Consider the following 54678-nt stretch of genomic DNA (forward strand, 5'->3'; position numbering starts at 1 on the left):
CATGTCATGGATGGCGCGACTGGGCTAACTTATATGCAGCAGCGCTACTATGATTCATCCGTGGGAAGATTTTTATCGATCGACCCGGTTTCCGCGAACAATAATGATGGCGACAACTTCAATCGCTACTCCTACGCAAACAATAACCCGTATCGTTTTGTCGACCCCGACGGGCGCAATGGGCTAGATTACTCATCCAAGTATCTTAGTGCTTATAGTTCGTGCGCCCAGCAACCGGGCTGTAGCCCAGCGGATGTGGCCGATAGCATGGCTAAAGCGCAGGAGCCATACGGGGAAGCTGTTGCCTCTCTCATACCAATGGAGCGCGTTGCGACTGGGCTGATTAGTATCTTTCGAGTTGCCCAAGCCATTCGCCTGTCAAGAATAAGTGTTGCCTCGAAACTTGAAAGATACATCCTAAACCCTGATCACGCTGTCGGCGGCGCAAAAGCAAAGTGGTTTGAACAGGCCCTGGGCTTTACTCGAAAGAACATGCCAGATCTCGCAAAACAAATATCATTTAACTCCAGAAAAGCCACCGTCACCGGAGTGAATGAGTACGGAACTAAGTACAATCAAATTATTAGCATAACCGGGGCAAATGGCAGAAGAATAGATGTCACCACGGCCTGGCTTAAATCAAATAAAGACGGCGTTGTCAGATTAACCACAATAATCCCGGCAAAAAAATGAAATCTACCTTTAAAGAGTATGACGTCGTCATAGCCACTCAGACATTGAGCGAGCGCATAAAGAAGGGCACTAAAGGAGTGATCCTTTTAATATTAGACGCCGAAAATGGAGTCTACGAAGCTGAATTCGTAGACTCACTCGAGGTCACTCTCGGAGTCATAACAGTAGATGCAATGAGCATCGAACATGCATGACCCATTCAAACCTTGTTAGCTTTGACGTAGCGAGCTCGGAGTGATGCACAGAAGTTGCATCACAAGGTGTTGAACAACGCAGCCGCTCATATGCCACTCAACGGAAAGCCCTCAGGCGTACTTTTGCCGTAGTGCAGGCGCACGCGAAGAATGCTGCGCACCGACTTTCCGTCGAACATTGCGGCAGATACTTCCAGTTCACCGCCGGGTTCGCGGCGACATCGATAGCTGGATCGCCGCCGCTGGAGGTTTCGATTCTGGTCGAGAGCGTTGGACCGTCTTCGTCGAGCAGCACCACCAGCACGACCTCGCTGCTTAGCGCCTTCTCCACGACGATACTTGGACAATTCGGCGGCAGGTCTGCCATCGAGGACTGCTCGGGTCGAGCCGCGTCTCGGGGCCAGCATGGTTCAGCAGCTTTCGTACTCTTCGAAATCGATGGGGATGCGTATCCGGCCAGGGCACGCGCGCCCGTCTCTTCGCTTACTGGTTAGATCCGCATTGACGCGCATCACCCGCCTTGAGAGCACCGAATCGGAATCCGTTACAGGCACTTCCGCGCCTAAGAACACGGTGTGATCATACGCAATGAAGCAATTCGACTACAGCGGCCTCGCCATTGCTCAGATCTGGAATAAACCGAGAATGACCGAGCTTTTCCCGAGTACTCGTTGGCCAAGTGGTGACTACATAGAACTGGCGGTCCTGAAACTGGATGAGTTGCTGCTAACCACCTATTTTGGCGGCAGGTTGTTGGAAGGTGATGAGGCAGGCCTCGGGCCATGGAGATCCATCGGTGCCCAACTAAAGTCTGGCTCCGTCATTGAGCTAATTTCCTTTCTTCATCAGCCGGCAGGACAATTCACTTTACGCCTCGATTCCGCGAGTAAACGGGAAGAGGTTATTGATGAAGTCATTGACTCTCTTGGCTTGGACCGTAGCGCTGTGCTTTGGGTGGCTCCGAACAGAGGAGACGAGCGCAACTAATTCATTCGGTAGATGGCACTATCGAAGAATTTGTTGAAGCACCTCAGGAGAAAGCAGGCCAGAATGGGTCAATTAATAGAGCTAGTGTTCGAAGCGGTTCCGGTAGGCGCGCTAGAACCGCTTGTAGCGGAGCTCCTTTCCACAGAGCCGCCTTTTGATCTTTCTGCAAGCGAGTTTGAGATGGAGGCCGGTGCTAACCTGGGTGATTATATTTCCGTCTTCAGTTCAGCACAGCCGCCCTCTCCTGGGATGTTGAGCCTAAGAGCAAATAGACTTTTGATTGGCGAGGCTTCAATTTCCCAGCCCTTAGTCCAGTTGATCTGTGCGGAAGGGGTTGCCGATGCTCTGATCATCTTCGAGTGGAAGGACACGACTTCTGCATCGGGGCAGACAGCGACATCACTGAGGCATGGAGCGGAACGGTTGGCGCTCAAGTACGGAGTTCGCTCTTTTGCGTGCGGGTACGAGCCGGTTTCTGACGGCGCCACTCTGATCTTTAGCGGCAGGATGGAAGGGCCGCTTTGGGATGCATACGCATCGCGCTAACGTGGAGGTTGCGTAGGGCGGGCTTGATTCCGCCCTACGCCAACTGAAGCTCCACGATTTGGCAGCACCCGCTCGCGAACTTTATAAGTCAGCGCATTGACTGCGGTGGAGACAGGCCGATCTCCGAATGTCGATTCGTTTACCGCTGGTGCGATCCAGATCGAGCCCCTGCTCACACCGAACTCACTGCCCCAAGACGCTGCGTCAGCGAGCGGGCTCGCCTTTGCCGTAACGCATCGGCAAACGCAGAACCGTACGCACGGGCTTGCCGTCGAGCAGCGCCGGCTCATATTTCCAATTCTCCGCGGCATTCACGGCTGCGTAATCGATATCCGGGTCGCCGCTGGTCGTTTCGACCCTGACCGCATGCTTCCAGCCGTCTTCTTCGAGCAGCACCAGCAACACGACCTCGCCGCTCAGCCCGTTCTCCTCGACGATGGCAGGCCATCGCGGCGGATCGCGCTCTACTGAGGACGGCTCGGGGCGTGCCGGGGTGTCGGGTACCTGCTTGCTCCAGCAACTTTCGTGCGCTTCGAAATCCACCGGAATCCGTATCTTGTCGGCGACTTTTTCGCCCTTCTCGTCTCTCGCCGGGTAGTACTTCCAGTAACGCGCTGCCTCCAGCGCGGCGCGGTCGAGGTGAGTATTGCGACTGGACTTCTCGACGATGGCATCGACGAAGCTGCCGTCGGCGGCGACATCGATGATCATGACCACCGTGCCGGAGACGCAGGCGCTGATCGCCTGCTTGGGATAGACCGGACGATGGCGAAGTCTCGAGGCTTTGTCCAAAGTCGCGTCGAAGCTTGGCACACCTTGTGCACTCGCGCCGTTCGCGAAGAACAACAGCGCGCCGACCAGCGCGATCATGGACACAGGCTTCATGGGTTCAATCCACAGACTGGGGAGGACGGAGCGCGCAGCACGCTGCGTCAGCGGGTTTCCTGTTTGCCGTACGGCAATGGCACTTGCAGCAAGGACCGAACCGGCTTGCCCTTCAGCGTCGCGGGCTGGAACTCCCATTCGAGCGCCGCGAGCATGGCCGCCTGGTCGATGTCCTGGTCGCCGCTGGATACGCCGACTTTCACGTTCTTCCTGGCGCCGTCCTTGTCGACCTGGATCAGCAGCACGACCAGGCCGCTCAGATGTTGCTCTGCGACGATCGCCGGCCATTTCGGCGGATGCTTCTCCAATGAAGCGGCCGCGAGACGGGCTTCCACGTCGGGGACGGCCGTCCAGCACCCTTCGTACTCGGCGAAGTCGACCGGTATGCGTACCTTGCCGGGCACGCGCTGGTCGTTCTCCGTCGCCGGGTTGTATTTCCAGCGCTTGCTCGCCTCGATGGCGGCCCGGTCGAAATAGGCGTAGCCGCTGGAACGTTCGACCACGGCTTGGCTGCGCTGACCGTCCTTGTCGATGTCGACCAGCACGATCACCGTGCCGCCGACGCAAGCGTCGATAGCCTCGGACGGATAGGCCGGCGGATTCAACCGGTACGACGATATGTCGATGCTGGCGCCGATGTCGGTGGCTCCCTGAGCCCGCGCATCGGCAGTGGCGAAAGCCAGAAGCACGCCGAGCACCATCCACTTGCCTGTCTGTCTCATGAGTCCGTTCCTTGGGTTCGCGTCCTGCGCGGACGTTCGGCGTTCACTTTGCTCACGAAGACTAACATGCCGATAACAAACCGCTGCTTCCAGCCGGCGTGACGGCCCTGCTGCGGCGCATCCGCACGGCATCGAAGCCATAACGGGAATCGCTGGAAGCGCGTCCGCCGCGTGCCGCGTTCTGCGTTTTCCTGTTTGCGCATCGATCGCCTATCGCGTCGAGTTCCACGCCAGACGTTCGACCGATCCTTCTGGCTGGCATGCGTGGCGAAATTGAGACAGGCGGCGCTGTCGCAGGTTCGCGATGGCGCTAAATCGCGATCTAGAGCATCAGCAAATCTGATGCGATACAGGAGCTGCGATATGAAGCGCTATCTCTTGCTCATCCTGCTGTCCGCACTGCTGCATGCAACGACCGCGCATGCACTGGATGCGCGCAAAGCCGGCGCCGATCTGACCGCCGCCTTCTATTCGAAACGAATCGACACCGTATGGGACAGCTTCGACGACACCATGCGGCGCACCCTTAGATCCCGCGATGATCTCGCGAGTTTTCGCGATCAACTCGATACTCAGCTTGGCGCCGAGAAGGCCGTTGTCGAAGAGTCCGTCAGCGCGGATCCTCTCGCCAGCGTGTACAAGCGCCGAGTCCGCTTCGAGAAGTCTCCGGACGTCTACGTGGTGAGCTGGTCGTTCGCGAACGATGGCAAGGTCAGTAATTTCGCCATCCTCCCGGAGCCGAAGGTGCGCAAGCAGGCGGCACCGAGCAGGCACCTCGATTATCGGACCAAGACCGCGCTGCAATTGCCGTTCGACGAAGAGTTCATGGTGTTCTGGGGCGGCCGCACGCTCGAGCAGAACTACCATGCCGAGTTCGTCGGCCAGCGTTTCGCCGCCGACTTGGCCATCGTTCGCGGCAGCGCCACTCATGCCGGCGATGGACTTCGCAATGAAGATTACTATTGCTTCGGCAAGCCGATCCTGGCGCCGGCCGCGGGCGAAGTCGTCGAGGTGGTGGACTACGTCGCCGATAATCCGCCCGGCAAGTTGAATGCCAGGGACCTGACCGGCAACCGCGTCATCATCGATCACGGCAATGGCGAGTTTTCGATGCTCGCCCACCTGCGCAAGGGGTCGCTGCGCGTGAAACGGGGCGACCGCGTGGACGCCGGCGATCGTCTGGGCGAATGCGGCAACAGCGGCCATTCCTCGGAAGCGCATCTGCACTATCAGTTGCAGGACGGCCCGAAGTTCAACGGGGCGACCGCGCTGCCCGCGCAGTTCACCCACTACCTTGCCGATGGTACGCCGGTGATGCGAGGCGAGCCTACGAAAGGGCAACGCATTCGCCCATCGTCCCAGTAACGCCTGCTTCGCTCACCGCACGAGATACCCACCGAACGCGGATTGTCGCCTGGAGCCGGGCCATGGCCGGCACGGGGCGCCGTCCGCGTTGTGCTCATCAGTCCACGACCGAAGCAGGAACCTCCATGAACCACGAATCCAGGGATTGGGCAGGGCTGCACAAGGAAATCGGCTTCGAATACAAGCTCAGAAGGCTGTCGGAAGAGGTTTTCCGCGTGGTCGAGTGGACTACGCTCGTCGCCGCCGTCGGCTATGTCGGAGCGAAGTTCGGCAGCAGCCTGCTGACCTATGCGTCGTATGCGCTCGCGGTGCTGCTTTCGCTCTACATCGGCAATCGATCCGTCTACATCGTGGCGGGACTGCAGAAGCCATCGAAGGTCACCGGCACCGGATGGAGGTGGAGGGCATTGTTGGCCGCGCCCATTACCTTCGCCTCCATCTGGCTGATCGTCTCGATGATCGGCTATCTGGTCAGGGCGCAAGCCGCGGCGTAGTCGAATCGCGGCGAAACCGGACCGCCCTTGAGCGACAGCCGTACAAACCTCGGCAAGCCGGGCCTGATGCTTACACGCTGTGCGTCAGTGCGCGGCCCAAGATTTGGCACCCACGAATTGAGCGGCGCGCTCGCATCGCATGTTCATCGACCGCGGCAATGCCGAGTCCTCGAATCTCGCCCACCTTCGCGAGCTTCGTTGCGATTGAAACGAGGCGACCGAGCAGACGCCCGCGACCGTACGGGAGATCCGTACGACTTCGAGATCGGTTTTCCGACCGAAACGGTGTCGTTCATCGCACTCCGGGTTTCGATATTCGTGACTCGCGCTTGAAACCTGTGTGTCGAAGTGCGCAGCGGTTTTCCATGCATCGACGCTAGCATTCTTGCAGCACGATCCCTCAACGGCATCGGGAGATGCAGATGGACGGACAACAGGTGTTGCAAGCGATGCGTCCCGGCGACTACGCAACGATCTGGTTGAACGACGGCAGGGCCTTGGAGGCGTTCATCGAGAACATCGATGTGGGAACCGACAAGATCTTCCTGCTCGACATTCAATCGGGAGAACCACTGCAGCTATCGCTCGCCGAGGTCCACGGCGTGGCGGTGGACAACGAGGAGAGCGCGCCCGAGACCATCGAGCAGCAGATCAAGCGGATTCCGCTCGGCGAGTATCTGATGATCTGGGGCCAGTTCCCGGGGGCGATGTCGCAGACGGCGAAGCAGGGCAAGCTCAAGCACGTCGATTTTCCCAATGGCTCCCTGACCCTGTACAGCACGACCTACGACCACGATGTCTGGGTGCCAATCGACAAGATCACCTACATCGACGAGAGCCGCACCGGCCCCGGTGCGCTCGGTCCGGCGCAGTCGCCCGATTGGTATCGCCGCCCCGACGGCAATTGGTACAAGGGCGACCGAAAGTACGAAGGCTGAGCGCTGAGGCCAGCCTCGCCGCGACGACGATCGAGTCGCGCTCGTCGTCCGTCGCGTCAAGTTCGCAGCCGAATGTCTGCGAACTTGATGCTGGATTCGTCCCGGACTTCAGCTTATGGCATGTCCCACGGAGGATCGGATCGCCCGGCCCGGAAGCCGCTGCCTAGCGCTGCTCCAAGTAGCGCAGATAGCAGATCAGACTGGACGCCAAAGCCATTGGGAACAACGGCAAGAGCAACCCTAGATCCAGTCGGGTGCGGATAGGCCCGTCGGTCCGGTACAGCAGTGCGCAATGGAGAACCCACAGCCAGCAACCCAAAGCGATGAGGGCCGGCAGATAGTGCCCGACCCTATGCGGCAGATAGAGCGTGTAAGTGGCCGAGCAATAGATGCTCAGGACCGCATAAGCCGTCGCCCAAACGGCATTGAGACGGTACATGAGCCGCGAGGTCGCCGGATCATTCCACATGATGCGCATCGTTGAGGAGCTCCCGGCCGGCGCGTCGCACGCATCCACGGTCTCATGATCTTCCACACCGTCCCGAGTCGAGGCAAGCATCGTCGGCCGTTGTCGCGATCGCGGTCGCCAGTGTGCTGTCCTCGCCCACCCCAGCCCGACGTCGAGGCACGCCGAATGGAGACTGTCCTGTTCCGGCCAGCCCGACCAAGGCTCGATGCCGCTTCCGGCTCAGCGACACGATCGGCGCCCCCGATCCTCGACCGGATCGCGCTCGGCCCCCTGCGTTGGGCGGAGGTTTCACAGCTGTGACATTTAGCCCAGCAACTTGCGTCTTCCGCGCTCCGGCAAGCTATTCTCCACGCCAGGAGTAACAAGGGGAGGCGCGACGGTCGAGTCGCCAGGACAGTGCAGTTTTACGACGTCATCGAAGAACAGCCTGGCGCCTGGTGCGTGCGCGCGGAAGCGTCCGATGCGCCGCCGGTGGCGTACTCGTCGCGCGCCGATGCGATCGCCGGCGCCTGCCATGCCGCCAAGACGCATTACCAGGAGCAGCAGACGACGACCGCCGTGCGCCTGATCCATCCGCCCGACGCACCGGAGATCATCGTGCGCTATCTGTCGCCGGCGGAGCTGGATGCGCTGTGCTGGTTCGGCGACGCCAGCGGCCCCAGCAGCGGCTGATCGCAGCCGCTGTGTCGCGGCCGACATTCAAGCTGACTGGTTCAGCTCCAGCGAAGGGCAGGCGCCGCGCTTTGCCTCAGGCAACGACGGGCAACACCAGGCTCGCGCGCAACCCGCCTTCGCGGCGATTGGTGAGCTGCAACTCGCCGCCCAGGTGAGCCGCCAACTGCTCGGCGATCGCCAATCCCAATCCGGTGCCGCCGGTGTCGCGATTGCGCGAGCTCTCCAGGCGATGGAAGGGCTGCAGCACCGCCTGCATGTGCTCCTCGGGAATGCCGGGACCGGCATCGTCCACGTCGATGGCGAACCGGTCCGGCGCGATGGCGCGAACGCCGACGTCGGCGCTGCCGCCGTACTTGATCGCGTTGTCGATCAGGTTCTCGAGCACGCGGCGCAGCGCTTGCGGGCGCGTGGTCAGCGACAGATCGCTATGGCCGCTCAGGCGCACCGGCTTGCCCGCGTCCTGGTAGTCGCAAACGACGCTGTCGAGCAAAGCCTGCAGATTGAGCTGGACCGGCGGGGTAGTGGCGCCGTGGGTGCTGCGCGCGTAGGCGATGCCCTCGCGTACCAGTTGCTCCAGCTGCAACAGGTCCTCGCCGAGGCGCGCGCGTTCGGGGCTGGCGTCCATGCTTTCGACGCGCAGCTTCATGCGCGTGATCGGGGTCTGCAGATCGTGCGAGATCGCCGCGAGTATCTGCAGGCGCTCGGCCAGGTAGTGGCTGATACGCGCCTGCAAGGCGTTGAAGGCGGTCGCGGCCTTGGCCACTTCGACCGGCCCCGACTCGCTTAGCGGCGCCGAGGGATGGGCGGGGTCGAGCCGCTCGGCGGCATCGGCCAGCCGCGCCAACGGACGGGTCGCCAAGCGCACGGCCAGCCACGCGCACAGCAGCAGCAAGGCGAGTTGCGCCGCCAGCACCCACGGCAGCCAGCGCGCGATCGGCATCACCGACGGCGTCACTTCCAGGGTCAGCGGCTGCCCGTCGGCCAACTTCAGCTGCACCTGGAAACGCTCCGGCGATTGCGAGACCGCCGTGGTCACGAGCCGATAGCGGTGCTGCAGGCTGCGGTCTATCAACGCGGCGACCTGACGCGCGCGTTCGCTGGAGAGCGGTGCGCCGGCCTGCGCCGGTTGCAGCAGGTAGCGATAGGTGCGGCGCTCCAGGCGCGGCGCCCACTGACGGCGCTCGGCCTGCGACATCCGGTCGAGCAAGGCCACGCTGATGGCGACGTCCTGCTTCATGTTGCCCAGCATCATCGAGCGCGCCGAGACGTAGCGTTCGTAGAACAACAACGCGAACGACAGCGCGTGCGCCAGCAGCAGGCCGGCGAACAGGATCAGGGTGAGGCGCGCGGCGATGGTACGGGGGAACCAGCGCCAGCGCGGCGCCGCGTTCATGGCGCCTCGTCCAGCAAGGTGACGGCCTGGCAGAACACATAGCCTTCGCTGCGCACGGTCTTGATGTAGGCCTGTTCGCGCGGATCGTCCTGCAGGCGCTGGCGCAAGCGGCTGACCAGCAGGTCGATGGAGCGATCGAACAGATTGGCGTCGCGGCCCTGGGTCAGGTTCAGCAACTGGTCGCGGCTGAGCACGCGCTGGGAATGATCGAGAAACACGCGCAGCAGGCGGAACTCGGCGCCGCTGAGCGGATAGGCCGTGCCCGCGGCATCGAGCAGATGGCGCGCGGTCGTGTCCAGGCGCCACTGGCCGAAGCCGATCAGGCGCCCCGCCTCGCTGACCTGCAGGTTCGGCGGCAGCATGCGGGTGCGGCGGATGACCGCGCTGATGCGGGCCAACAGTTCCCGCGAGGAGAACGGCTTGACTACGTAGTCGTCGGCGCCCATCTCCAGACCGACGATGCGGTCGGTCTCGTCGTCGCGCGCGGTCAGCATCACCACCGGTACGGCGCGGTGAGGGCCGGCGCGCAGGCCGCGGCACAGCGACAGGCCGTCTTCGCCGGGCATCATCACGTCGAGCACGATCAGGTCGACGTCGCTGGTCTCCAGCGCCGCGCGCATTTCGCGGCCGTCCGCGGCGGTGGTCGTACGCAGGCCGTTCTTCTGCAGATAGTCGGCGACCATCTGGCGGATCTCGCGGTCGTCGTCGACGATCAGGATGTGGTCTACATGGGTCATGGCGTGGTCCGGGAGGGCTTATCGCACTGCGCCAGCGATGGTAACGCGCGGCACCGGCGCGGCGGACGGGCGTGCCAGCTGTTCGCGGATCGCCGCTTCGGTAACAGCGTAATCGCCTTCGCCGAAATGGCGGTAGACGATCCTGCCCTGGCGGTCGATCAGGTACAGCGCCGGCCAATACCGGTTGCCGTAGGCGTTCCAGATGCGGAAACCGTTGTCCTGCACGACCGGATAACCGATGCCCAGGCGTTTCACCGCTGCGCGGACATTGGCGCCGACCCGTTCGTAGCCGTATTCGGGCGTATGCACGCCGATCACCACCAGGCCCTGCGCGGCATAGCGCTCGTGCCATTGCGAGACATGCGGCAGCACGCGGATGCAGTTAATGCACGAATAGGTCCAGAACTCGACCAGCACCACCTGGCCGCGCAACTTCGGCAACGACAACGGTTCGCTGTTGATCCAGGGGCCGCCGCCGGCGAGGTCGGGCGCGACGGTCGAGGCGATGGCGCCCTTGCCGTGTGCGCCTGTCTCCGGCCAGGCCAGCGCGGGCGCGATGGCGAGGGCGGCGACGATGACGACGGCGGCCGTGAGCAGTGCGGTGATGGTTTTCGACATGGTCATAGTCCGGTGGAGATCGAAGGAAGCCATGGCAGCAGCCAGGCGATGAGCGCGGTATCCAGTTGCGCGAGTTGCAGCAGGGCCATGGCCACCGCCACCACGCCGAATGCGCGGCGCAGCCAAGCGGTATGCCGTTGCAGCGAGGCCATGCGCGCGGCGACCCAACGGCCGCCGTAAACGAAGGCCAACAACGGCGCCGCCGCCCCGAGCGCGTACATGCCCAGCAGCGCACTGGCCCGCGCCGGGTCCTGCGCCCCGGCGGCGAGCGCCAACACCGAGGCCAGGACCGGGCCGGCGCAGGGCGTCCAGGCGATGCCGAGCGAGACCCCGACCAGCAGCGCACCGCCCGGCCCGGCGGCACGCGGCTGCCAGGCCAGCAGCCGCGATCCGGCCAGCCAGCGTTGTTGCACCCGTTCGAACACGCCCGGCCATACGCAGGACAGCCCCGCGAGCAGCAACACCGCTACCGCAGCGAGGCGCACGGCGGCTTCGAAGCGCCCCGACGACGACGCCAGCAGACCGAGCGCGATGCCGCCGGCGGCGAACGCGCCGATGAAGCCGGCGCCGATCAACAGCGGCTCGCGGCGGTCGCCGCCGGCGCCGCGCGCCAGCACGATCGGCAGCACCGGCAGCACGCAGGGCGAGAGGAGAGTGGCCATGCCGGCAAGCGCGGCCAGGGCGAGGGCGATCACCTCAGCCTCCGCTATCGGCGGTGGCGGCAGCGGCCTGGATGCCGGCGGCTTCGAGAATGGCGTCGGTCACCGCGCCCGGTTGCGACAACAGCGACACATGGCTGGCCGACAGCGAATGCACTTGCGCACCGATACGGCGGGCGGTCGCGGCCTGCAACTGCGGCGACAGCATGCGGTCGTGTCGCGACAGCACGTACCAGCTCGGCTTGCCGCGCCATGCAGCTCGAGTCACCGGCTCGGCCAAAGCGCTCGCCTTCAGCGGTCCCTGGGTGCGGTAGATCAGGCGTGCGGCGGCGGGTTTGAGGTCCTGGGCGAAATCCTCGCGCACCGCCGCTTCGGGCAAGGACAGGAAACCCTCGCGCTCGAGCAGGCGGCTCAAGCCCGGAGCGACCGGATAGCCCTGCCCTTGTTGGGCGGAGTTCTCGCCGGCATCGGGCGCGAACGCGGCGACATAGACCAAGGCCAACACCTTGGGGTCGTTGCCGGCCTCGGTGATGACGGTGCCGCCCCAGGAGTGGCCGACCAACACCACCTTGCCGGGCGCGGCCCGGATCGCGCGGCGGGTGGCGGCGACGTCGTCTTCCAATGAGGTCAGGGGGTTCTGCACCGCCACCGCGGGCACGCCCCATGACGCCAGACGGGGAATGACCTGGCTCCAGCTGGAGCCGTCGGCGAAGGCGCCGTGGACCAGTACCACGGTGGGCGCGTGCGGATCGATCGGGCGGACGTGCTCGGCGGCCGCGGACGAGCCGGCGGTCGCGGCCAACAGGGAAGCGAACAACAGCGTGCGGATCATGGGGACACTCCTGGGCTGGGGAGTGGCCATTGCGCGCCGCGGCTGTATCGCCTGTGTTTCCGCGTGCATCGCTTCTTGTATCGCAAGGCCTCGCCGGCGGCGCCGGATACGTTCGCTTACAAACCGATGCCGCCGCGCCGGCGAACAACGCCCGGTGCCGGGCGCAGGCAGGGCCTTCGCGGCGGTCGCCGAGCGCCGCACTGCAGCCGATTCGTATCGCAATGTATCCGCGGCCGCGCGCGGCCACATTGGTACACAAATCCGCGCTTCGCCCGACACCCTGCGGATACGTCGCGATCGCGTAATGGCTCCCGGTCTTTCGTCACTCGTCCAGCCAGGAGCCTCGCATGTTGCCGCCCTTCATCACCCGCCTCGGCCCACGCATCGACCGCGTCGGAGCATCGCTGTCGCCGCTCGGCCTGCGCATCCTGCTGGCCTGGGAGTTCTATGAGGCCGGCATCGAAAAATTGCACGGCCAGAATTGGTTCGCCGACATCGCCCAGCGCTTTCCGTTTCCGTTCTCGCGCCTGAGCCCCGATCTCAACTGGACCATGGCGACCTGGCTCGAACTGAGCTGCAGCCTCGCCCTGTTGCTCGGCCTGGGCACCCGCGCGGTCGCGTACGTCTTGTGGGTGCTGACCGTGGTGGCCATCGCCGCGGTGCACTGGCCCGAGCACTGGAGCGGCCTGGCCGAGCTGTGGCGCGGCTATGCGATCAGCGACCAGGGCTACGGCAACTTCAAGCTGCCCCTGATCTATCTGGCGATGCTGTTGCCGCTGATGCTCGGCGGCGGCGGCTCGCTGAGCCTGGACCGGCTGTTCCGGCACGCGGCACCCGACCTCGTGCGCGGCGGCTCGCTCGGCTGGGGCGTGGTCGCCTTCGCCCTGTGCCTGCCGTTGATCGCGCTGCTGCCCTTGCCCGCGACGATCGGCGCGCTGATCGGGCTGGCCTCGATCGCCTTGCACCTGGCGAAGTCGCGACGGCCGGCCCCGGCCCTGTCCGCCGCCTGATCCGTTCCGGCACCGCAATCCCTTCCCTGCTTCCCTGCCGCAGCCGCGGCAGCCATCCCGCACGCCTGGCGTGCATCCCATCGGAGTACCACCCATGTCCACCTCCCACTCCCGCAACTCCCTCGTCGGCGCATTGAGCATCGTCCTGGCCGGCGGCGCATTGTTCGGCGCTCAAGCGATGGCCGCGCAACCGCAGGCCCTGGCCGGCTTCGCCGGCGTCGCCGCCGCCGAAGGCAAGTGCGGCGAAGGCAAATGCGGTGCCGGCAAAACCGGCACGTCCGCAAAGAAGGCCACGGCCGAAGGCGCCTGCGGCGAAGGCAAGTGCGGCGATGCCTCGTTCGCCAAGACCGACAGCAACCACGACGGCAAGGTCTCGCGCGCCGAGTTCCTCGCCGTCGCCGCCGGTCGCGCGGCCGACTTCGACCGCATCGACCGCGGCCGCGACGGCTACATCAGCGAGGCCGAGGCGCACGACTTCCTCAAGCGCACCTACCAGGCCAACGGCAAGCCGATGCCGAAGGGACTGTTCTCGCAGATCGCCGACTGAAAATCGCCGACTGAAACCCCGCGCCGCCATCGCCCTGCGGTGGCGGCGCTCATCCACGCGGAGCATCGCCATGAACCAGACATTGCCTGCGGCCTCGGCCGGCCTCGGCCTGCGGCGCAGCCTGATCGACGAGTTGCTGGGGCTGGCGCCGGGCCAGGTCGATTTCCTCGAGTGCGCGCCCGACAACTGGATCGGCGTCGGCGGCCATTTCGGCGAGGCCCTGGCCGAACTGTCGGCACGCTTTCCGATCACCTGCCACGGCCTATCGCTGTCGCTCGGCGGCACCGATCCGCTCGACGGCAAGCTGCTCGCCGATACGCGCCGCTTTCTGGATCGCCACCACGTCGGTCTTTACAGCGAGCACCTGAGCTATTGCGCCGTCGGCGGTCACCTCTACGACCTGCTGCCGTTGCCGTTCACCGACGAGGCGGTGCGGCATGTGTCGGCCCGCATCGTCCAGGTCCAGGACACGCTGGGCCGGCGCATCGCGGTGGAAAACATCTCCTACTACGCGGCGCCGCAGCCGGCCATGAGCGAAATCGACTTCATCAACGCGGTGTTGGCGCAGGCCGACTGCGATCTGCTGCTCGATATCAACAACGTCTTCGTCAATGCCTGCAACCACGGCTACGACGCGCTGGATTTCATCGCCCGCATCCCGCCCGAGCGGGTGGCCTCGTACCACATCGCCGGGCACCTGGACCAGGACGACGGTTTCAAGGTCGACACCCACGGCGCACCGGTGAAGGCCCTGGTCTGGGCCCTGCTCGAACAGGCGCATCGGCGCTTCGGGGTAAGACCGACCCTGCTCGAACGCGACTTCAATTTCCCGGCCTGGGACGAACTGCTCGGCGAGCTCGCGCAGATCCGCGCGCTGCAGGCCGAGGCCGTCCGCTCGACGCATCCGTCGGAGCCCGTCCATGACTGAATCGCTGAGAACCCTGCAACTGGCGTGGGCGCGGCATCTGCGCGACCCCTCGCATCCGCCGCCGCAGGACGTAGCCCCGCAACGCATGGCGCTGTACCGGTCGTTGTGCATGGGCGCGGTCGAGAACCTGCTGGCCGGCAGCTTCCCGCGGCTGCGCCGGGCGCTGCAGGCGCCGGGCTGGCAGGCCTTGGTGGCCCGCTTCTATGCACGGCATCGCTGCGAGACGCCGCTGTTCCCCCAAGTCGGCGGCGAGCTCGTCGACTACCTGAGTCGGGCGGACGCCTCCGACCTGCCGGCCTGGGCCGCGGAACTCGCGCATTTCGAGTGGACCCAGCAGACGCTGTTGCTGGCCGCAACGGCCGCGCCGCCGACAGGCTCCGTAACGATGACCGCCGACAGCGTGCCGATGCTGTCGCCGCTGGTGCGCATCTGCGGCTATCGCTGGCCGGTCGATGCCGCCGAAGCCGGACTGAGCGGCCTCGAAGACCCACCCGAAGCACCGACCTTGCTCATCGTCCAGCGCGGCGCCGATCACGAGCTGCGGACCCTGCGCGTAACCGCCTTCGGCTATCGCTTGTTGCTCGCCGTGTCGGCGCAGCCGCTGAGCAGCCGCGATCACTTGCGGGCATTGGCGGAGGAAGCGGGCGAACCGGCCGATGACCTCATCGAGCATGGCCTCGCTGTGCTTGCGCAGTTACAGGCCCTCGGCATCGTCGACGCCCAGCTTCAAACGGCCGGCACCGCCGCCGGAGAGTCCCGACCCCACCCGAACCCGAGCCCGAACCCGAGCCCTGGAGCATTCGCATGATAGCCACCTCCGTCCTGCAACGCCTCACCGGTTGGCGGCTGTTCCTGCTGCTGGCCATCGTCCTGTGCGCGATCGCGGCGGCCGCTTTCCTGATGGGCCCCGACGCGGTCGAAGGCAGCCGCCGCGCCATCCGGGTGACCGCGCGTACTTCGTTCGTGCTGTTCCTGGCAGCCTTCACCGCGTCTTCGTTCGCAACCCTGTTGCCCGGCGACTTCAGCCGCGCACTGTTGAAGGAGCGGCGCGTCGTCGGGCTGTCGTTCGCGTTCTCGCATTTGCTGCATGCCTTCGCGATCTACGCTTTCGGACAGCTCAACCCGGAGTTCTGGCCGAGCCGTTCGGCACTGACCAACGTGCCCGGCAGCCTCGGCTACGCCTTCATCGCCTTGCTCGCGATCACCTCGTACCGGCCCCTGGCACGGCGCCTGGGGCCGACCGCCTGGCACCGCCTGCACGTGGCCGGCATGTGGATCATCGCCACGATCTTCGCTTACTCGTACTTCAAGCGGGTGCCGGTCAATTTCTGGTACGCGGTGCCGTCGGCGCTGCTGTTCACCGCGGTGGAGATCCGCCTGATCGCCAAGCGTGCGCAGGCCATCAAGCGCGGCGCGCGCACCGCGCCGTCGTCACGGCCGCTGCGGGCGTCGGCATGAGCAAGGGAAAACTGCGGCATCCGATTACGGTGAGATGCCTTCCTCGGACTGCGTTCTGATTGCGCGTTCGATCAGTCGCGCGATCGCTGCGGAGGCTTGCGCGTGTGCGCACCGAGGGCGCCGGAGGCGGCGGCCTGGACGATGCGCCGGAAGGTCGGGCATTCCATGTGGCTCGGCGCCTTGCAGGCCGCGGCGTGGCGCAGGCCGTCGCGCATGGCGCTGAGCTGGCGGATGGTCCGGTCGAGTTCGTCGGCCTTGGCGCGCAGTTGCTCGCGATCGATGCGCGGGGGGCCATCCGGCGCGAACATCGATGCGATCTCGTCGAGGCGGTAACCGGCGGCGCGTCCGAGTGCGATCAGCGCCAGCCGTTCGAGCACACCGGCGGCGAACACGCGGCGCAGGCCGTGCCGGCCGATCGAGGCGATCAGGCCTTTTTCTTCGTAATAGCGCAGGGTCGAGGCGGGCACTCCGGAGCGCTGTGCCACCTCGGCGATGTCCAGTTCCTTCACCCTCTTGACCTCAAGTCGACTTGAATTGGCACAGTGCCGTTTCCGCCACTGAATGGCAATCGGGACACCGACATGAACACCGCATACGACGCCGGCGGCGAGCAGGCGCAACTTTGGAACGGCCTGGCCGGACGGGCCTGGGTCGACACCCAGGCCTTGCTCGACGGCATGTTCCAACCCATCCAGGAACGACTGGTCGAAGCGGTCGCCGACTCGGCACGCGAGGTGCTGGACATCGGCTGCGGCACCGGCGCGGTCACCCTCGCACTGGCGCGTCGGCTCGGCGCCGGCGGACGCTGCGTGGGCATCGATATTTCCGAGCCGATGATCGCGCTGGCGCGGACGCGGGCCGATGCCGACGCCACGTCCGCCGAGTTCCTGTGCGCCGATGCGCAAACCCATGCCTTCGCGCCGGCCCGCTTCGACGCGATCGTTTCGCGCTTCGGCGTGATGTTTTTCGCCGACCCGGTCGCCGCCTTCGCCAATCTTCGACACGCCGCGAAAGACAACGCCGAGTTGCGCCTCATCGCCTGGCGCGGCGCCGCCGAGAATCCGTTCATGACCACGGCCGAACGCGCCGCCGCCCCGTTGCTGCCGGCGCTGCCCGCGCGCAAGCCCGATGGCCCCGGCCAGTTTGCCTTCGCCGATGCGCAGCGCGTTCATCGCATCCTGGACGACAGCGGCTGGACCGACATCGACCTGCAGCCCATCGATGTGACCTGCCGTTTCCCCGCGAGCGAGCTGGCCCGCTATCTGAGTCGGCTGGGGCCGCTCGGCCTGTTCCTGCAGGAAGCCGACGAGCGCACCCGCGCCGAAATCGTCGAAACGGTACGCGCCGCGTTCGATCCCTTCGTACACGGCGCCGAGGTCCGCTACAGCGCCGCCTGCTGGATGATCGGCGCGCGCGCCTCGTCGTCTTCGCGGTCATCGAACGGCGCAGACCGTGCCTGAGCTCGTCGAAGCGCTGGTGCGTGCCGCTGCCATCGGAATCGGTGCGACCGCGCTGATGGACGTCTGGGGTCTCGTCCGGGCCCGACTGTTGCGCATAGCGGCGACCGATTACGGCCTGGTCGGCCGCTGGATCGCCTACCTGCCGCGCGGACGCTTCCGCCACGACCCGATCGGCGCGACGCCGCGCGTACGCGGCGAACGCGCGATCGGCTGGACCGCCCACTATCTGATCGGCATCGCCTTCGCAGCGGTGCTGCTCGCCGCATGGGGACTCGACTGGGCGCGCCAGCCGAGTCTCGCCCCGGCCTTGATCGTCGGCATCGGCAGCGTCGCCGCACCGTTCCTGCTGATGCAGCCGGGCATAGGCGCCGGTCTCGCCGCACGCCGCACGCCGCGCCCTGGCCTCGCGCGTCTGCACAGTCTGCTCAACCACACCGTGTTCGGGATCGGGCTGTATCTGGCGGCGCTCGCGGCCAATGCGTCGGCGATGCTTCTGGCGCGCATGGCCTGAGCCGGCCCGGTGGCTCGACGTGAGCGTCGAGCCACCGATGAGCGGCGCCTGTCAGGCCACCGTCTTCGGGTCCTTCTTCGCCTTCTTGGCTGCGGCTTTCGCGGCCGGCTTGTGTTCGTCGCTTTTCGCGAGCTTGGCCAGGGCCTTGGTCGCCTTGACCGTGCCGTTGGCGTCGCGCGCGACGATCGCCGCGGCCAGCACGACCACACCGGCGAAGATTTCGATCGCCTTGCGGACCTGCTTGATCGTCGCGATCTTGGCGCGCGCCTCGGCGATGGCCTGGTCGAGCTCGGCCTGCGGCAATTGCGCATCGGTCAGCACGTAGTCGATGGCCTTGCTGTACAGCACCATGGCCTGGCCGCGCAGGCGCAGCTCTTCGGGAACCTGGGCGATGAATTCTTCGATGCTGATGTCGCCGGCATCGAACCCGGCCTTGGCGCGTTTGCCGACGTCGTCGGCGCAGGCGACGAACTGGTCGGCCGCGGCTTGGACGCTTTCGGCGGTTTCGAGTATCTGCTTGGCCATGTCCTTCCCCTGTCGGTCAGAGTGCGTCCAGCTGGGCGCGCACGGTTTTCATGTCGGCGACGGCCTGCTTGAGCAGCGCCTGCAACTGCTTGGACTTCAGACGGTCGGCATCCTTGAGCATGGCGGCGTGGCCGCTGCGCACCTGCGCCAGGCCTTGCGATGCGGCCGCCGCGGCCTGCAGCGCCTTGGCCTGCTGCTCGGCGATGCCGGCATAAGAGTTGTTGGACATGGCGACGATGGCATCGCGGCGCGCCTCGTCGAGCAGCCCGTCGCCGCTCTTGGGCTGTTTCCACACGGTCAGCCTGAGCATCTGGATGCTGTCCGCCGATGCCTTTTCCTGTTGCAGGACGCCTTCGTAGGACCGGGCCGCACGTTGCATGGCGCCGAGCAAACGGTCCATGTCGTCGCCGTAGGTCTTCAGCATGGCCTTGACGTCGCGGGCCTGCTTGGCCGCGAGTGCCCAACTGCTGACCAGTTTGGCGATCTTGCCGTAAGCGGCCACGTCCTCTGCGCCGATGCCCAACTCGGGCGCGGCGGTGATCGCACCAGAGACTTTGTCGATATCGGCGTTGAGGCTGTAAGCGTCCTCGCCGGCGAGTTCGGCCAGCGCGCTCATATAGCCGGTGGCGGTGTCGTGCAGCTTGAGCAGGCTGTCCTTCTGCTGCTCGCTGCTCTGCTTCAGCACCTGCAGCTCTTTACGGGCCGGGTCATAGAGCTTGCCCGCGGGCAGATTCGCCAGTTGCCGGTCGGCGCTGCCGACATAGCGCTCGGTGACTTCGCGATAGCCGGTGAGCTGGCTGGAGGTCGCGGCGAAGCTGCGGACCGCGCCGAGGTTGGCGCAGCCCATGCTCGTCGAGACGATGGCGAACAATGCAAACAACAACGCGAAGCGCTTGGCTCGATGCACGGCCTTTCCCCCTGGAGACGACCGCGGCACCGGTGCCGACGGTCTCACCAGAGTTACGCGATGTCGACGCGTATCCGGCCACATTCCGCGCTGTGTTCGCGCGCGTGCGATGGCGAAGCGCGGTTACGCTTGGCCCGACCCATCATCGCAACGAGGCGGTGCGAAGGTGACCGCTTCACTTCGCCGCCTTACAGATCGAGCGCCAGAAAGCGCGCGCCCGCCACCGGGTTATAGACATAAGGCGCGATCGGCCGGAAGCCGAGCGACTCGTACAGTTTCTGCGCCGACGCCATGCTCGGCAAGGTGTCCAGGCAGATGCGCGAATAGCCGGCATCGCGCGCTTGTGCGCAGATGCGCTCGGCCAACCGGCGCCCAAGTCGTTCGCCGCGCGCTTGCGGCCGCACGTACAGGCGCTTCATCTCGCCGGAGTCGGCCGACAGCGCGCGCAGCCCGATGCAGCCGAGGGCTTCCTCGCCGCGCCAGGCGATCAATAAGCGTCCGCCGGGCGGCGCGTACTTGCCCGGCAACGCGGCGACTTCGTTGTCGAAACCCTGGAAGCCGAGGTCGATGCCGAGACTCTCGGCGTATTCGTGCAACAAGCTGCGCACCACAGGCAGATCCTGTGGCCATCGTGCGGCTCGGATGTCCGTCGTCATCGTGGTCGTCGGCGCCTGGTTGCCCTATCCAATGGGTGCTCGGGCCGGGTTTTCAACCCGGGTCGACTTGGCGATGCCGACCCGGTGCAGGCGCTGTGCCGCGTGTACGGCGCTCAGTCGACCGTGCACGGCAGGGTTACGGTCACGCTCGCTCCGCTCGCCAGCGTGCCCAGGGGGGCGCCGGCCTCGAGCGCGGCCATCGTCAGCCCGCCGGGACAGGCGCTGCCGGTGCAAGTCGGCGTTCCGTTGCAGGTCAACCCGCTGCGGCCGGTCGCCTGATCGCGCAGGATCGCACCGGTGACGGCGTCCGGGCCGTTGTTGGTGACGATGATCGAGTACGTGGTCGTCGTGCCGCGGGTCAGCGTATCGGTGCCCTGATCGTTGGGTCCGAAGCCTGGAGTGTTGGTCTTGCTGATGACCAGGTTGGCCAGCGGTGCGCGGGTATTGGAGAAGGTGCAGGTCAGCTCGTCGCCGGCCACCGCGGTGACGTTGAAGCTGGCGCCGCTGCCGCTCGGGGTTTGCCCGCCGGCGAGCGCGTTGGTGCAGGCATAGGTCGTGGTGTAGTTGGTCAGGTTGGCGCCGGCCGCACCGGCTTCGGTGAAGCTGTAGGTCGCGGCGACGGCGCCGTTCAACAGGGCCTCGCCGGTCGCGGTGCTGCCGGTGCCGGTGGTCGTCGCCGTGGCGGGGCCGCCGGTGCCGGCGATGCTGAGGGCGAACTGGTCGGCGGCGACGAAGCGGCCCAGCGGCAGCGCCTTGCGCAGGCGCAGGATCGGCTGCTTCTGGAACACCAGCGGGCCGCTGGCGGTGTCGTTGGCGGTGTTGTAGTCGTTGTTGGTGGTATCGCCGTCGCCGTCGGGCACACTGCGACCGAGCGCGACATTGGCGGTGTAGGTGCCACTGACCGTCGGCGAGTTGACCGTGACCGGAATGGTGAAGCTGACCGTGCCGCCGTTGGCGCCGGGCGATGCCGCGGCCGCGAGCGGGGTCGGGTTGAGCGCACAGGTGACGATGGTGTTGGCGCCATTGGCGGTGCAGTTGGCCGGCAAGGTGCCGGCGGTCCAGCCGGCCGGCAGGGTCGCGACCACGGTGAAGCCGTCGTTGCCGTCGGTGGCGCCGGGGCCGAGATTGGTGGCGCTGAGGACAATGTTCTGCAACTGGCCGTAGTTGCTGTACACCGGCGCAGGGGTGGTCAAGCTCACCGCGATGTCGGGCAGACCGTTGACCACCAGCGGGCAGGCGAGGTCCTGCTCGTCGGTGCGGGTCGCGTTGGTGCAGGAGGTCGTCAAGACATAGGTATTGGCGGCGATGCCGGCCGGCGCGATCGGCGTGGCCGAATAGCCGGCGCCGGGAATCACGTACAGCTCGTTGGCGCCCTCGAACTGGGTCAGGTCGTTGACGCCGGCCGGACGCGGATCGCGGGGTGTGCCCATGTTGCTGCTGTTGTGGGCCAGTTGCGCGGTCCAGCCGCCGGCGCCGAGCGTGGTGTTCCAGGCGAAGTCGGTGAAATTGAGTGCTGCCGAGAAACGGGCCTGGAGAAACTGACCGCAGCGCTGGCGAAAACCGTCGATGCCCTCGCCGCCGCCGTGATATCGGTATCCGACCTTGACCGTGTCGATGTTGTCCGGACAGGCCGGTCCCCGCAGCGTATGCGTGGCATAACTCTCGTTGTTACCGATGTTCTGGGTCGACGCGGCGGTCGACGACCGTTTGACCCAGTCACTGGCGTTGAGCACCAGGGCATAGCAGATGTGCTGAACCGAGCTGGCCCAGGTGCCTTGGGCAAGGTAGTTGCGGTCGTAGCCGCCGCCGCGGCCTACGACCTGACCGGCGGCGCAGGTGTTCTGAATGACCACATCCCGCTGATCGAAACTGTTGAAATCGGTAAAGGTCGCGTCTTGCGTGACGGTTACGGTCACACCATCGGCACTGATCGATGCGCAACGCAGGTCGTAGTCGACGGTCATGCCGTCGGCGCTGTTGACCGGGCCGATTGCGCGATCGGTATGGCGACCGCCGATCACGGCCTTGTTCGCGGCACAGTCGCGATCTTCGATGTTGACGGTGTTGGTTCCGACCAAGCCGTCGATGGAGATGGGGCCTCCGACACCGATGCCCTGCTGCGCGAACACCGAGCCGGCCGGCAACATCGACAGCAGCGATACCAGCAGCAGAACGGGGGACCGGCTGCGGATCGGCTGCGCCTTCTGCGGCGAACGTTCTGTCTTGAACATGCCCGGATCCCCAGAGGTGGTCGACGGCGACAGTGATGCAGCGGCGTGGACGGCAGGCGGGTTCAATCGCCACCCTCCTGGGGCACTTACTCGTTGATGGACGGTTGCGGCTCGTATCGCCTTCCGGCATCGCTTCTTCATCTGAGTGTTCCACTTGGTCGCCAGCCGTACGGACGGAGCCCGCGAACAGGTTACCGTTATTATTTAGTGATGTACGTCACAAAAACCATGCCAACCCCGGGTATCCGCCGGATATGCCCTGGTTACCGCGTCCTCGGCCAGGTCCGTCCACCTGAAGCCACTCGGGCCACCTGCGGAACGCGGCAGTTTCTGACCCTCACGGCCAAAGCACACTAGTGACCGGCGAGCTGCGTCCCGCCGAACCAGGTAGGCCAGCCGGAAGCCCATCGCGGCGCCGGACCGGTCGTCGACCTGCTGCCGCTGCATTCGCAATGCATCCCGATGCGCGTCGCTCGCCGGCCTTCGCCTACCACGGCAAACGATTCGTACTGCCGCCATGGAGCCGCATGGTTCGTGGGAACCTCGGAACGAAGCCAGGAGGATGACCGCTGTCGAACCCAACTGTCGTAGTCGTATAAGAATGTCGACACCGTGGGGAGACGACTGCTTGGGCCGCCGACGAATCCGAGCCATGCCGCAATCGCGATATCGCCATCGCGACTTCGCTCTCGACGCGCACGGCCGGCGTTCGAGCCGCATGCGCGAGCGCACCGAAACGCCTGTGACCCGCGTCACGCGCACGTCCGCGGCCGCATGGTCACCCCTTCTTTACACCTGCCGTCCTAGCCTCCGGACCAGGATGGCGACGGCGCGTGCAGCGAAAGACGTCACGATAAGCAGGCAAAGCCGAGGCGCACTCTAGAGCCGGCCACCTTGTGCAGGAGGGAGTGTGAGAGACGCACCCGCAATGCCCAAGCGCGCCTGGACGGACTACGCGCTGATGGCGCTGCTGATCGGAACCTCGGCCTGGGCCTCGCTGACGCTCTCTCGCGGCCCCGGCGAACTCGCCGCCGTCTGGATCGGCAACGGCATCCTGGTCGGCTGGCTGTTGTCGCGCGCCACCGCCCACTGGCCGGGTTACATCGTCCTGGCCTTCGCCGTCGAGTTCGCGGCGCGGCTGGCGACCGCGGAAACCGTCGCCCAGGCCGCGCCGATCTCGGCGACCAATGTGGTGGAAGTGCTGATCGTCGCCGGCGTGGTCAGGCGCTTCGTGCCGAACGTGGGCGACCCGAAACGCTGGATCAGCCTGGGCGGCATCGCGACCACGAGCACCCTGGTGGCCTGCGCGACTTCCGGGCTGATCGCCGCGTCGATCATCGCCGCCTTGCACCAGACCTCGTTCGTCATCGACTTCGTCACCTGGTTCGCCGCGCACGTGGTCGGCATGGTGATCTTCGCCACCTCGACCCTGGTCGTGCATCGCGAGGGCAAGGGCCTGATCGCCGCGCCCGGCCGGCGCTGGTCGTTCGTCCTCACCATGCTGTTGCTCGCCGTCATCAGCCTGGCGATCTTCCTGTCGCGCTATCCGATCCTGTTCATGGCCTACCCGGTGTTGCTGCTGGGCGCGTTCCGCCATCGCTTCGCCGGCGTGGCGGTGGGAGTGATTCTGCTGACCCTGATCGGCAGCACGGCGACAGCGCTCGGCTACGGACCGTTGTGGCTGGTCGACGGCTTCGGTACCGCCGGGCGGGTCGCGCTGCTGCAGCTCTACATCGCCGGCGGTTGCCTGATGACCATCCCGGTGGCGCTGGCGATGGCCGAACGCAAGCGGCTCGTGGCCGGGCTGCGCGAGAGCGAGCACCGCTATCGGCTGCTGGCCGATTATTCGCACGATGTGATCGTGCGCATGCGCGTCGACGGCGAACGCATCTACGTCTCGCCTTCGGCCCAGGACATCCTCGGCTGGACCCCCGCCGAAATGCTCGGCATGCGGATCAGCCTGATCCATCCCGACGACCTGCAGCGGCAAACCCAGATCATCGCCGACGCCATCGCCTCGCACGAGCCGGTCACCTCGACCTACCGTGTCCGCCACAAGGAAGGCCACTACGTCTGGATCGAGGCGGTCACCCGCACTATCCCGTCGACCGCCGGCGAAGGATTCGACCTGATCTACGCAGGCCGCGACGTCACCCGCCGCGTCATCGCCGAGCAGGCCCTGGAAGCCAACCGCCTGGAACTGCGGCGCCTGGCCCTGGTCGACACCCTGACCGGGCTGGCGAACCGGCGTCAGTTCGACGAACGCATGGCGCTCGCGCTGGCGCGCCTGCAACGGCACGGCACGCCGACCTCGCTGATGTACCTCGACATCGACCACTTCAAACGCATCAACGACAGCTATGGCCATGCCGCCGGCGACGAGATCCTGCGCGTGTTCGCCCATCGCCTGTTGCACTGCGTGCGCAACAGCGACCTGGCCGCGCGCCTGGGCGGCGACGAGTTCGTGGTGCTGATCGAGGATGCCGCCGTCCCGCAAGCGGCCGAGGCGGTCGCGCGCAAACTGATCAAGACCATGAACCAGGACGTCGTCGTCGACGGCACCACGATCCGGGTCACCACCAGCATCGGCATCGCCTACACCCGCGTGCCGACCGATGCGGCGACCTTCATGTCGGTCGCCGATGCCGCCCTGTACCACGCCAAGCGCGAGCGCAATACCTTCCACATCGAATCGGTGACCGCGCCGCCGCCGGGCAGCGTCGAGAACGGTTTCGCCTGAGCCGCCGCACGAAACTCCGGTCGTCACGGGCCTCCAGAAGTTGACATTGTCATCTCGGCGTCCCGACAATCCGCCGGTCGTCCACGACGGAACGCCCATGCCGGCCAGCCGCGACATCGAGATACTCAACCTGATCAACACGATCATGCATCAGGCCACCGCGCGCATGCAGCGTTCGCTGCGCGAGGCCGAGCTCGGCCTGGCGGCGATGGAAGCGCGCACCCTGCGCTTCGTCGCACGCCATCGCGGCTGCACCCAGAACGACATCGTCCGCGAGAGCGGCCGCGACAAGGCCCAGATCGCCCGGATCATCAAGACGCTGCTGGAGCGCGGCCACGTCGAGCGCATCGACAACGAAGCCGGCGAGAAACGCCAGCGCCTGTGCCTGACGGCGAGCGGCGCCGAGACGCATGCCGAGGCCGAGGCCTTGCGTGCGGTGGTGGCGAAGGACCTGCTGCAAGACCTCAGTCAGACCGAACGCAAACAGCTCGAAGGCCTGCTGCGGCGCATGTCGCACGGCCCCACGTCGGACCCGGGCTGACCGGGGCTGAGCGGGGCTGAGCGTTGAGAAGTTGACTTTATCAACTTACAACAGGATAGTTGACAATATCAACTCTGTGCCGGCGCGCCGGCGCGGCTTAGCTCTATGGGAGTCACCGACATGACCCAGGCTGCGAACGAAACCGCTGGCGCAGCGACGCCCGCGCATTCCAGCGAAACACTCGACGCGCTGCGCCGCACGCTGTCGCAACAGCCCCCGGCCGTGCTGATCGATGGCGCCTGGCGTGCCTGCGTATCGGGCCGCACCCTCGAAGTCGACGATCCGGCCAGCGCAAGCCGCATCGCCACGATCGCTGCCGGCGACGGCCACGACATCGACCTGGCGGTTGCCGCAGCCCGGCGCGCGTTTCGCGACGGCCCCTGGCCGCGCCTGCCCGCATCGAAACGCGCCGCCCTGCTGTTCGCCCTGGCCGACGCCATCGAAGCCCGGCAAAAGGAATTCGCCCTGCTGGAATCGCTCGACGCCGGCCACAGCCTGGCCTCGATCCGCAAAGGCGACCTGCCGCTGGGCCTGCGCTCCTTGCGCGACTACGCCGGCTGGGCGACGAAGATCGCCGGCGAAGTGCCGATGCGCTCGGCCGACCAATCCGGCATGGACTACTTCCTGCGCGAGCCGATCGGCGTCGTCGCCATCGTCACGCCCTGGAACGCGCCCTTCCTGATGGTGCTGCAGAAACTCGCCGCCGCCCTCGCCGCCGGCTGCACGACGGTGATCAAGCCGGCCGAACTGGCGCCGCTGTCGGCGCTGCGCATCGGCGAACTCTGCCGCCAGGTCGGCATCCCGGCAGGCGTCGTCAACATCGTCACCGGCGAGGGCGCGAGCGCCGGGCAGGCGCTGGCCAAGCATCCCGACGTCAACCTGATCAGCTTCACCGGCTCCACCGAGGTCGGCCAATCGATCATGGTCGCGGCCGCGCGCAGCAACCTGAAGCGGGTGGTGCTCGAACTCGGCGGAAAGTCCCCGGTGGTGGTCTTCGCCGATGCCGACCTGGACAAGGCGGCGCAAGCCATCGTCGCCGAGATCGCTTTCAAAAGCGGCCAGTACTGCGCGGCGGGATCGCGCGTCTTCGTCCAGCATTCGATCCACGGCGCCTTGCTCGAACGGATGCACGCGGCGATGGACCGGCTGCGCATCGGCGCCGGCTACGACGAGGCGACCGACATGGGGCCGATGATTTCGCAGCGGCAACGGCAGCGCGCCGAGGCCATCATCCAGCACAGCCTCGCCGCCGGCGCACGGGCACTGCGCGGCGGCCGCGCGCGGCCGGGCCCGGGCTATTTCTTCGAGCCGACCTTGTTGACCGAGGCCAGCGCCGATATGCGGGTCGCACGAGAGGAAATCTTCGCCCCCGCGATCGTGGTGACCCCGTTCGCCGACGACGCCTCGCTCGCCGCCGTCGCCGCGCTCGCCAACGATTCGCGCTACGGCTTGTCGGCGAAACTGTGGGCTCGCGACCTGGGCATCGTGCACGGCCTGATCGGCCGGCTCGAAACCGGCCAGGTCATCGTCAATGGCGGCGGCGGCGAGGCCACCCTGCCGTTCGGCGGCGTCAAGCAATCCGGCTACGGCCGCGAGAACGGCCACATCGGGCTGTCGGCGTTCACCGAAATCAAGGCGGTACGCCTGGGCTATTGAGGCCCTGCGTGGTCGAACCCGCGCGGTTCATCCGCGATAGCCGGTGCCCGGCACGCGGCGCGCGAACTGCCCGCACAGACAGGTTTCCTGCACCGGACGTTCGTGTCGCCCGTGCAGCGCCCAGAATTCGTTCTTCGAGGCGACCCGAAGGTACTCGTCCTTGATGTTGCGGAAACACAGCATGCTGCCCAACGCCTGCCCGTAGGGGCTGTAGTCGGAATAGAGGCAGTCGATGCAGGCCTTCAGGCAAAACGCCTCGGGCAATGGCCGCTGCCGGTCGAGCCGTTCGGTCTCGAACAGATCGCTGGTGCCGGCAGAAACGAACTCGTATCCGGCGAAAGTATGTCCACAGCGTTCACCGGCAGGCCCGGCTGCGCCGGCCTGTGCTTTGTCCGGCCTGTCCTTTGTTCGGTAGATTCACCGTTTTGGACTAAGGACTTCGCGGTTGCTCGTGCGGTGCAAGGCCATCCTCTCCATCGAAGCCGAGCATCGATCCAGCGTGGGCCGCAGGCTCATCCCCTACCGATTCGTGCCGTGTGCCGCGGCGAGCTCGGCGATGGCGATGGCGGTGAAAGCAAACGCAAGCAATCGACCGAGAACAACGGCCCACAGCGCCATCGAGGAATGCCATGAGTGAAAACGTGTCGGCAGAGATCCGCTCCGCCCTGCTCGCCCACGAGCACAGCTATCGTCGCTCGGCCTGGTGCTGGAAGGTCGGATACCGCGCGCTGCTGGTGATGTCGGCCTTGCTGAGTTCTTTCGCCGCCATCGTCGGCAAGATCCAGATCCTCGGCTTCGAGCATTCCGGCGACGTCGCCTCGATCGCCGCAGCGGCCGCCGCCGTCATCACCACCTTGATCGCGGCGCTGGACTTCGAAACCAACTCGCGTGCGAACCGGCGCTCCCGGCACGAAGTCAGAATCCTGTTGATCGAAGCCGAAAAATCCACCGCCAGCAACGACGCCCTCCTGGCCGGGCTGCAGGATGTGGTCAGGCGCCGCAGCGACGAGCTCTACAAACTCGACTAAACCGGCTCGACTAAGCCGGCTCGATTAAGCCGGCGGGCATGCGCCGGCCCGGCGGTGAACCCAGCGGCGACTGCGTGTCCGGCCTCTATCCAGCAACCGCCAATATATCGGTCGCACGATGGCCCTCGTGCGTCCCCTCGACGAGGAAGACATCGCCGACCGAGTTGTCGCTGCGCAGCGGCACGATGGCCTCGTAGGCAGGCGATTCGTACCAGGCCTTGGCCTTGGCCATGTCGGCAAAGCCGATCACGATCAGGTGCCCGGGAAACGCACCCTCGACCACGTCCGGCTGCGCACCGTGCACGAGGAAGCGTCCACCGAAGGGTTCCAGGGTGGCGTCGATGCGCTGCAGGTATTCGACGATGGCGGGGTTGAACGAGACTTCGCGAAGATGCGCGACGGCATAAGCTGGCATGGTGTGTCCTGTAAGGGTTGGATGAGCCACACTGGCCCGGCAATCGTGGGTGTACTCGGATGCGCCGCGAGCGGCGCGAGGAAACGCTGTGGAGACTCGCAACGACCCACGCGCGCGCCGCGCATCGGCCGCAGTGGCGGCGCTGGCCTGGTTCGGCGTGCTGCTGCAACTGTGGCTGTCGCTACGGCTGGCCCAGCATAACGGCAAGTCGGCCTTCGACGGCCTGATCGCTTTCCTGGGTTATTTCACCGTATTGACCAACGGCTTCGTCGCGCTGGTGTTCTCGCTGCCTTTCGTGCTCGGCCATGCCCGATCGGACCGCTGGCTCGGCACCGGGCAGCCGCGGGGTTGCGCCACCACCGCCATCGTCATGGTCGGCCTCGCTTATCACGTCCTGCTGCGCAACGTCTGGGCGCCCGAAGGCTGGCAATGGGTCGCCGACATCAGCCTGCATTACACGACGCCGCTGATGGTGCTGGGGCATTGGATCGCGTTTCCTCCCGCCCGCGTGCCGGCACCGCGCTCGGCGCTGATCTGGTGCGCCTATCCGGTAGCGTATCTGCTCTATGCGCTGGTACGCGGCGAATTGCTCGGCGCCTATCCCTATCACTTCATCGACGTCGCCGCCCTCGGCTATACCAAGGTCCTGATCAACTCGCTGTGGCTGCTGCTTGGCTTCGTCGTGGTCGGCAGCATGATCGTCCGCCTCGCAGCTTGGCGTGGGCGATAGCCCTCGCTCCCCCTCTTGCCGGTAGAGAACAGCGACTCGACGCTCAAACCGAGCCCGGCCGCCCTTCCATGCCGCTCGGGTCGGCGGTGAGCAATTCCTCGTGCAGGTTGAAGACGTCGTCGCCATCCACGCCGGGGTCGCCGAGGGCGTAGAGGGTAGCGAACACCGCCTCGTAGGCGGTTCCGCGCATCAGCAGGCACAGGTCGCGCGGCGTGGCGCCGAGTGCGAGCAGACGCCCGATTGCCGCTCCGGTATCGGCGAACGGTTCATCCGGCCGCTTTTCGTAATGGGCGGCGATGCGCTGCGGCACCGCCTCGTCCATGTTCGTGTCGATGACTTCCAGCCACAGGTGCTGCAGCAGTTCTGCGCGTGTCGCCATGATCGTGGCCGCTGATCCAAGCAGGGATGGAATGCGCCGTAGCCCGGACGAATCGATTGCCGGGCGCGGATGCTGGGTCATGTCCGGGCTCGCGATGCGCCCGCGGGCGCATCGCGACGGACCGGCGGTGCTCAGGGCGTCGGCAGTTGCGGAATGCCGAAGTCGCGCACCACCGCGTCGATGTGGCCGACCGTGCCGACGATGCCGTCGACTTTCGCCGCTCCGCCTCGGGTGGCGATATAGGCTTCGGGCCGAACCACGGTGGTGTCGCTGCCGAGCTTGGACACGTCGCCGTCGAACTTGTCCAAGGCCTGGTGCAGCTCGGTGCGCAACCGCTCCAGTTTGTCGGTCGGCATGGCGTTGACCCAGGCGACGAACTGGTCGCGCGGGCCGGGCTCGTCGAGCTTGTAACCCTTGGCCTCGGCGTATCGCGCCAACAGCGTCACCGGGCTCCAGCCTTCGCCGCTCTGGTCGACCAGGGCCTGCGAGACCTGCGGATTGAACTTCGCATGCTCGAGGAACTTCGCCGCGGCCGGGTTCATGTGCGCGTTGGAGTGCTCGATGCGGTCTTTCATGGTCAGGCCGGCGGTGGCGACCACGACCAGACCGATGCCGACCGGGCCGAGCCAGCTGCCGGCGCCGAGCGCGGAAGCGAAGGTGGTGCCCGACAGCGCCGCCATGGTGCCGCCGACGCCGCTGGTCAGGTACAGGCCGGCACGCACGTCGTCGCCCTTTTGATGCTGCTCGACCGCGTTCCAGTAATCGAAGCCGGCGGTGAGGTAACCGAACACGCGGTCGGCGCGGGTCAGGCGACCCGGATCGATGCTCTGGCCGTTGAGTTTGTTGCCGGCGCCGAAACGGCCCAGAGTCGAGTCTTCGGTGACCATGCCCAGGCCGACCGCGAGTTCGGTGCCCTTCTGGCCGAGCGCAGCGGCGTCGACGATCGCCTTGAGGTCGTTCTTGTTGGTCAGGCTGAACTGGCCGTCGTTGGCCTTGCTCACCGAGTTCATGAAGCCCATGGTCGCGAAGCCCAGGCCGACCGTGCGCAACAGCTGGCCGGCCGGCTGATTCTTCTCGAACACCGGCCGGCTCGACTCGGCGGTGAAGCGGCTGTCGGCGTTGTTCATCGCCTCGGCGTGGGTCTTGAGCTTGGCGACGATCTGCTCGGTGCCATCGCCGGCGGCCGGCAGGCTCTTCTTCAGCTCGTCGACCAGCTTGACGTAGCTCTGGTACTTGCCGCTTTCCACGTCCATGCCCAGCAACTTGACCAGCGCCGGGTTCTTGAGCTTCTCGATCGCCTGTTCGGCCTGCTGGATGCTGGCCGGGTTGCGCGGATCGTAGTTGTGCGCGGCCGAGAGCACGTCGTTGCGCACGTAGGCATTGGCGATTTCCTTGCCGAGCTTGATGCCCTGCTCGCCGAACTTGCCGGTGTAGGCCAGGTTCTGCATCAGGCGCTTGCCGGCCAGGGAATCGATGTAGTCCGGGTGCTGTTTCAGGGCCAGGCTGATCGCGTAGGCGGACTTGGTGTCGCCGAGAATGCCCTCGATGGCCTTCTTGGTCTTGTCCTGCTGATCGGCCGGCGCGTTGCTCAGGCTGTCGATCTGGTCGAGCAGGGTCTTGCCCTGGTCGGCGACCTTGTTCTGCAATTCTTCGGCGGTCTTCGCCCAGTTCGATCCGGCGCCGCTGGTGTAGTCCTTGATCGCCTGGTTGAGCTGGTCCGGCGTCATCGAGCCGCCGTGGTTGTTGATCAGCCAGCTCAGTTCGTCGGTGTGCTTGGCGAGCTTGTCGACATTGCCGTTGACGCTGCCGGCGTACATCTGCACGCCCATGATCGCCGCGTCGACCGACTGCGGGCCGCCGTGCGCCTGCGCCATCGCGATCGACAGGTTCGGACGCGCGCCTTCGGACACGCCCAGATGGATCTGCGAGCCGTCCAGGGGCAGATCGGTCATGCCCTGGATCGCGATATCGCCTTCGGAGGTGCCGCCGATCTGACCGGCGATGTGGACCAGCGAGCGGGTGCCGTCGATGCCGAGGCGGATGCTGTAACCGTCGTTCTCGGCGCGGCCGAGGAAGTCCTTCAAGGCATCGACGCCGTGCTCGGCCAGTGCCCCGGCGATGCGCGGTTCGGCGCCTTCGATCAGCTTCTCGAGTTTCTGCAGGCTTTCGGCCGGCTTGGAGGCCGGGCCGCTACGCGAATCTTTCCACGGCTCCCCCTTCAGCGAATCGGTGAATGCCGGCCCGATCTTCTGCTCGACGAGTTTGTCGAAGCCGTCGCTGGACAGCAGACGCGTCTGCGCCTCGGGCGACAGCTTCGGCAACTCGCGGCTCAGCGTATCGACTGCGCCCTTCGCGTTGGGCATCGCCTCGGCGGCCTTGAGCGTGCTGTCGACCTCGTGCTGGATGCCGACTTCCTTGACCGCCGCTTCGGCCGCGGCCTTGCCGGCGGGGTCGTTGTCGTAGCGTTTGACGACTTCGGCGCCGTACTGCTGGATCGCCTTGGCGTCGAGGACGCCGCCGTTGGCGCTTGCGTCGAAATCGGCCTTGATCTCGGCGGCGATGCTCTTTTGCAGTTCCTCGCGCGCGGTCGTGCTGAGGCTGGCGTAGCCGGAACGGATCGGCTGGTAGTCCGGGTCGTTGTGCTGGCGGGTATAGCCGCTGTCGAAGGCGGCGAGATTGTCCTCGGCGTTGAGGTATTTCTTCATCGCTTCGTCGCTCTTGGCCTGCTCGGGCGACGGGTTCGGATCGGCCTTGGGCGCGGCATGCTGCTTGATCGTCGGCACGATCAGGTCCTTGCCGGGATCGATCGGACCGTTGTCGATCTGGTTGCGCTCGGCGATCTGCTGGGCGGTGACCGGCGCTTCCGGCGTGCTGTATTTCTGCGCGATCGACTCCAGGGTGTCGCCGGCCTCGACCTGGTGGTACTCCTCCTGCGGCTGCGGCGGCGGCACTACCGCCTGCGCGGGTGCTTGCGGGTACTGCAGGTGGTAGGGAACGCCATCGATGCTCGGGATGCCCATGGAGTCGAACGCCTGCGATGAGAGATCGCGGAATTAGATCAATCGATCGTCACCTCGCCTAGCTAGGGCGAGTACGGATATGCACTGTCATCGCATTGACATGTGTTCGCGATGTTTTCGCTTGTACTTGTTTGTGCGCGATCTCGTATTCGCGGCTTGAGTCACGGACAAACGGCGCCCGTATCGATCGCGAATCTCACACGGGACTCGCCCCATGCGCGGCTCGTTTCACGAATTCGAACTCGACGACGGGTCCGGCGTTTTCGCGCCGCCGAACCGGCGCTGGCGCGGTCCTCGCCAGGGCGTATCGCAACCGCTGATCACGAAACGCCGCGCGCGACCGTCCGGTGCGGACGTCGCCGATGCCATGCCGCCGATGCGTTTGTGGAAGGCTGGAACAGGCTCATGACGACGCTTGGACCTGCCTTCGCATTCGGTTGGCCAGCGGAGCCGGCGACCGCTCATGCGAGCGCGCCTAGAATAAGCAGGCACCGTGCCGAACCGGAGAGGCCGCTTGTCCGCACCAGAAGTCCCATCTCGCGCGAACGGACGAGGCGATGCGGCGGAGGTGTTCCGGGTGTTCCTGCGCCTTGGGCTGACCTCGTTCGGCGGCCCCATCGCCCACCTGGGCTATTTCCGCGAAGAGTTCGTACGCCGTCGCGGTTGGCTCGACGATGCGTCCTTCGCCCACCTGTTGTCGATCTGCCAGTTCCTGCCGGGCCCGGCCAGCAGCCAGATGGGCTTCGCGATCGGGCTGCTGCGCGCCGGATGGCGTGGCGCCTTCGCCGCATTCCTGGCCTTCACCCTGCCCTCGGCGCTGCTGATGTTCGGCTTCGCCCTGTATGCGCCGCAATTCCTGCACGACCCGGTGGGCAGCGCCGTGGTCCACGGCCTGAAGTTGGTCGCGGTGGTGGTGGTGTCGCACGGGCTCGTCGGCATGGCGCGGTCGCTGACGCCCGATCTGCAGCGCCTGGCGATCGCCGCTGGCGCCTGTGCCTTGGTGCTGCTCGCCGATGGCGCATGGTGGCAGTTCGTGGCCATTCTCGGCGGCGGCATGCTCGGTGCCTGGCTATGCCGGCCCGCGGCCTTCGACGCGGCCGCGACGCCGCCGCTGCGCTACGGACGACGCCTCGCCGGCGCCTGCTTCGCGGTGTTCCTGGTGATGCTGGCATGCTCGCTGATTCCCTCGGGCAGCGCGCCGTCGCTGCGCGGATTGGCCGGCGCCTTCTATCGCGCCGGCTGCTTCGTGTTCGGCGGCGGCCACGTCGTGCTGCCGCTGCTCAAAGACGAGCTCGTGGTCAACGGCTGGATCGGCGCGGATACGTTTCTGGCCGGGTACGGCGCTGCGCAAGCGATGCCCGGGCCCATGTTCACCCTGGCGGCCTACCTGGGCGCCAGCCTCGACCTCGGCCTGCCGCCGTGGTTGAGCGCCGGCGTCGCACTGATGTGCATTTTCCTGCCCGGGTTCCTGCTGCTGGTCGCCGCCTTGCCGGCCTGGACCGCGCTGGTAAGTCGCCCCTGGGCGGCGCGGACCGTCGCCGGCATCAACGCCGCGGTGGTCGGCTTGCTCGCCGCCGCCCTGTACGACCCGGTCTGGCGCGAAGGCGTGAACGGACTGGCCGACGCCGCGATCGTCGCGGTCGGCTGGATACTGGTGTGGCGACTGCGCCTGTCCGCCTTGTGGGTGCTGGCCTGGTGCGTCGGCGCGGCGGTGGCGGGGTCGCAGTGGATTGGCTCCCCGGCCTGAGCGAGCGGCGGTACTGGCGGCACGATGTCGTCGGCGCGACGCTGACCGGTCTTCCAGCTTCCGCGGAGTGCACAATGAAGAAGTTCCTGGCCGTTTACCTGGGTTCGGCGGAAGCCTTCGAGCGCTCCGAATGGAGCAAGGCGCCCGACGAAGCCCGCCGCAAGCAACTCGAACAGGCCGGCATGAACGCCTGGGGCGCATGGGTCGGCGCGCACCGGGCCAGCATCGTCGACCCGGGCACGCCGCTCGGCAAGACCAAGCGCATCGACGTCCACGGCGTTTCCGACAGCAGCAACCGGTTGACCGCCTACACCGTCATCGAAGCCGAGTCGCACGAAGCGGCAGCGAGCCTGTTCGAACGGCATCCGCACTTCACGATATTCCCCGGCGACTCGGTCGAGGTCATGGAGTGCCTGCCGTTGCCGGGCTCGCCTCTTTAGCGGGCTGCGTTCAAACCTCGCTCGCGCAACGGCGCAAGGCCTCGATATCGCCGGCGACGATGCACTGAAGATGCCGGGTGATCTTCTCGACCGGCCAGTCCCACCAGGCCAGCGACTCCAGGGCGGCGATCTCGTCGGGCGCGAAGCGCGGCCGGATCGGCTTGGCCGGATTTCCGCCGACGATGGTGTAGGCCGGAACGTCGGCGACCACGACCGAGCGCGACGACACGATCGCGCCGTTGCCGATCCTGACGCCGGGCATGATCAAGGCTTCGAAGCCGATCCAGACATCGTGGCCGACCACGGTATCGCCCTTGTACGGCAGTTCGCCGGCCTGGGGCATGACGCGTTCCCACCCGTGCCCGAAGATCTGGAAGGGATAGGTCGATATACCCGAGAGCTTATGGTTGGCGCCGTTCATGATGAACTTGACGCCGCGCGCGATGGCGCAGAACTTGCCGATGATCAGTTTGTCGCCGATGAACGGAAAGTGGTACAGGACGTTGCGCTCGAAGTTCTCCGAGTCGTCCGGATCGTCGTAATAGGTGTAGTCGCCGACGACGATGTTCGGATTCTTGATGGTGTTCTTGATGAAACACCTGCGGAAACCCATCCATCGGATGAGTCTGTTCGGGACTGGGGCCTTGCAAGACGAACTCCTGGACGATCGTTGGACGCCGCGCCATTGCGCACCGGGCGATGGCTAATCGGACGAGATCAGCGCTCGAAGGCCATGCCGACCGACGCCGGCGCGGTGAGCTCGAAACCGTATTGCGCGTACAGATGGCGCGCCTCGCCGTCGGCGATCAAACTGACGTAGGCGGTTTCCGGCGCATGGTCGCGCAGATAGGCGGAGATGTCCTGCATGATCCGCTTGCCCAGGCCCCGGCCCTGATGGCCGGGCAATACCGCGATATCGACGACCTGATAGAAACAACCGCCATCGCCGATGACCCGGCCCATGCCGATCGGCGCGCCGTCGCCGAGAATCTGCACCGCAAACAGAGTATTGGCCAGGCCGCGCACGGCGGCGGTTTCGCTCTTCGCGCTCAGGCCGGAATCGACGCGGAGCATGCGATACACCTCGACGGAGGGGGTTTCGTGGATCGCGGTATAGACGGTCATCGGGCTCTCGACAATGAATGAATAGCGCAGCGCGCGCGACTCGCGGCCGGCATCGCAAGTCCAACGGCGATCGCGGCGGCGAGCGCATCCCGGTCGCGATATGCGCGGGCGCCCATGCTATCGCCGCATACCGAAAAGCGGCCCGATCGATACACCAGTTCGCGCAAAAATCACGAATCGACCGCCCGGCGACGCCAAGACGCAAGGATTTTCCGGTATTTGGCGTTATCGCCCCCGTTCGGTACTCTTGCCCCAGCCACTTCCGGAACCGATATGCCAAACCTCGCTTCGATCCTCAAAGACGAAATCGCTCGTATCTCGCGCAAGGAATGCCGCCGCCTCGTCGACCCGCTGAAGAAGCAGGTCGCCGCCCAGCGCCAGGACATCGCCTCGCTCAAGCGCGAACGCGACAGTCTCAAGCGTGAGGTCGCAGCGCTGAGCAAGGCGCTCGGCAAGTCCGGCACCAAAGCCGTCGCGGCCAAGCCGCAAGCCGAAAGCGAAGGCCGCCACCGCTTCTCCGCCGCCGGTCTACGCACGCTGCGCAAGAAGTTGGGCGTGTCGGCGGAAGAGTTCGGCAAGCTGATCGGCGCCAGCGGCCAGTCGGTCTATAACTGGGAACAGGAAAAAGCGCGTCCGCGCCAGGCCTTGCTCCAGCAGATCGCGGCTTTGCGTAGCATCGGCAAACGCCAGGCGCAGAAACTGCTCGAAGCCGGCTGACGAAGTTCGGGGAGGGATGCGAGGCAGTCCCCGCTGCCGCCGTCGTTGGCGAACGTCATCGACGGCGAGCATCGCCGCGATCGCCCGCCCCCTCCTGCGACGACGCGGCCTACTTGCCCGACCTGAGGCTCGCGACCGATCGGTTGGCGCAGACCAGGCGCAGCAGGCCATGCCGCAGCAGGCCCGAGGCATCGAAGCCATGGCTGTCGATCTCGACCACGAAGCGCGGCTTGAACCACAGCGCGCCGGGTATTTCTCTGACGTCCGGATTCACCGTGACCGTCGGTTTGATCGTCCCGCCTTTCAGCCGCGATCCCAGCTCGGCGATCAACGCGCTGTTGAAATCGCCGCGCGCCTGGCCGGCGTAATGCCAGGCCGCCTTGCCTTTGGGTTGCGCGAGCAACAGCGATCCGAAGCCCCGGTCCGCATGACGCGCGCCGGGCGGGGTGTAGCCCACCACGGCGAACTGGCTGGACTGAAGCAAGCGCGTCTTGCGCCAGTCCGGGCTGCATCCGCGCATATAGGACGCGAAGGCGCGTTTGGAAATCAGCCCGTCGAAGCATTGGTTGACGGTCACCGCGCGCGCGATGTCGCCGTTGCCGAGGATATGGCTGCTATAGGCCAGTTCCCGCGGCGCCTGTCGCAGCAGATGCTCGAGCACGGCCTTGCGATCGACCAGGGGCGCGCGCTCGATGCCAATGCCGTCGATATGCAACAGATCGAACAACATATAGGTCAAGGGCTCGCTGCGCTCTCCCGACAACACCGCCTGCAGCGCGGCGTAGTCGGCTTCGGCGCCGGCGCCGACGATCAGCTCGCCGTCGAAGGCCGCCGACTGCAGCCCCAGCCGCTCCAGCGCCTCGACGATGTCCGGAACGCGCTCGGTCCATTCCACGCCATCGCCCGACCACAGGCGCGCGCGGCCATCGGCGATCACCGCGAGCATGCGCTGGCCGTGCCACTCCAGTTCGTGCAACCACTTGCCGTCGTTCGGCGGCGACGGCCCGGCCACCGCCCGTTGCGGCTCGAAAGCTTCGGCGGGCCACTCGGACGGCTTCGCACCGAGCAACAGGCTGGCCAGACCGGCCCAATCGATCCTGCTGCGCGCGATGTCGGCGACCGGTTCGATCCGGCCGGAAATATCGATGATCGCGGGCGCCATCGGGCGCGGGTCCCGCTTCGGTTCCGCAGCGAATCCTCTATGGGGGGAAACATCGGATGGCGCGGTGTGCTGATCGGCCGCATGCGATTCCGATCGGGCGCGGTCCCGCTCGTTCGTGGGTCTGAAAGGCGCGTGCTCGTTAGTACCCAATGCGCTCGCTCCCTGCGTTCGGCGCCGTAACGACGCCCCTAGTGTCCGCGATTCGCGCGATTGCAGCTGAGGCTTGTGCGGCGAGATCGCAGTGACGCACGTCGCAGGCGGCGATCGCGGTCGCCGCAGCGACGCTCCAACGATCGCGGACTAGCCGACCCCCCATCGGTGGCGAGGTGTCGTCATTGCGCTGCGATGAGGAAGCGGCGTCATGAGATCCCCCCGACTCGGGCACCCGGACCGAACAAACCGATCGAAATCCGCAACCGGCGTCTCTGATTACGCTTATACGCCTGCCGACGCAGGGCAACCACTACCGGCGCGGGCGGCTTCGCAAACATCGACGCACGTCAAACTAATGAGTGCGTTTACCGCGAAGCGCGACGTCACGATGGTCATCACTCGTTCTTGACACGGGTGCGAACCGAGCCCGGCACAGCGGCTCGCCGCGGCCTTCGGCCGTGGATTCGGCCGTTCAACCGCCCTGGTCGGTGAAGCCGTGTCTGGCCGCGAGCTTGCTCAAGGAAATCGCTCCACGCAGGCCGAGTTTCTTGTAAACGCGCGAACGGATAGTGCGCACGGTGGTTTCGTCGACCCGCAGCACTTCGGCGATCTGCCGGGTCGTGTACTCCTGCACGGTCAATGCCGCGACCTCTTTCTCGCGCGCACTCAAGCGGCGGAACGGCGACAGGCCCAGCAGGACATTGCGCGGCAGGGCATCGTCGACGAACTCGTGCCCGGCCGCGACCTGGCGAATCGCGTACACCAGCTTGTGCGCGCTGCTCGCCTTGGCCAGATAGCCGCGCGCGCCGGCATCGAACAACAACCGCGGGATCGAACTGTCGTCGAGCCCGGAGACGATCAGGATTTTGCGCTCGGCATTCTCGTGCAGCAGCTTGCGGGTCAGGCGCAGGCCGTCGGTATCGGGCAGATCGAAATCGCACAGCACGACATCGACGGCAAGCTTGGGAATCGCCGCCAGCGCCTCGGCGCCGTTGCCCGACTCGCCGACGACGAGGATGTCGGTTTCCCGCTCGATGATCGAGTGCAAGCCTGTCCTAAGCACCGGGTGGTCGTCGACGACATAGATCCGAATCATTCCGATCCTCTAGCAAATCCATAGATCGGGGGCGCCGATACTCCAGTGTTGATCTCGCGGAACGACCGATGCGCACGGCGCATCGGTAGGCAGCACAGGTCCTTCAATCCGAAGCCCTCGAAGTGTGGATGACGACAATGCAAGAAGCAAAATGTTCTATCCCACACATTACAACGCTGCGGATCGATGGCAACGCGACGACCGCAACCCCAAGTTTCGCAACATGCTTCGAAACCGAATCCATAGCCACAAATCGTCTTCGTTCGTTTACAAATGTGGACTAGCGTCCACAACGATTTTTCGATGGCTCATGCCGCATTGCGGCCCGTATGCGATAGTGGCTGCGTAGGGGGCGGTGCCGATGATCGAAGTGTTCCGCGCGGCCGAATCGAGCGCCGCAGGCGCGACCCGAGGCCGGCCGCGCGCACTCGATGCAAGAAGGTTTCGCATGGCCGCACCGGCAAGGTTTTGCAGTCGATCGAGCAGGAAAGGAATCGCAATGAAGCCCGCAAGCACAGGAAGCATCGCCAAGCTACGATTCTGGTCCATGGCGCTGTTGCTCATCGGCGGTTCGATGGCCACCGACGCCAGCGCCCAGCTGGTCGTCAACGACCCGGTCAACCTCACCGCGCATATGCAGCAGATCGCCGAGGATGCGGTCGAGTTCGGCAAGGAGGCCAAGCGCTGGAACGACACCTACAGCCACTATCAGCAACAGCTGATCAAGTTGCAGCGTCTGAATTTCAACTCTTCGCAAATGAGCGATACGTTTCCGCTGCGCCCCGACGATTACGGCATGCAGGACATGTGTCCCGCCGGCGGCGAGGGCGGCGGCGCGCGCGAGCGCATGACCGGCCTGCTGCGCCAGATCGCGCCGAAGATGGACGGCAACATCGTCGAAGAGCAGAAGGCGATCTGCCAGCGCATGGTCCTGGCCGAGAACGCCAAGTACAACGAATCGGTGCGGATGCTGAAGACGCTGATCGAGCGCAACCGGCAGTTCCAGCAGATCGAAGCGCAGCGCGACGGCGCGAACTCCAGCCAGGGCGCCCTGGCCGCCAACGACAACGAGGCGCAGCGTTTCCTGGTCCGCACCTCGATGGACCTGGACTACTGGCAGGCGCGCATGAAGGCCTATAACGACTACATCGAGTCGCTGAAGTGGGACCAGTCGCGCCTGGCCAAGCGTGCGCTGCAGGGCAATCGCGGCTCGCTGCTGGGCCAGGTGGTGCAGGCCGCGGCACTCAAGGCCGCACTCTCGAAATAGACCTACCAAGCCGGGTCGCGACGACGCGCTCCGGACCGCCACGATCCCAGGGGAAGGCGATGCACGGGTTCAATGGATTGAACAAGCTGGTCGATTGGATCGACCCCTACAGTCAGTCGGGCATCGGCGATTTCGTCCTGTTCCAGTTGGTCAACGATTACCTGACCGACCGCATCGACGAGTTCGGCATGCAGCTGATGGGCAGGACCATGACCTGGGCCAGCAGCATCGCCCTGGTCCTGGTCACGCTGTGGATCCTGCTGATGGGCTATCGCATCGTCACCGGGCAGTTGCGCGAACCGATGATGGCGCTGGTGGCCAACGCCACGCGCATCGCCGCGATCGTCGGCGTGGCGACGACGATGTCGTTCGGCGGCAGCGACCTGCACCGTTATCTGACCTACGACCTCGACCGCGAGATCCACGGGCTGTTCTCGGGCCGCAGCGGCAAAACCACGGCGCAGAGCATCGACGAGAACCTCGCCTATACCCAACTGGCCATGAGCGCGATCGACGCGGTCCAGATCGTCCCCGGCGATCCCGAACTGCAGGACCGCAAGGCGCGCGCAGTGTTGTTCGCCGGGGTCGGGGCGGCGAGCCCGGCGATGTCCGCCGGCGCCATGCTGCTGATGTTCAAGTTCGCCATCGCCTTGTTCATCGGTCTGGGGCCGCTGTTCATCCTCTGCCTGATCTTCGAGCAGACCAAGGACCTGTTCCGCCGCTGGCTGATGTACGGCATCGGCACCCTGTTCTCGATGGCGATGCTGAGCGTGGTGACCGGCATGCTGCTGGAATTGATGGCGCGCGTGTCGGCGGCGCTGTGGGTGGCGAAGATCGGCGCGATCTGGGGCGTCGATGCCGAGGGCATCAGCAACCAGGCCATGCAGCAGGGCGGGCTCGGCCTGATCATGACTGTGGTCATCATCACCGTGCCGCCGTTCGCGGCCAATTTCTTCCAGGGCACGCTGGGCGGCTTCATGCAGTTCTCGGCGTTCGGGAGTGGGGCCTCAAGCCAGGCTGGAGCGGCTGGGTCGACACCAGTCCCGAACTCCAACGAGCTCGCTAAGACTGCAAGAGCCTCGAGTTTGCCCGAGTCTTTCAGTGATGCCGGCACCCGAGTTTCCGGCGGAGCGACCGCATCCTATAGCGGTTCGCAGGACCGAATTAAACGAGGTTGAGTATGAAGATGCATGTGATTGTTCTGGTCGCCGCCTTGCTTGGCGTGCATCACCAAGCCGCCGCGGAGGGTGGCTGCCCCCCCGGCATGATTCCGCATTCAGGAACCTCGACTGCTTCCTGCGGCCCGATCCCCACGGGTCCGGGCGGCTACGCAGGACCGACAGCAAAATGGAAAAATCGCTGGGGCGCGGTCGCGGGCGATGATGCGAAGGGTGTCGTCGGCGCAGTAACCGACCTGCCGAGCAAACGCGAGGCAAAGAAGGCCGCCATCGAGAATTGCCTGAGCCGGGGTGGTGTTGATTGCACATTGACCGTCACCTACGTCAACCAGTGCGTAGTCATCGTTGCCAGCAACACCCGCTACGTGACGACCAATGCCGCGAACGCGGAACTCGCCGCGGAGGTCGGCATGGAAGACTGCGAAAAGAAGAAGGACGGCGAGTGCCGGATCTATTACGCGGGTTGCAGCCGGCCAGTACGGGTTCGCTGACAGCCCCACCCCATGCACAGGACGAAGGAACGCCCATGCCCGTGACCCTGCCCTCGCCGAACGCCAAGGATTGGTTCGCCGAGGTACGTTCGATCGAAAACGCGTCGCTGTCGGCCTTGATGGTCTTCATCGTCGCCGTGGCCCTGGCGATGATCGGCATCCAGGCCGGGGCCGAGCAGTTGACTCATTTGTCGCGCTGGGTCGCGGCCGCCTCGGCGCTGTTGCACGTGTGGGTCGCCTTGTCCGGAACGCGGCTGGCGGTGGCGGCCAGGCGCCACCTCATGGCGCGCTGGGGACGTACGCGCTCGGCACGTCTGGCGCCGCTGCGTCGCGGTCTGCGCAATGCAGCGGCCGGCCTGATCGCGGCCTGGGCGGTCGCGGTGTTGTTCGTACTGATGGTGCCGTTCATGCGCCTGCCCGTGCATATTCCGGACGCCGGCCTGATCTACGCGTTCTCGATCATCGCCTCGAGCATCCACGCGATCTTCGGCACCGCGCTGTACCGGCAGTTGGCGTATCGCCTGCAGGAGGCGCTGCGCCTGCCCGCGGCCGGCAATATTCGGCTGTAAGGCGCAAGCACCGGCGGCCATGGAGTCGTCCGCGCCTTTCTCGTGCGGCGCAGGTTGGCGCTCGCGGCTTATGACCGAAGAAATCCCGTGGGACGCCGCGCGTACGGAGGGCCAGCGCATCGTCGTCTGTTGCACGACGCCTCAGTCTTTAGCAACGCACACACGCAAGCGCTCGGCTTCCAGCTCGTAGGCGAAGCCGTCGCCGCCATCGCCGAGGTAGCGCCAGACCGGCCGCAGTACGGCTTCGGCCTTGAGCAGGACTTCCTGGAATTCGGCCTCAGGATCGGACAGATAGGTGATCGCGCCGCCGGCGCCGAAGGCGAGCGTGGCGCCGTCGTAGGACAGGGTGCGGATGCCGATGTTGAGATCGGCCACGCGGTTGTAGCCGAGATAACCGATCGAGCCGCAATAGATGCCGCGCGGGCTGCGCTCCAGGCGGTCGATGATTTCCATGGTGCGTTTTTTCGGCGCGCCGCTGATCGAGCCGCCCGGAAAGGTCGCGCGCACCAGGTCGATCAGGCTGCAGTCCGGGCGCAGCTGCGATTCCACCGTGCTGACCAGCTGGTGCACGGTGCGATAGCTCTCGACCACGCGCAGTTCCGGCACTTCGACGGTGCCGGCGACTGAAACCCGGTTGAGATCGTTGCGCATCAGGTCGACGATCATCAGGTTCTCGGCGCCGTCCTTGACCGACTCGGCCAGCTCGCGCGCATAACGCGCGTCGAGTTGCGGGTCGCCGGAACGGCGCGCGGTGCCCTTGATCGGCTTGGTCTGGACGCGGCCGCTACGGTCGACGCGCAGGAAACGTTCCGGCGAGGTGCTCAGGACGGCGATACCGCGGCCGCGCAGGAAGGCGCCGAACGGCGCGGCGTTGCCGCGGCGCATCTGCCGGTACAGCGCGTAAGGATCGAGCTCGGCGCGGAAACGGAAATGATTGGTCAGGCAGACTTGATAGGTTTCGCCGTCGACGATGGCGCGCTGGCATTCGCCGATCGCGGCCAGGTAATCGTCGCGGCCGAGATCCATGTCGACCTCGAGCGCTTGCAGACCTTGCGACGGAACCGGGGCATCGTCGCCGCGCGCCTGCGCGGCCGCGGCGGCGACGCTATCGATCCAGGCGTCGGCCTCGGCGCTCTCGTCCTCGAACGCCAGCGCCAGCGCCCAGGCGCGCGCACTGGCATGGTCGAAGGCGAGGAAGCGGCGCACGCGCATCCACAACGCGTCCGGGGTTGGATTGCCTTCGCCGCGGTCGCCATCGAACAGCGCCTTCATCTCATAGCCCAGGAAACCGACGAAACCGCCGCGGAAATCGAAGGGCAATCGCTTGCCATCCTCCGCAATGCCGTCCTCGATGACGGCCTCTTCGAGCTCGCGCTCCATGTCCGCGAGCAAGCCTTGGCCGCGGCTCAGCGCCGCGTCGTCCTCGTCGATCCGGTAAGCGAGCAGATCGGCATCGTCGACCGCACCCATGAACGAGCAACCGGCGCTGTCGTCGAGCGCAACCTGGCTGTCGAGCCAGAACGCGTTGGCGCGGCCGGCGAACAAGGCCGAGAACACCGCTTCCGGGTCGCCGACGCCGTCGAGCGGCCGGCAGACCACGCGCAAGCTGCGCACGCGCGTTGCCGGGCTGGCGTCGGGCGCCATGGCGGGCATCGCTGCGTCGAGTGGCGCCGCGATGGGCGCCTGCTCGTCGAGCGTCGGCGCAACGGATGTCGATCTGGCGGGCGCCGATGCTGCCGAGGGCAGCGCCAGATTCACCGAAGGCCGTCGCTGATGAGCGTGCGCCAGGTCGCGGAAGTTCGCGATCAGGTCGATGCCGTGTTCGGTCAGGATCGATTCCGGGTGGAACTGCACGCCCCACTGCGGCAGGCGGCGGTGCCGCAGGGCCATGATCAGGCCGGGATCGGCATGGGCGGTGGCCACCAGGTCGGGCGGCAGCGGCGAGGCCACGATCAGGGAGTGATAGCGGATCGCCTCGAACGGCGTCGGCACGCCGGCGAAGAGGTCGCTGCCGTCGTGATGCACGGCCGAAGCGCGGCCGTGGTACGGCACCGGCGCGTGGACGATGCGGCCGCCGTGGGCATGGGCGATGCCCTGGAAGCCCAGGCAGACGCCGAGCAAGGGCAGGCCGCTGTGGGCGATGGCCTGGCGCGAGACATGCACGTCGGCTTCGCGGGTCACGCTGCCCGGCCCCGGCGAGATCACCACGCAGTCGAAACGGTGGCGGGCGCGCAGCCCGTCCCAGTCGTCCTCGTCGTTGTGGACCACGATCGGCGCTTCGCCGAACGCCCGGCCGATCTGGTCGGCGAGGTTCCAGGTGAACGAGTCGTAGTTGTCGATCAACAGGCAACGCATGATCCGGCCATTGTCTTACAAGTCGCCGCCGGCGCGTCCGCGCGCGGCGTTGGCAGGATCAGCCCGGCCGGCGCACGCAGGCCACGGTGCGCACCTCGCCGTCGGCGACGAGGTAGTGGGCGGCGTACTCGGCGCCGGACGCGACCGTGGCCGACAGCTCCTCGGTCGCGGCGAAGACGATGCGCTCGGCCTCGATCCGCACGATCCGCATCGCCTCGAAGCCGAAGAAGCGGCCGACCTGGGGGTACAAGGCCTTGTACAGGCTCTCCTTCGCCGAGAACACCACCGCCAGGCCGAGGGTGAAGTCGGGGAAATGCGCCTGCACGGCCTCCTCTTCGGCCGCATCGACCACTTCACGGCGGATGTCGGCGGCCATGCCCGGTTGCAGGCTGCCTTCGATGTCGATGCCGAGCCCGACCACGTCGGGGTCGGTCGAGGCGATGCAGACCGCGCGGTCGCCGGCATGCGAGATCGAGGCGACCACGCCCGCCGGCCAGACCGGCTCGCGGTTCGGGCCGATGGCGATGTCGGCGCCGATGACGCCGAGCGGGGCCAGCGCGCGTTGCGCGCAGATGCGCCCGGCCAGGTAGTCGCTGCGGCGCTTGGACACGGCGCGGCCGAACTGGGCCGGGAAATGCACGCCGTGGCGTTCGTAGAGCTCGTCGCGATACATCGAGGCACGGAACCGGCAGCCGTAGCCGGTCAGCCGCTTGCCTTCGGCCTCGCACTCGAACGCGGAGGCAGCGAACAGGAAGCCGTCGTCGGTGTCGGGAAACTTATCGGACGCCATCGCACGCGCCTCCGATACGGTTCGGCGCGGGGGTGCACCTGCCCGGCTTGGCCGGAGGGGGCGGCATCGCGGCAGGACGGCGGCTCGACGCGCGGTACGGACGACCATGGCTCATGAAAGGCTCGGTTCGGACGGAGTTGCAGCCCGCATGTTCGATGGCTCGAACCGACGGGGCATGAGGATCGCACACGGGCGCGCCGTGCGCGCGGCGCAGGGCCGCCGTGCTCAAACGCGCGCAGCCGCGATTCACCCCACATGAGTCAGCCCACGTCGCGAACGGCCCGCGCCGGCGGGCCGTTCGCACTCGGTCGTTCGAGCCTTGTTTAAGTCAGGCCCGCCTCAGTTGACGTTGGCCGCGCTCCAGGCCCGCGCCACCGCCGCCTGCTCCGGCGAACCGGCGCCGTACAGCTCGGCCGCGGCGGCCAGGGTCGCCGCACGCGCCTGCGGATAGCTGGTGCTGGAGGTGAACTTGGTGGTCAGCGCGCGATACCAGATCTTGCCGGCCTTATCGCGACCGATGCCGACGATGCCGGTGTCGCCGTTGCAGACCAGCTGGGCCGGGGTCAGGCCCGAACCGGCCGGCACCACCGCGCCTTCGGACACCAGGTAGAAGAAGCGGTTGCCGACGCCGGAGGTGTAGTGTGGATCGTGGATGCCGCCGGCGCCCAGGTTCGGATCGAAGCCGCCGGCGATGTAGCAATTGAACGATTTGCCGTCGACGCCCTGGTTGTACATGTCGCGGAAGGCGAGCCCGCCGGTACGCATGATCTCGCCGATGCGGTAGTCGCCGGGGTCGGCCGGGTTGTTGGCGTAGAACTCGACCAGGGTGCCGAAGATGTCCGAGTTGGCTTCGTTGAGGCCGCCGGCATCGCCCGAATAGGCCAGGTTGGCGGTCGCGGCGTTGACGCCGTGCGACATCTCGTGGCCGGCGACATCGATGCCGACGATCGGGCCATAGCCGCGCGAGGCGTCGCCGTCGCCGTAGAACATCACCTTGGTCAGGGCGAAGTAGGCGGCGTTGACGCCGGTGGTGCTGCCGTCGGCGCGCTTGAAGTTGGTGTGGGCGTAACTCTTGATGCCGGCGCCGTCGTTGTACAGGCCGTTGCGGCCGTGCACGTTCTTGAAATAGTCCCAGGTCGCGCCGACCCCGTAATGGATGTCGGTGGCGACGGTGGCGCGATCGCTGAGGGCGTTATTGCCCCAGACGTTGTCGGTATCGGTGAACAGGCTCGCGCCCCAGGTCGCGAACAGGATGTCGAACAGGTTCGAAATCGCCGCGCCCTTGGCGTCGTAAACGCTGCCGTTGCCGCGGGTGGTGTCGATCAGGTCGAACTTGGTCGCGCTCTTCTGGTCGGTGGCGATGCTGAGGTTGCCGTAATAGAACGTCTTGCCGGTGCCGACCGCGCCGGCGGTCTGCAGGCGGTCCTGGACGTCGAGCACCTTGCCGCTGAGGGCATCGACGTAATAGGTGACGAAACCCGAATGCGTTCGGGTTTCCTCGCCCTGCAGGGTCACCTCGTAGGCGAGCACCGGCTTGGCGCCGCGCGCGTACACCACCAGTTGGTTGCCGTGGACCTGGCTGACCTTGCCGTTGAAGCGGGCGCCGGCTTCGACCGCGGCGGCGTCGCGGCTGATGCGCGCGCGCAGGCTGGGACGCTGCTGGCTGCGCAGAGTCGACTGGGTGGCGGCGAGTTGGCCGCGCCGCGATTTCGTCACCACATCGCCGCCGATCACGCGCAGGCCTTGGTAAGTGCGGTCGAAGCGCACGTGCGTGGTGCCGTCGCGATCGACGACGGTGTCGCGCGCCTCGAATGCGTCCTCGGCGACGCCCTGCACCGCGCCGAGATGATCGGCGATCAGGCCGCGCGCCTGGGTTACCGCCGCCGAGCCCTCGAGCTCCGCCGCCTGGCTTGCCGGTGCCCCGACGAGGGCCGCTGCGATGGCGAGAAAGAGTCCTTCCAGCTTCAACCGCTTCGAATGGATACGCATGGTTTCCTTACTCCCGAAGTGATGATCGAAACACCGGCCCGCGGGGCGGGCGACGGCGGGCCACCCAGCCCGCGCTTCGATCATCGGCACAATCCAGGAGCACGAAGCGGCTTTTCACGGCCGCAATCACGGCAAAACTGCGCAGCAGTTCGGAAATCGTCCAATCGGCGAGGCCGGCGGCGCAACGCGCCATCGGATGCCACCTGTCGGTTGTCGCGGTTGCTCGTTGCCGTGCTTGCCGTCGTAGCTTTGCTTTTCCGGCCCATCGTAGACCGGTAGGGCGGACCGCATGGACGCGGCCGTGCGCAAGCAGGCCATGGATGGCCTGTCTGGAGCATCCCTGCGTCGGCATCGCACGCGCGGGCTTGTGCCCTTGCAAGGAAAGCCCTTTTCTTTGAATCAAGGGCCCGCGCGCTCGATGCCGACGCGGGGATTTTTCATACGGGACATCCCTGTCCCAATGAAAAACGGCCTGCATCCATGCAGGCCGCCCTCCGGGTCTTCGATGGCCTTCGCGAGCGCTCGGCTACGCACAGCAACAGCAAAATCATTCCGGCAACAGCAACGGCAACGGCAACGGCAACGGGCATCGAGGCTCGTTGCCGCTCGCTTCAGTCGACGATCGCGTGCGGCACGAAGCGCGAGCTGTCCTGGGTGATCGGGCCGGCGTCTTCGCGCAGGCCGATGCCGGCGGCCTGGTCGGCGACCACCCAACTGCCGATCAGCGGGTAGTTGGCGGCACCGGCCGCATCGTCGAAACGCGGCAGCGCATGATGGGCCTGGCGTATCGTCGGTGCATCGCTATACGGGCCGTCGCTGCTGAGGCGTTCGCCGCTGGCGGTGACCAGCTCGATGTTGGCGCCTTCGCGCGAGAACAGCGGCTTGCGTACCCAACCCGGCGGCAAGGCGATCGCCGGGGTCTCGTCGAAATGCGCTTCGAGCAGGTTCGGGTGGCCGCGATGGCGCTGCCACAACAGCGGCAGCACGCCCTTGTTGCTGAGGATCGCCTTCCAGGCCGGCTCGATCAGCTGCATCTGCGAGGCGGCGAGCTTGGAGCCGTATTCCTCGACGAACATCCATTCCAGCGGATACAGCTTGAACAGGGTGCGGATGACCCGGTCGTCGCCGTCGGTGAACCAACCCTCGGCGCTGATGCCGATCCCTTCGATGCTGAGTTCCAGCGTTTCCACGCCGGCTTGCTCGGCGCAGTCGCGCAGGTAGCGCACCGTGCCCTGGTCCTCGGCCGAGCCTTCGACCGCGGCGAAATGCACCGGCGTGGCGATGCGCTGCTCGCGCGCCAGGGTCGCGAAGGTCTCGATCAACAGTTCCTGGATGCGGTTGTATTGGTCCGCGCCCTTCGCCAGCACACCTCGCTCGACGCTCTGCTCCAGCCACAACCACTGGAAGTAGGCGGCCTCGTACAGCGAAGTCGGGGTGTCGTAATTGAGTTCGTAAAGCTTGGCCGGGCCGGTACCGTCGTAGGCCAGGTCCATGCGCCCGTACAGATGCGGCTCGCGACGGCGCCAGGAATCGGCGATCCAATCCCAATACGCCGGCGGGATCGCCAAGCGGGCGAGCAATTCCTCGGACCCGGCGACCTCATCGACCAGGGCCATCGCCATGTCGTGCAGTTCCTGGGTCGGCTGTTCGAGGTCGTCCTCGATCTGCTTCAGGCTGAAGGCGTAGTACGCCGACTCGTCCCAGTACGGCGCGCCGTCGATGGTGTGGAAATGGAAGCCCAGCGACTGGGCCTGATCGCGCCAGTCGGGGCGCGGCGTTACCGCGATGCGTTTCATGCTGGCTGCAGTCCGCCGGGTTGCGTAGCGATGGGGGTGCTGATGGGGGCGCTGGAGACCGGCTTCAACCGCCGCGGCCGCCGCCACCGCGACTGCTGCTGCCGCCGAAGCCGCCGCGCGCCGCGGCGCTGGAGCCGAAGCCCGAACGCGAAACGGTGACCGCGCGCGCCGGCAAGGCGGTGTTGCCGTACTTGCCGTAGACGGTGCCGCTGTTGCTGCTGACGCGTTCGCCGCCGGGGCGCAGATAGCCGCCGCTGCGGTAGTCGCGGTACAGCGGCGAAACCCCGCCGACGCCGTAGTAGCCGCGCGGCTGCATCGCCTGCGACAGGGCGTAGCCGATCAGGAAACCCGACATCGACGGCATGTAGCTGTGGCTGCCGCCGGTCGGATTGGCCGGCGCCGACTGGCAGGCACCGAACTGTTCGTTGCACTCGCGCTCGCTCTCGAAGCGCGGCGCCAGCTTCTCGTGCTCGACCAGCGCCTTGTAATAGGCCGCCTCGCATTCCGCAGGCGCGATCTCGGTCTGCACCTTGCACTCTTCCAGCGAGGTCAGGACCTTGCCGCTGGGTTCGTCCTCGCAGCCGGTCAGCAGCGCCGGCACCGCCGCGGCCATCAGCACCAGCTTGAGATTGCGCGATCGCTTGCTCGTAGAGGGCGTCATGGCGGCGCTCACGGCGTCATGGCGGCGGCGTTGATCAGGCCGACGCTGATCGACACGCCGGCCGAGAAGATGCCGGCGGCGGTCTGGTTGAGGGTGATCTGCTGCGACAGCTTGGGCGCGACCAGGCGTGCGAGCAGGAACGCGAACAACTGCACGATCACCGACACCGCACCCCAGATCGCCGCGTCGATCAGGCTGACCGAGTTGGAGATTGCCGAATGCAGCGGCAGGGCCAGGCCGATCAGGGTGCCGGAGAACGCGGTCGCGGCAGCGGTGTTGCCTTCGCGGATCAGGCTCAGCTCGCGGTGCGGGGTGATCAGCAACACGGCCACGGCCGCGGCGATCAGCACGCCGATGCCGATGCCGGCGTAGGCGAGGAAGTTGAGGAAGCTGTGAGCGGTGATCGGGGCGTCCATGGGAATCCTTGCGGCGTGCGGTGAGGTGGCGGGCTCAGGTGATGTCGAGATCGGCGGTGGTCAGGTCCAGGCCGATCGCATAGGTCACACAGAACTCGTTGGGGCCGTAGTCTTCGGCGGTGACGAGGAGGAATTCCTCGCGGTCCAGCTCGACCACGTCGCGCCGGTACAGCATGGCGTAGTGAGTGAGGTCGTCGTCCTTGCGCGGCGGGTCGTGGCGATACAGCACCTCGTCGTAGACCACCGGCGGCACTTTCTCGGCCGCGCCTTCGTTGCCGAACTCGCGGTACCAGGTGCGGCCGGCGTACTCGATCTGCGCCGCGCCGAGATGGCGGTGCTCGCTGATGAAGCGCTTGAACTCGGCCTGGCTGGCCGGGTTCACCGTTTCGAGGAACACGAAGGCCTTGATGCCTTCGATCTGGCCGCTGGCGGTGCTGATCTGCAGGTAGCCGTCTTCGTCGAGATAGAAGCGGTGCAGGTCGTGGCCGCCGCCCAGGTCGATGTGGCCGTAGCAGGGAATGCCCTGGTGGCCTTCGGGCAGTTGCACGCTCCACGCCTGCGGGTGAGCGCGGAACATCATCGTGTCGAAGGCGACCCGGCCGTTGATGCGCAGGCCCAGCGGCAGCTCGTGCGCGAACGGCGCCGGCGCCGAGGCGGGCGTTTTCTTGCCGCCGAATAATCCGTCCAACCAACCCATCTGCGTTCTCTCAGGTGGCCGCCAGCGATGCCCACGGCACGCGGCGGCTGTCGATGCGTGCGTTGGCAAGGTAATACAACACGCTGCCCGGCGCGATCTCGACATGATCGGCCGGATTCAGTACCGGCGCCGCGCTGCGGCCGTCGCGGAAACCGATCCACAGCGCCGACTGGCTGCGGAACGCGCCGGCGAGTTTGCCGGCGAGCAGCGGCTGCGCATCGGCGGGCACCGGCAAGCTGAATTGGGTCGGGCCGCCGCTCGACAGCCATTCGCCGGCGACCAGCGAGCTGCCGGCGTCCTGCACGGCGCGCGCGATCACGTCGACGTGCAAGGGCCGCGTGCATTCGACGTGCGGGTAATGGCTGCGCACCAGGTCGGCGACCGCGGCCGACTCGAAGTGGGCGACCACGTGCGCGGCCGGGCGATGCGCCATCACCGCGAACACCGCCGCCAGCGAGCGGTCGTCGTTGTCGGCATGGACGATCACGCGCGCGGCGCCGCCGATCGCGGCGCGGGCGTATTCGCCACAATCGGCATAGGACGCGGCGGAGACGAAGCGGATCTGGTCCGGCAGCGGGTTCTCGGCCAGCCCTTCGGCGACCAGGACGATGCCTTCGTCGTCGGTGTGGGTGTCGGCCAGCAACAACTGCACCAGCCGCACCGACTCGCGTCCGTGCCAGCCGATCAGCACGGTATGGCCCTGCATGTCCTCGTAACTCATCTTGCCCACCTGATGGCGCTTCCAGAAATGCAGCAGGCTCGCGCTGGTCTTGGCCAGCACCGAGGCGAACAGGGCGACCGCGCCCGGCATCACGAACAGCGCGACGACGTAGCGCCCGGCCGCGCTGCCCGGCGACAGATCGCCGTAGCCGATGGTGCTGGCCGTGGTCATGTAGTAGTACACGAACGCGTCCCAGCCCAGCAGCTTGTCTTCGCCGGCCCAGGACAGCAGCAGCCAGGTGCCGGTCATGTGCAGCACCAGCGCGGCCGCGACCACGCCCCAGCTGATACGACGCAGATGGCCGCGCATGAGGCGGTAGAACTTGCCGATTACGATCATGTCAGCGGGTTACGTCCGTGTGCGGGAGACGCCGGGTGTCGCATGGTGTCATTAACGCCGTCATCCCATCCAGGCACGGATGACGATCCAAAACCGACTGCATTCAAACCGTCACTCCCCGCGAAGGCGGGAGGACCCACCGGATTTTCGTGCGAGAGCGCCTGAAATCGCTACCGCCCGGCCAGGGCGCAGAACGCCCTGGCGTTCATGGATGCGCGAGCCAGTGGCTCGCAAGCGACATCCATTCCCCCCGCCTCCGCGGGGATGACGAGCAGAACAGAGCGGTCGACAGATCGACCGCCCTGTCGCGACAGCGTCTCGAATCATCGCTAAGCGGGGATGACGGGCAAAAACGGGAGCATTGCCCACCGCCCCATCACGGTCGAACGGCTTGATGACCAAGCGCCGCCGAACCCGAAACGACCGCTGCCGAGCAATGCCCGGCAGCGGCAGCGCCTGCTTAGTTCTTCCGCTTTAGTTCTTCCGCTCGACGTGCTCGGCGTCCTTCACTTCCACCGCCGGCAGCGACAGCGGCTCGTGGCTGAGCTGCTGCACCGGCTTCTCGCGGAAGCGCTCGAGGATGTTGTCGACGCTGGCCGATTCCGGCAGCAGGCCGGCGTTGGCCAGCTTGGCGTTGAGATCGCCGTCGCCGCTTTCGGCTTCGAGCTGCGCCGCCGCCTGCAGGCGGGCGCCGCGTTCGGCCTGGCGGGTTTGGATGCGTTCCAGCGAATCCAGCGCGGTGGTGACCTTGCCGGTGGCGCCGGAGTGGCGCGCGGCAACCGCGGTCTGGGCGCGCTGCACGGCCTCGGTGGCCTTGACCGTGTCGACCTGCTGCTTGACCCGGGCCAGCTTGCGCTCGGTCGCGGTGATCGCGGTCTTGAGCTGGGTGATGCTGGCGTCGTAGCTGGCGATGGCCTGCTCGTCGTTCCTGAGGTCGGTCTCTACCGTGGCCAGGCGCTCGGCGACTTCGCGGGCGAGCGCTTCATCGCCCTTGCGCAGGGCGCCGGCGATGTAGGTCTCGTACTCGGCCTTCTTGGCGAAGCGGTCCTTGCTGCGGTTGGCCTGCAGCTGGCGCTGGGCCATGACCTTGGTCAGCTCTTCCTTCGAGCGGATCAGCTCGTTGCCGGCGTCGCGGATTTCCTGGTCGAGGATCTTCAGCGCGTTGGCGTCGACCACGGCCTGACCGGCCTCGTGGGCGGTGCCGCGGAACAGGGTCAGGATTTTCTGCAGCAGGCTCATGCGGTCACCAGAAAGGACTTGAGGGCTTCCACCGCGTCGATCGCGTTGTCGGCCAGGGTGCGGATTTCGAGTTCGATCTGCTCGGCGGTGGAATCGGGCGCCATCTCGCCGAAGACGATATAGACGTCGCGCTCGTTGATCGTGGTCAGACCGAGGTTGGACAGCGGGTTGACCGGGTTCAGGCGCAGGCAGGCCTCGTTGAAGCCGGCCGCGTCGGCGACCTGGGCGGCTTCGACCAGCGGCGTGGAGACGAAGATCTCGCGGTCGGTCAGGGCAATGGTGACGCCGAGGTCGCCGCTTTCCGGCAGGGTCACCTGGATCGCGCCGTCGGCGGTCGGCACTTCTTCGACGTTTTCGCCGCCGAACGAGGCGGCCAGTCGGGTCAACAGTTCTTGCGTGGTCCAACGGGACATTAGGGCGGTCCTTGAAGGTAAAGGCGGCGCGGAAGGTGAGGCTTGCGCGGGGAGCGTCCGGGTCGCGGGCGACGAAGGAGGAGGGCGGCTGCCCGTCCCTGGCCCTGCGATCATCGTCCGTGACCGTGCTCGTGGATCGTGCAGGTTATAGGGGCGAGCGGTGACCGGCGCAAGGCGCACAGGTCCCGGCCGGCGCTCCGACGACGTTACTGGGGCGCTCGGCAAGCCCGCGCGGCCCGGAGTGAGATAAACTGTCCGGCGGAACTACCCGACCGGCATTCCCGGCCCGCGGCCCTGCATTCGATAGCAGAAGGCCGGCGGGGTCGTCTCGGCGGGTCCCGTGCAGCGGCCGCGCCGATCCCCGGTGC

General features: G+C 66.2%; 60 protein-coding genes and 1 pseudogene (1 of these 61 only partly in view). 28 read left to right on the top strand and 33 right to left on the bottom strand.

The window, feature by feature from the left end:
• Together ACKN61_RS24375 and ACKN61_RS24380 are read left to right on the top strand one after the other, a co-directional pair.
• Positions 1-693, top strand: partial view of an RHS repeat domain-containing protein gene (locus ACKN61_RS24375; protein ID WP_408951637.1) — the 3' portion only. The gene continues 2463 nt to the left of window position 1, outside the view; 693 of the gene's 3156 nt are visible here — the last part of the coding sequence; its start codon lies beyond the left edge, outside the window; its stop codon occupies positions 691-693.
• On the top strand, positions 690-887 hold the full coding sequence (locus ACKN61_RS24380) for a DUF4926 domain-containing protein (protein WP_408951638.1): 198 nt from the start codon (positions 690-692) through the stop codon (positions 885-887). The genes ACKN61_RS24375 and ACKN61_RS24380 overlap by 4 nt, the downstream gene beginning before the upstream one ends.
• A gap of 97 nt (positions 888-984) precedes the next feature.
• Here ACKN61_RS24380 and ACKN61_RS24385 read toward each other — a convergent pair whose 3' ends face one another.
• Entirely contained in the window at positions 985-1254 is a 270-nt protein-coding gene (locus ACKN61_RS24385) for a hypothetical protein (protein WP_408951639.1), read from the bottom strand.
• 221 nt (positions 1255-1475) lie between these two features.
• Here ACKN61_RS24385 and ACKN61_RS24390 point away from each other — a divergent pair, with 221 nt between their 5' ends.
• On the top strand, positions 1476-1874 hold the full coding sequence (locus tag ACKN61_RS24390; RefSeq protein WP_408951640.1) for a hypothetical protein: 399 nt from the start codon (positions 1476-1478) through the stop codon (positions 1872-1874).
• Between the two features lie 12 nt (positions 1875-1886).
• Entirely contained in the window at positions 1887-2420 is a 534-nt protein-coding gene (locus ACKN61_RS24395; RefSeq protein ID WP_408951641.1) for a hypothetical protein, read from the top strand.
• 204 nt (positions 2421-2624) lie between these two features.
• On the opposite strand, the gene ACKN61_RS24400 is transcribed toward ACKN61_RS24395, so the two are convergent.
• Together ACKN61_RS24400 and ACKN61_RS24405 are read right to left on the bottom strand one after the other, a co-directional pair.
• Positions 2625-3290 carry a TonB family protein gene (locus ACKN61_RS24400; protein ID WP_408951642.1) on the bottom strand — a complete coding sequence of 222 codons (666 nt, stop codon included), beginning with the start codon at positions 3288-3290 and terminating at the stop codon, positions 2625-2627.
• Between the two features lie 62 nt (positions 3291-3352).
• A complete protein-coding gene (locus ACKN61_RS24405) occupies positions 3353-4006 on the bottom strand; it encodes an energy transducer TonB (RefSeq protein ID WP_408951643.1) in 654 nt (217 codons plus the stop codon).
• A gap of 384 nt (positions 4007-4390) precedes the next feature.
• Between ACKN61_RS24405 and ACKN61_RS24410 the strand changes: the two genes are divergently transcribed.
• The 3 genes from ACKN61_RS24410 (at position 4391) to ACKN61_RS24420 (ending at position 6824) form a co-directional block, all read left to right on the top strand.
• Complete coding sequence (locus ACKN61_RS24410) at positions 4391-5392, top strand: M23 family metallopeptidase (RefSeq protein ID WP_408951644.1); 1002 nt, start codon at positions 4391-4393, stop codon at positions 5390-5392.
• A 125-nt stretch (positions 5393-5517) separates the two neighbouring features.
• Positions 5518-5886: a hypothetical protein gene (locus ACKN61_RS24415; RefSeq protein ID WP_408951645.1), complete on the top strand. Its 369-nt coding sequence runs from the start codon at positions 5518-5520 to the stop codon at positions 5884-5886.
• Positions 5887-6308: 422 nt separating this feature from the next.
• Positions 6309-6824 (top strand): hypothetical protein, encoded by a 516-nt coding sequence (locus tag ACKN61_RS24420; protein ID WP_408951646.1) that lies wholly within the window; start codon positions 6309-6311, stop codon positions 6822-6824.
• A gap of 163 nt (positions 6825-6987) precedes the next feature.
• Here the strand turns inward: ACKN61_RS24420 and ACKN61_RS24425 are convergent, their stop codons facing one another.
• Positions 6988-7302, bottom strand: coding sequence for a hypothetical protein (locus ACKN61_RS24425; RefSeq protein ID WP_408951647.1), 315 nt, complete (start codon positions 7300-7302; stop codon positions 6988-6990).
• Positions 7303-7689: 387 nt separating this feature from the next.
• On the opposite strand from ACKN61_RS24425, the gene ACKN61_RS24430 reads away from it, so the two are divergent.
• A complete protein-coding gene (locus ACKN61_RS24430; protein ID WP_031370258.1) occupies positions 7690-7965 on the top strand; it encodes a hypothetical protein in 276 nt (91 codons plus the stop codon).
• A 76-nt stretch (positions 7966-8041) separates the two neighbouring features.
• On the opposite strand, the gene ACKN61_RS24435 is transcribed toward ACKN61_RS24430, so the two are convergent.
• The 5 genes from ACKN61_RS24435 to ACKN61_RS24455 are packed head-to-tail and all read right to left on the bottom strand — an operon-like array spanning position 8042 to position 12207.
• The gene (locus tag ACKN61_RS24435; protein ID WP_408951648.1) at positions 8042-9361 is read right to left on the bottom strand and encodes a sensor histidine kinase; all 1320 of its coding nucleotides are present in this window, start codon (positions 9359-9361) and stop codon (positions 8042-8044) included.
• Complete coding sequence (locus tag ACKN61_RS24440) at positions 9358-10098, bottom strand: response regulator (protein ID WP_408951649.1); 741 nt, start codon at positions 10096-10098, stop codon at positions 9358-9360. The genes ACKN61_RS24435 and ACKN61_RS24440 overlap by 4 nt, the downstream gene beginning before the upstream one ends.
• A gap of 18 nt (positions 10099-10116) precedes the next feature.
• Positions 10117-10716, bottom strand: coding sequence for a thioredoxin family protein (locus tag ACKN61_RS24445; protein WP_408951650.1), 600 nt, complete (start codon positions 10714-10716; stop codon positions 10117-10119).
• Between the two features lie 2 nt (positions 10717-10718).
• Positions 10719-11411 carry a cytochrome c biogenesis CcdA family protein gene (locus ACKN61_RS24450; RefSeq protein WP_408951651.1) on the bottom strand — a complete coding sequence of 231 codons (693 nt, stop codon included), beginning with the start codon at positions 11409-11411 and terminating at the stop codon, positions 10719-10721.
• Between the two features lies 1 nt (position 11412).
• On the bottom strand, positions 11413-12207 hold the full coding sequence (locus ACKN61_RS24455) for an alpha/beta fold hydrolase (RefSeq protein WP_408951652.1): 795 nt from the start codon (positions 12205-12207) through the stop codon (positions 11413-11415).
• Between the two features lie 347 nt (positions 12208-12554).
• Between ACKN61_RS24455 and ACKN61_RS24460 the strand changes: the two genes are divergently transcribed.
• The 5 genes from ACKN61_RS24460 (at position 12555) to ACKN61_RS24480 (ending at position 16150) form a co-directional block, all read left to right on the top strand.
• The gene (locus tag ACKN61_RS24460) at positions 12555-13217 is read left to right on the top strand and encodes a DoxX family protein (protein ID WP_408951653.1); all 663 of its coding nucleotides are present in this window, start codon (positions 12555-12557) and stop codon (positions 13215-13217) included.
• A 94-nt stretch (positions 13218-13311) separates the two neighbouring features.
• Positions 13312-13764: an EF-hand domain-containing protein gene (locus ACKN61_RS24465; RefSeq protein ID WP_408951654.1), complete on the top strand. Its 453-nt coding sequence runs from the start codon at positions 13312-13314 to the stop codon at positions 13762-13764.
• A 70-nt stretch (positions 13765-13834) separates the two neighbouring features.
• Positions 13835-14692, top strand: coding sequence for a DUF692 domain-containing protein (locus ACKN61_RS24470; RefSeq protein WP_408951655.1), 858 nt, complete (start codon positions 13835-13837; stop codon positions 14690-14692).
• The gene (locus ACKN61_RS24475) at positions 14685-15500 is read left to right on the top strand and encodes a DUF2063 domain-containing protein (protein WP_408951656.1); all 816 of its coding nucleotides are present in this window, start codon (positions 14685-14687) and stop codon (positions 15498-15500) included. The genes ACKN61_RS24470 and ACKN61_RS24475 overlap by 8 nt, the downstream gene beginning before the upstream one ends.
• Entirely contained in the window at positions 15497-16150 is a 654-nt protein-coding gene (locus tag ACKN61_RS24480) for a ferric reductase-like transmembrane domain-containing protein (protein WP_408951657.1), read from the top strand. Before ACKN61_RS24475 ends, ACKN61_RS24480 begins: the two co-directional genes overlap by 4 nt.
• A gap of 71 nt (positions 16151-16221) precedes the next feature.
• On the opposite strand, the gene ACKN61_RS24485 is transcribed toward ACKN61_RS24480, so the two are convergent.
• Positions 16222-16659 carry a helix-turn-helix domain-containing protein gene (locus ACKN61_RS24485; protein ID WP_408951658.1) on the bottom strand — a complete coding sequence of 146 codons (438 nt, stop codon included), beginning with the start codon at positions 16657-16659 and terminating at the stop codon, positions 16222-16224.
• A gap of 72 nt (positions 16660-16731) precedes the next feature.
• Between ACKN61_RS24485 and ACKN61_RS24490 the strand changes: the two genes are divergently transcribed.
• Positions 16732-17610, top strand: coding sequence for a class I SAM-dependent methyltransferase (locus tag ACKN61_RS24490; protein WP_408951659.1), 879 nt, complete (start codon positions 16732-16734; stop codon positions 17608-17610).
• A complete protein-coding gene (locus ACKN61_RS24495; protein WP_408951660.1) occupies positions 17603-18121 on the top strand; it encodes a DUF2938 domain-containing protein in 519 nt (172 codons plus the stop codon). The genes ACKN61_RS24490 and ACKN61_RS24495 overlap by 8 nt, the downstream gene beginning before the upstream one ends.
• Positions 18122-18172: 51 nt before the next feature.
• On the opposite strand, the gene ACKN61_RS24500 is transcribed toward ACKN61_RS24495, so the two are convergent.
• From ACKN61_RS24500 to ACKN61_RS24515, 4 genes are all read right to left on the bottom strand, one after another.
• The gene (locus tag ACKN61_RS24500) at positions 18173-18646 is read right to left on the bottom strand and encodes a hypothetical protein (RefSeq protein ID WP_408951661.1); all 474 of its coding nucleotides are present in this window, start codon (positions 18644-18646) and stop codon (positions 18173-18175) included.
• A gap of 16 nt (positions 18647-18662) precedes the next feature.
• Positions 18663-19553, bottom strand: a complete 891-nt coding sequence (locus ACKN61_RS24505) for a hypothetical protein (RefSeq protein ID WP_408951662.1) — start codon at positions 19551-19553, stop codon at positions 18663-18665.
• A gap of 188 nt (positions 19554-19741) precedes the next feature.
• A complete protein-coding gene (locus tag ACKN61_RS24510) occupies positions 19742-20161 on the bottom strand; it encodes a GNAT family N-acetyltransferase (RefSeq protein ID WP_408951663.1) in 420 nt (139 codons plus the stop codon).
• Positions 20162-20322: 161 nt separating this feature from the next.
• A complete protein-coding gene (locus ACKN61_RS24515; RefSeq protein ID WP_408951664.1) occupies positions 20323-22440 on the bottom strand; it encodes a hypothetical protein in 2118 nt (705 codons plus the stop codon).
• Between the two features lie 910 nt (positions 22441-23350).
• Between ACKN61_RS24515 and ACKN61_RS24520 the strand changes: the two genes are divergently transcribed.
• The 3 genes from ACKN61_RS24520 to ACKN61_RS24530 all read left to right on the top strand — a co-directional run bounded on the left by ACKN61_RS24520 (position 23351) and on the right by ACKN61_RS24530 (position 27377).
• Positions 23351-25180 (top strand): diguanylate cyclase domain-containing protein, encoded by a 1830-nt coding sequence (locus ACKN61_RS24520; protein ID WP_408951665.1) that lies wholly within the window; start codon positions 23351-23353, stop codon positions 25178-25180.
• Between the two features lie 97 nt (positions 25181-25277).
• Positions 25278-25721, top strand: coding sequence for a MarR family winged helix-turn-helix transcriptional regulator (locus ACKN61_RS24525; RefSeq protein WP_408951666.1), 444 nt, complete (start codon positions 25278-25280; stop codon positions 25719-25721).
• A 120-nt stretch (positions 25722-25841) separates the two neighbouring features.
• On the top strand, positions 25842-27377 hold the full coding sequence (locus ACKN61_RS24530) for an aldehyde dehydrogenase family protein (RefSeq protein WP_408951667.1): 1536 nt from the start codon (positions 25842-25844) through the stop codon (positions 27375-27377).
• 27 nt (positions 27378-27404) lie between these two features.
• Here the strand turns inward: ACKN61_RS24530 and ACKN61_RS24535 are convergent, their stop codons facing one another.
• The gene (locus ACKN61_RS24535) at positions 27405-27641 is read right to left on the bottom strand and encodes a hypothetical protein (RefSeq protein WP_408951668.1); all 237 of its coding nucleotides are present in this window, start codon (positions 27639-27641) and stop codon (positions 27405-27407) included.
• 377 nt (positions 27642-28018) lie between these two features.
• Here ACKN61_RS24535 and ACKN61_RS24540 point away from each other — a divergent pair, with 377 nt between their 5' ends.
• The gene (locus tag ACKN61_RS24540) at positions 28019-28405 is read left to right on the top strand and encodes a hypothetical protein (protein ID WP_408951669.1); all 387 of its coding nucleotides are present in this window, start codon (positions 28019-28021) and stop codon (positions 28403-28405) included.
• Between the two features lie 85 nt (positions 28406-28490).
• Here the strand turns inward: ACKN61_RS24540 and ACKN61_RS24545 are convergent, their stop codons facing one another.
• Positions 28491-28820: a DUF1330 domain-containing protein gene (locus ACKN61_RS24545; protein WP_408951670.1), complete on the bottom strand. Its 330-nt coding sequence runs from the start codon at positions 28818-28820 to the stop codon at positions 28491-28493.
• Positions 28821-28908: 88 nt separating this feature from the next.
• Here ACKN61_RS24545 and ACKN61_RS24550 point away from each other — a divergent pair, with 88 nt between their 5' ends.
• Entirely contained in the window at positions 28909-29550 is a 642-nt protein-coding gene (locus ACKN61_RS24550; RefSeq protein ID WP_408951671.1) for a Pr6Pr family membrane protein, read from the top strand.
• 43 nt (positions 29551-29593) lie between these two features.
• Here ACKN61_RS24550 and ACKN61_RS24555 read toward each other — a convergent pair whose 3' ends face one another.
• Positions 29594-30010, bottom strand: coding sequence for a hypothetical protein (locus tag ACKN61_RS24555; protein ID WP_408951672.1), 417 nt, complete (start codon positions 30008-30010; stop codon positions 29594-29596).
• Positions 30011-30060: 50 nt separating this feature from the next.
• Positions 30061-32949: a LysM peptidoglycan-binding domain-containing protein gene (locus ACKN61_RS24560; RefSeq protein ID WP_408951673.1), complete on the bottom strand. Its 2889-nt coding sequence runs from the start codon at positions 32947-32949 to the stop codon at positions 30061-30063.
• A 214-nt stretch (positions 32950-33163) separates the two neighbouring features.
• Between ACKN61_RS24560 and ACKN61_RS24565 the strand changes: the two genes are divergently transcribed.
• From ACKN61_RS24565 to ACKN61_RS24575, 3 genes are all read left to right on the top strand, one after another.
• Complete coding sequence (locus tag ACKN61_RS24565) at positions 33164-33358, top strand: hypothetical protein (RefSeq protein ID WP_408951674.1); 195 nt, start codon at positions 33164-33166, stop codon at positions 33356-33358.
• Between the two features lie 168 nt (positions 33359-33526).
• Positions 33527-34696 (top strand): chromate efflux transporter, encoded by a 1170-nt coding sequence (gene chrA, locus ACKN61_RS24570; RefSeq protein WP_408951675.1) that lies wholly within the window; start codon positions 33527-33529, stop codon positions 34694-34696.
• Positions 34697-34770: 74 nt separating this feature from the next.
• Positions 34771-35136 (top strand): hypothetical protein, encoded by a 366-nt coding sequence (locus ACKN61_RS24575; RefSeq protein WP_408951676.1) that lies wholly within the window; start codon positions 34771-34773, stop codon positions 35134-35136.
• Positions 35137-35146: 10 nt separating this feature from the next.
• On the opposite strand, the pseudogene ACKN61_RS24580 reads toward ACKN61_RS24575, so the two are convergent.
• Positions 35147-35753 (bottom strand): annotated as a pseudogene (locus ACKN61_RS24580) (Vat family streptogramin A O-acetyltransferase).
• A 100-nt stretch (positions 35754-35853) separates the two neighbouring features.
• The gene (locus tag ACKN61_RS24585) at positions 35854-36261 is read right to left on the bottom strand and encodes a GNAT family N-acetyltransferase (RefSeq protein WP_408951677.1); all 408 of its coding nucleotides are present in this window, start codon (positions 36259-36261) and stop codon (positions 35854-35856) included.
• Between the two features lie 273 nt (positions 36262-36534).
• Here ACKN61_RS24585 and ACKN61_RS24590 point away from each other — a divergent pair, with 273 nt between their 5' ends.
• A complete protein-coding gene (locus ACKN61_RS24590; protein ID WP_408951678.1) occupies positions 36535-36978 on the top strand; it encodes a helix-turn-helix domain-containing protein in 444 nt (147 codons plus the stop codon).
• A gap of 109 nt (positions 36979-37087) precedes the next feature.
• Here ACKN61_RS24590 and ACKN61_RS24595 read toward each other — a convergent pair whose 3' ends face one another.
• The 3 genes from ACKN61_RS24595 to ACKN61_RS24605 all read right to left on the bottom strand — a co-directional run bounded on the left by ACKN61_RS24595 (position 37088) and on the right by ACKN61_RS24605 (position 39953).
• Complete coding sequence (locus ACKN61_RS24595) at positions 37088-38140, bottom strand: hypothetical protein (RefSeq protein ID WP_408951679.1); 1053 nt, start codon at positions 38138-38140, stop codon at positions 37088-37090.
• A gap of 625 nt (positions 38141-38765) precedes the next feature.
• Positions 38766-39389 carry a response regulator gene (locus ACKN61_RS24600; RefSeq protein WP_408951680.1) on the bottom strand — a complete coding sequence of 208 codons (624 nt, stop codon included), beginning with the start codon at positions 39387-39389 and terminating at the stop codon, positions 38766-38768.
• Positions 39390-39656: 267 nt separating this feature from the next.
• The gene (locus tag ACKN61_RS24605) at positions 39657-39953 is read right to left on the bottom strand and encodes a hypothetical protein (RefSeq protein ID WP_408951681.1); all 297 of its coding nucleotides are present in this window, start codon (positions 39951-39953) and stop codon (positions 39657-39659) included.
• Here ACKN61_RS24605 and ACKN61_RS24610 point away from each other — a divergent pair.
• From ACKN61_RS24610 to ACKN61_RS24625, 4 genes are read left to right on the top strand one after another with little or no spacing between them, the layout of a single operon-like run.
• A complete protein-coding gene (locus ACKN61_RS24610) occupies positions 39937-40656 on the top strand; it encodes a hypothetical protein (protein ID WP_408951682.1) in 720 nt (239 codons plus the stop codon). The genes ACKN61_RS24605 and ACKN61_RS24610 overlap by 17 nt on opposite strands.
• Before the next feature lie 59 nt (positions 40657-40715).
• Positions 40716-41834, top strand: coding sequence for a type IV secretion system protein (locus ACKN61_RS24615; protein WP_408951683.1), 1119 nt, complete (start codon positions 40716-40718; stop codon positions 41832-41834).
• Positions 41835-41836: 2 nt separating this feature from the next.
• Positions 41837-42325 carry a DUF4189 domain-containing protein gene (locus ACKN61_RS24620; RefSeq protein WP_408951684.1) on the top strand — a complete coding sequence of 163 codons (489 nt, stop codon included), beginning with the start codon at positions 41837-41839 and terminating at the stop codon, positions 42323-42325.
• A 35-nt stretch (positions 42326-42360) separates the two neighbouring features.
• Positions 42361-42894 carry a hypothetical protein gene (locus ACKN61_RS24625; RefSeq protein ID WP_408951685.1) on the top strand — a complete coding sequence of 178 codons (534 nt, stop codon included), beginning with the start codon at positions 42361-42363 and terminating at the stop codon, positions 42892-42894.
• 141 nt (positions 42895-43035) lie between these two features.
• On the opposite strand, the gene pabB is transcribed toward ACKN61_RS24625, so the two are convergent.
• From pabB to ACKN61_RS24675, 10 genes are all read right to left on the bottom strand, one after another.
• On the bottom strand, positions 43036-45249 hold the full coding sequence (pabB, locus tag ACKN61_RS24630; RefSeq protein WP_408951686.1) for an aminodeoxychorismate synthase component I: 2214 nt from the start codon (positions 45247-45249) through the stop codon (positions 43036-43038).
• A 58-nt stretch (positions 45250-45307) separates the two neighbouring features.
• A complete protein-coding gene (locus tag ACKN61_RS24635; RefSeq protein WP_408951687.1) occupies positions 45308-46039 on the bottom strand; it encodes a 4'-phosphopantetheinyl transferase in 732 nt (243 codons plus the stop codon).
• A 339-nt stretch (positions 46040-46378) separates the two neighbouring features.
• Entirely contained in the window at positions 46379-48028 is a 1650-nt protein-coding gene (locus ACKN61_RS24640; RefSeq protein ID WP_408951688.1) for a M4 family metallopeptidase, read from the bottom strand.
• Positions 48029-48639: 611 nt separating this feature from the next.
• The gene (locus tag ACKN61_RS24645; RefSeq protein ID WP_408951689.1) at positions 48640-49824 is read right to left on the bottom strand and encodes a glutathionylspermidine synthase family protein; all 1185 of its coding nucleotides are present in this window, start codon (positions 49822-49824) and stop codon (positions 48640-48642) included.
• A gap of 64 nt (positions 49825-49888) precedes the next feature.
• Positions 49889-50485: a DUF1190 domain-containing protein gene (locus tag ACKN61_RS24650; protein WP_408951690.1), complete on the bottom strand. Its 597-nt coding sequence runs from the start codon at positions 50483-50485 to the stop codon at positions 49889-49891.
• An 8-nt stretch (positions 50486-50493) separates the two neighbouring features.
• Positions 50494-50901: a DUF350 domain-containing protein gene (locus ACKN61_RS24655; protein ID WP_031372564.1), complete on the bottom strand. Its 408-nt coding sequence runs from the start codon at positions 50899-50901 to the stop codon at positions 50494-50496.
• 34 nt (positions 50902-50935) lie between these two features.
• Positions 50936-51598: a DUF2491 family protein gene (locus ACKN61_RS24660; RefSeq protein ID WP_408951691.1), complete on the bottom strand. Its 663-nt coding sequence runs from the start codon at positions 51596-51598 to the stop codon at positions 50936-50938.
• Between the two features lie 10 nt (positions 51599-51608).
• Complete coding sequence (locus ACKN61_RS24665) at positions 51609-52658, bottom strand: potassium channel family protein (RefSeq protein WP_408951692.1); 1050 nt, start codon at positions 52656-52658, stop codon at positions 51609-51611.
• Between the two features lie 474 nt (positions 52659-53132).
• Complete coding sequence (locus ACKN61_RS24670) at positions 53133-53897, bottom strand: PspA/IM30 family protein (protein ID WP_031372567.1); 765 nt, start codon at positions 53895-53897, stop codon at positions 53133-53135.
• The gene (locus tag ACKN61_RS24675; protein ID WP_031372568.1) at positions 53894-54310 is read right to left on the bottom strand and encodes a YjfI family protein; all 417 of its coding nucleotides are present in this window, start codon (positions 54308-54310) and stop codon (positions 53894-53896) included. The genes ACKN61_RS24670 and ACKN61_RS24675 overlap by 4 nt, the downstream gene beginning before the upstream one ends.
• Between the last annotated feature and the right edge of the window lie 368 nt (positions 54311-54678).

Origin of the sequence: Lysobacter sp. Hz25, assembly GCF_046097045.1 — a bacterium.
Classification (GTDB): domain Bacteria; phylum Pseudomonadota; class Gammaproteobacteria; order Xanthomonadales; family Xanthomonadaceae; genus Lysobacter; species Lysobacter antibioticus_B.

Excerpts from the sequence above, each read along its gene's own strand:
- ACKN61_RS24380 (WP_408951638.1), top strand. The coding sequence starts at position 690 with ATGAAATCTACCTTTAAAGAGTATGACGTCGTCATAGCCACTCAGACA.
- ACKN61_RS24385 (WP_408951639.1), bottom strand. The coding sequence starts at position 1,254 with ATGGCAGACCTGCCGCCGAATTGTCCAAGTATCGTCGTGGAGAAGGCG.
- ACKN61_RS24390 (WP_408951640.1), top strand. The coding sequence starts at position 1,476 with ATGAAGCAATTCGACTACAGCGGCCTCGCCATTGCTCAGATCTGGAAT.
- ACKN61_RS24395 (WP_408951641.1), top strand. The coding sequence starts at position 1,887 with ATGGCACTATCGAAGAATTTGTTGAAGCACCTCAGGAGAAAGCAGGCC.
- ACKN61_RS24400 (WP_408951642.1), bottom strand. The coding sequence starts at position 3,290 with ATGATCGCGCTGGTCGGCGCGCTGTTGTTCTTCGCGAACGGCGCGAGT.
- ACKN61_RS24405 (WP_408951643.1), bottom strand. The coding sequence starts at position 4,006 with ATGGTGCTCGGCGTGCTTCTGGCTTTCGCCACTGCCGATGCGCGGGCT.
- ACKN61_RS24410 (WP_408951644.1), top strand. The coding sequence starts at position 4,391 with ATGAAGCGCTATCTCTTGCTCATCCTGCTGTCCGCACTGCTGCATGCA.
- ACKN61_RS24415 (WP_408951645.1), top strand. The coding sequence starts at position 5,518 with ATGAACCACGAATCCAGGGATTGGGCAGGGCTGCACAAGGAAATCGGC.
- ACKN61_RS24420 (WP_408951646.1), top strand. The coding sequence starts at position 6,309 with ATGGACGGACAACAGGTGTTGCAAGCGATGCGTCCCGGCGACTACGCA.
- ACKN61_RS24425 (WP_408951647.1), bottom strand. The coding sequence starts at position 7,302 with ATGCGCATCATGTGGAATGATCCGGCGACCTCGCGGCTCATGTACCGT.
- ACKN61_RS24435 (WP_408951648.1), bottom strand. The coding sequence starts at position 9,361 with ATGAACGCGGCGCCGCGCTGGCGCTGGTTCCCCCGTACCATCGCCGCG.
- ACKN61_RS24440 (WP_408951649.1), bottom strand. The coding sequence starts at position 10,098 with ATGACCCATGTAGACCACATCCTGATCGTCGACGACGACCGCGAGATC.
- ACKN61_RS24445 (WP_408951650.1), bottom strand. The coding sequence starts at position 10,716 with ATGTCGAAAACCATCACCGCACTGCTCACGGCCGCCGTCGTCATCGTC.
- ACKN61_RS24455 (WP_408951652.1), bottom strand. The coding sequence starts at position 12,207 with ATGATCCGCACGCTGTTGTTCGCTTCCCTGTTGGCCGCGACCGCCGGC.
- ACKN61_RS24460 (WP_408951653.1), top strand. The coding sequence starts at position 12,555 with ATGTTGCCGCCCTTCATCACCCGCCTCGGCCCACGCATCGACCGCGTC.
- ACKN61_RS24465 (WP_408951654.1), top strand. The coding sequence starts at position 13,312 with ATGTCCACCTCCCACTCCCGCAACTCCCTCGTCGGCGCATTGAGCATC.
- ACKN61_RS24470 (WP_408951655.1), top strand. The coding sequence starts at position 13,835 with ATGAACCAGACATTGCCTGCGGCCTCGGCCGGCCTCGGCCTGCGGCGC.
- ACKN61_RS24475 (WP_408951656.1), top strand. The coding sequence starts at position 14,685 with ATGACTGAATCGCTGAGAACCCTGCAACTGGCGTGGGCGCGGCATCTG.
- ACKN61_RS24480 (WP_408951657.1), top strand. The coding sequence starts at position 15,497 with ATGATAGCCACCTCCGTCCTGCAACGCCTCACCGGTTGGCGGCTGTTC.
- ACKN61_RS24490 (WP_408951659.1), top strand. The coding sequence starts at position 16,732 with ATGAACACCGCATACGACGCCGGCGGCGAGCAGGCGCAACTTTGGAAC.
- ACKN61_RS24500 (WP_408951661.1), bottom strand. The coding sequence starts at position 18,646 with ATGGCCAAGCAGATACTCGAAACCGCCGAAAGCGTCCAAGCCGCGGCC.
- ACKN61_RS24515 (WP_408951664.1), bottom strand. The coding sequence starts at position 22,440 with ATGTTCAAGACAGAACGTTCGCCGCAGAAGGCGCAGCCGATCCGCAGC.
- ACKN61_RS24525 (WP_408951666.1), top strand. The coding sequence starts at position 25,278 with ATGCCGGCCAGCCGCGACATCGAGATACTCAACCTGATCAACACGATC.
- ACKN61_RS24530 (WP_408951667.1), top strand. The coding sequence starts at position 25,842 with ATGACCCAGGCTGCGAACGAAACCGCTGGCGCAGCGACGCCCGCGCAT.
- ACKN61_RS24545 (WP_408951670.1), bottom strand. The coding sequence starts at position 28,820 with ATGCCAGCTTATGCCGTCGCGCATCTTCGCGAAGTCTCGTTCAACCCC.
- ACKN61_RS24555 (WP_408951672.1), bottom strand. The coding sequence starts at position 30,010 with ATGACCCAGCATCCGCGCCCGGCAATCGATTCGTCCGGGCTACGGCGC.
- ACKN61_RS24560 (WP_408951673.1), bottom strand. The coding sequence starts at position 32,949 with ATGGGCATCCCGAGCATCGATGGCGTTCCCTACCACCTGCAGTACCCG.
- ACKN61_RS24565 (WP_408951674.1), top strand. The coding sequence starts at position 33,164 with ATGCGCGGCTCGTTTCACGAATTCGAACTCGACGACGGGTCCGGCGTT.
- ACKN61_RS24575 (WP_408951676.1), top strand. The coding sequence starts at position 34,771 with ATGAAGAAGTTCCTGGCCGTTTACCTGGGTTCGGCGGAAGCCTTCGAG.
- ACKN61_RS24585 (WP_408951677.1), bottom strand. The coding sequence starts at position 36,261 with ATGACCGTCTATACCGCGATCCACGAAACCCCCTCCGTCGAGGTGTAT.
- ACKN61_RS24590 (WP_408951678.1), top strand. The coding sequence starts at position 36,535 with ATGCCAAACCTCGCTTCGATCCTCAAAGACGAAATCGCTCGTATCTCG.
- ACKN61_RS24595 (WP_408951679.1), bottom strand. The coding sequence starts at position 38,140 with ATGGCGCCCGCGATCATCGATATTTCCGGCCGGATCGAACCGGTCGCC.
- ACKN61_RS24600 (WP_408951680.1), bottom strand. The coding sequence starts at position 39,389 with ATGATTCGGATCTATGTCGTCGACGACCACCCGGTGCTTAGGACAGGC.
- ACKN61_RS24610 (WP_408951682.1), top strand. The coding sequence starts at position 39,937 with ATGGCGCTGTTGCTCATCGGCGGTTCGATGGCCACCGACGCCAGCGCC.
- ACKN61_RS24605 (WP_408951681.1), bottom strand. The coding sequence starts at position 39,953 with ATGAGCAACAGCGCCATGGACCAGAATCGTAGCTTGGCGATGCTTCCT.
- ACKN61_RS24615 (WP_408951683.1), top strand. The coding sequence starts at position 40,716 with ATGCACGGGTTCAATGGATTGAACAAGCTGGTCGATTGGATCGACCCC.
- ACKN61_RS24620 (WP_408951684.1), top strand. The coding sequence starts at position 41,837 with ATGAAGATGCATGTGATTGTTCTGGTCGCCGCCTTGCTTGGCGTGCAT.
- ACKN61_RS24625 (WP_408951685.1), top strand. The coding sequence starts at position 42,361 with ATGCCCGTGACCCTGCCCTCGCCGAACGCCAAGGATTGGTTCGCCGAG.
- pabB (WP_408951686.1), bottom strand. The coding sequence starts at position 45,249 with ATGCGTTGCCTGTTGATCGACAACTACGACTCGTTCACCTGGAACCTC.
- ACKN61_RS24635 (WP_408951687.1), bottom strand. The coding sequence starts at position 46,039 with ATGGCGTCCGATAAGTTTCCCGACACCGACGACGGCTTCCTGTTCGCT.
- ACKN61_RS24640 (WP_408951688.1), bottom strand. The coding sequence starts at position 48,028 with ATGCGTATCCATTCGAAGCGGTTGAAGCTGGAAGGACTCTTTCTCGCC.
- ACKN61_RS24645 (WP_408951689.1), bottom strand. The coding sequence starts at position 49,824 with ATGAAACGCATCGCGGTAACGCCGCGCCCCGACTGGCGCGATCAGGCC.
- ACKN61_RS24650 (WP_408951690.1), bottom strand. The coding sequence starts at position 50,485 with ATGACGCCCTCTACGAGCAAGCGATCGCGCAATCTCAAGCTGGTGCTG.
- ACKN61_RS24655 (WP_031372564.1), bottom strand. The coding sequence starts at position 50,901 with ATGGACGCCCCGATCACCGCTCACAGCTTCCTCAACTTCCTCGCCTAC.
- ACKN61_RS24660 (WP_408951691.1), bottom strand. The coding sequence starts at position 51,598 with ATGGGTTGGTTGGACGGATTATTCGGCGGCAAGAAAACGCCCGCCTCG.
- ACKN61_RS24665 (WP_408951692.1), bottom strand. The coding sequence starts at position 52,658 with ATGATCGTAATCGGCAAGTTCTACCGCCTCATGCGCGGCCATCTGCGT.
- ACKN61_RS24670 (WP_031372567.1), bottom strand. The coding sequence starts at position 53,897 with ATGAGCCTGCTGCAGAAAATCCTGACCCTGTTCCGCGGCACCGCCCAC.
- ACKN61_RS24675 (WP_031372568.1), bottom strand. The coding sequence starts at position 54,310 with ATGTCCCGTTGGACCACGCAAGAACTGTTGACCCGACTGGCCGCCTCG.